Annotated in this window: 46 protein-coding genes (1 of these 46 running past the window's edge); 16 read left to right on the plus strand and 30 right to left on the minus strand. The window is 62.5% G+C overall.

Annotation, left to right across the window (positions count from 1 at the left end):
- Window positions 1-565: 565 nt before the first annotated feature.
- The 3 genes from PH603_RS00005 (at window position 566) to PH603_RS00015 (ending at window position 5,886) form a co-directional block, all read left to right on the plus strand.
- Entirely contained in the window at window positions 566-1,984 is a 1,419-nt protein-coding gene (locus PH603_RS00005) for a M23 family metallopeptidase (protein WP_289503857.1), read from the plus strand.
- A 59-nt stretch (window positions 1,985-2,043) separates the two neighbouring features.
- Window positions 2,044-2,640 carry a hypothetical protein gene (locus tag PH603_RS00010; RefSeq protein ID WP_289503858.1) on the plus strand — a complete coding sequence of 199 codons (597 nt, stop codon included), beginning with the start codon at window positions 2,044-2,046 and terminating at the stop codon, window positions 2,638-2,640.
- 264 nt (window positions 2,641-2,904) lie between these two features.
- Window positions 2,905-5,886, plus strand: coding sequence for a TonB-dependent receptor domain-containing protein (locus tag PH603_RS00015; RefSeq protein ID WP_289503859.1), 2,982 nt, complete (start codon window positions 2,905-2,907; stop codon window positions 5,884-5,886).
- Window positions 5,887-6,035: 149 nt separating this feature from the next.
- Here the strand turns inward: PH603_RS00015 and PH603_RS00020 are convergent, their stop codons facing one another.
- Complete coding sequence (locus PH603_RS00020) at window positions 6,036-7,046, minus strand: hypothetical protein (RefSeq protein WP_289503860.1); 1,011 nt, start codon at window positions 7,044-7,046, stop codon at window positions 6,036-6,038.
- A gap of 161 nt (window positions 7,047-7,207) precedes the next feature.
- Here PH603_RS00020 and PH603_RS00025 point away from each other — a divergent pair, with 161 nt between their 5' ends.
- Window positions 7,208-8,494, plus strand: a complete 1,287-nt coding sequence (locus tag PH603_RS00025; protein ID WP_289503861.1) for an aspartyl/asparaginyl beta-hydroxylase domain-containing protein — start codon at window positions 7,208-7,210, stop codon at window positions 8,492-8,494.
- A gap of 10 nt (window positions 8,495-8,504) precedes the next feature.
- On the opposite strand, the gene PH603_RS00030 is transcribed toward PH603_RS00025, so the two are convergent.
- From PH603_RS00030 to PH603_RS00080, 11 genes are all read right to left on the minus strand, one after another.
- Window positions 8,505-9,536 carry a hypothetical protein gene (locus PH603_RS00030; protein WP_289503862.1) on the minus strand — a complete coding sequence of 344 codons (1,032 nt, stop codon included), beginning with the start codon at window positions 9,534-9,536 and terminating at the stop codon, window positions 8,505-8,507.
- A gap of 166 nt (window positions 9,537-9,702) precedes the next feature.
- Window positions 9,703-12,303 carry an ATP-dependent chaperone ClpB gene (clpB, locus tag PH603_RS00035; RefSeq protein ID WP_289503863.1) on the minus strand — a complete coding sequence of 867 codons (2,601 nt, stop codon included), beginning with the start codon at window positions 12,301-12,303 and terminating at the stop codon, window positions 9,703-9,705.
- Between the two features lie 232 nt (window positions 12,304-12,535).
- On the minus strand, window positions 12,536-13,252 hold the full coding sequence (locus PH603_RS00040) for a DUF4167 domain-containing protein (RefSeq protein ID WP_289503864.1): 717 nt from the start codon (window positions 13,250-13,252) through the stop codon (window positions 12,536-12,538).
- 183 nt (window positions 13,253-13,435) lie between these two features.
- Window positions 13,436-14,302 (minus strand): peptide chain release factor N(5)-glutamine methyltransferase, encoded by an 867-nt coding sequence (prmC, locus tag PH603_RS00045; protein WP_289503865.1) that lies wholly within the window; start codon window positions 14,300-14,302, stop codon window positions 13,436-13,438.
- Entirely contained in the window at window positions 14,299-15,381 is a 1,083-nt protein-coding gene (gene prfA / locus PH603_RS00050) for a peptide chain release factor 1 (RefSeq protein ID WP_289503866.1), read from the minus strand. Before prfA ends, prmC begins: the two co-directional genes overlap by 4 nt.
- Before the next feature lie 3 nt (window positions 15,382-15,384).
- Window positions 15,385-16,623 carry a histidine--tRNA ligase gene (gene hisS, locus PH603_RS00055; RefSeq protein ID WP_289503867.1) on the minus strand — a complete coding sequence of 413 codons (1,239 nt, stop codon included), beginning with the start codon at window positions 16,621-16,623 and terminating at the stop codon, window positions 15,385-15,387.
- Between the two features lie 23 nt (window positions 16,624-16,646).
- Window positions 16,647-17,759 carry a flavodoxin-dependent (E)-4-hydroxy-3-methylbut-2-enyl-diphosphate synthase gene (gene ispG, locus PH603_RS00060; RefSeq protein WP_289503868.1) on the minus strand — a complete coding sequence of 371 codons (1,113 nt, stop codon included), beginning with the start codon at window positions 17,757-17,759 and terminating at the stop codon, window positions 16,647-16,649.
- Between the two features lie 127 nt (window positions 17,760-17,886).
- A complete protein-coding gene (locus tag PH603_RS00065; RefSeq protein ID WP_289503869.1) occupies window positions 17,887-18,828 on the minus strand; it encodes a helix-turn-helix domain-containing protein in 942 nt (313 codons plus the stop codon).
- Between the two features lie 273 nt (window positions 18,829-19,101).
- Window positions 19,102-21,363 carry a phosphoenolpyruvate--protein phosphotransferase gene (gene ptsP, locus PH603_RS00070; RefSeq protein WP_289503870.1) on the minus strand — a complete coding sequence of 754 codons (2,262 nt, stop codon included), beginning with the start codon at window positions 21,361-21,363 and terminating at the stop codon, window positions 19,102-19,104.
- 62 nt (window positions 21,364-21,425) lie between these two features.
- Entirely contained in the window at window positions 21,426-22,463 is a 1,038-nt protein-coding gene (locus PH603_RS00075) for an NAD(P)H-dependent flavin oxidoreductase (RefSeq protein ID WP_289503871.1), read from the minus strand.
- Window positions 22,464-22,524: 61 nt separating this feature from the next.
- On the minus strand, window positions 22,525-23,757 hold the full coding sequence (locus PH603_RS00080) for an aspartate kinase (protein WP_289503872.1): 1,233 nt from the start codon (window positions 23,755-23,757) through the stop codon (window positions 22,525-22,527).
- Between the two features lie 219 nt (window positions 23,758-23,976).
- On the opposite strand from PH603_RS00080, the gene ubiG reads away from it, so the two are divergent.
- Complete coding sequence (gene ubiG, locus PH603_RS00085) at window positions 23,977-24,765, plus strand: bifunctional 2-polyprenyl-6-hydroxyphenol methylase/3-demethylubiquinol 3-O-methyltransferase UbiG (protein WP_289503873.1); 789 nt, start codon at window positions 23,977-23,979, stop codon at window positions 24,763-24,765.
- Between the two features lie 8 nt (window positions 24,766-24,773).
- Here ubiG and PH603_RS00090 read toward each other — a convergent pair whose 3' ends face one another.
- The 4 genes from PH603_RS00090 to PH603_RS00105 are packed head-to-tail and all read right to left on the minus strand — an operon-like array spanning window position 24,774 to window position 27,176.
- Window positions 24,774-25,229, minus strand: coding sequence for a DUF1178 family protein (locus tag PH603_RS00090; protein ID WP_289503874.1), 456 nt, complete (start codon window positions 25,227-25,229; stop codon window positions 24,774-24,776).
- On the minus strand, window positions 25,226-26,053 hold the full coding sequence (locus PH603_RS00095; protein ID WP_289503875.1) for a carbon-nitrogen hydrolase family protein: 828 nt from the start codon (window positions 26,051-26,053) through the stop codon (window positions 25,226-25,228). Before PH603_RS00095 ends, PH603_RS00090 begins: the two co-directional genes overlap by 4 nt.
- A gap of 6 nt (window positions 26,054-26,059) precedes the next feature.
- Window positions 26,060-26,323, minus strand: a complete 264-nt coding sequence (grxC, locus tag PH603_RS00100; RefSeq protein ID WP_289503876.1) for a glutaredoxin 3 — start codon at window positions 26,321-26,323, stop codon at window positions 26,060-26,062.
- Between the two features lie 52 nt (window positions 26,324-26,375).
- The gene (locus PH603_RS00105) at window positions 26,376-27,176 is read right to left on the minus strand and encodes a ComF family protein (RefSeq protein ID WP_289503877.1); all 801 of its coding nucleotides are present in this window, start codon (window positions 27,174-27,176) and stop codon (window positions 26,376-26,378) included.
- A 118-nt stretch (window positions 27,177-27,294) separates the two neighbouring features.
- Between PH603_RS00105 and PH603_RS00110 the strand changes: the two genes are divergently transcribed.
- Window positions 27,295-28,176, plus strand: coding sequence for a class I SAM-dependent methyltransferase (locus tag PH603_RS00110; RefSeq protein ID WP_289503878.1), 882 nt, complete (start codon window positions 27,295-27,297; stop codon window positions 28,174-28,176).
- Between the two features lie 3 nt (window positions 28,177-28,179).
- On the opposite strand, the gene PH603_RS00115 is transcribed toward PH603_RS00110, so the two are convergent.
- On the minus strand, window positions 28,180-28,620 hold the full coding sequence (locus tag PH603_RS00115) for a (deoxy)nucleoside triphosphate pyrophosphohydrolase (protein ID WP_289503879.1): 441 nt from the start codon (window positions 28,618-28,620) through the stop codon (window positions 28,180-28,182).
- 140 nt (window positions 28,621-28,760) lie between these two features.
- Here PH603_RS00115 and PH603_RS00120 point away from each other — a divergent pair, with 140 nt between their 5' ends.
- On the plus strand, window positions 28,761-28,970 hold the full coding sequence (locus PH603_RS00120) for a Flp family type IVb pilin (protein ID WP_289503880.1): 210 nt from the start codon (window positions 28,761-28,763) through the stop codon (window positions 28,968-28,970).
- Between the two features lie 16 nt (window positions 28,971-28,986).
- On the opposite strand, the gene PH603_RS00125 is transcribed toward PH603_RS00120, so the two are convergent.
- Together PH603_RS00125 and argJ are read right to left on the minus strand one after the other, a co-directional pair.
- Complete coding sequence (locus PH603_RS00125) at window positions 28,987-29,223, minus strand: hypothetical protein (protein ID WP_289503881.1); 237 nt, start codon at window positions 29,221-29,223, stop codon at window positions 28,987-28,989.
- Window positions 29,224-29,327: 104 nt separating this feature from the next.
- Window positions 29,328-30,575 carry a bifunctional glutamate N-acetyltransferase/amino-acid acetyltransferase ArgJ gene (gene argJ / locus PH603_RS00130; RefSeq protein ID WP_289503882.1) on the minus strand — a complete coding sequence of 416 codons (1,248 nt, stop codon included), beginning with the start codon at window positions 30,573-30,575 and terminating at the stop codon, window positions 29,328-29,330.
- A gap of 271 nt (window positions 30,576-30,846) precedes the next feature.
- On the opposite strand from argJ, the gene secA reads away from it, so the two are divergent.
- Both secA and PH603_RS00140 read left to right on the plus strand, forming a co-directional pair.
- Complete coding sequence (gene secA / locus PH603_RS00135) at window positions 30,847-33,525, plus strand: preprotein translocase subunit SecA (protein ID WP_289503883.1); 2,679 nt, start codon at window positions 30,847-30,849, stop codon at window positions 33,523-33,525.
- A gap of 148 nt (window positions 33,526-33,673) precedes the next feature.
- Window positions 33,674-34,213 (plus strand): DsrE family protein, encoded by a 540-nt coding sequence (locus PH603_RS00140; RefSeq protein WP_289503884.1) that lies wholly within the window; start codon window positions 33,674-33,676, stop codon window positions 34,211-34,213.
- Between the two features lie 7 nt (window positions 34,214-34,220).
- Here PH603_RS00140 and PH603_RS00145 read toward each other — a convergent pair whose 3' ends face one another.
- Window positions 34,221-35,966, minus strand: a complete 1,746-nt coding sequence (locus PH603_RS00145; RefSeq protein ID WP_289503885.1) for a monovalent cation:proton antiporter-2 (CPA2) family protein — start codon at window positions 35,964-35,966, stop codon at window positions 34,221-34,223.
- A gap of 202 nt (window positions 35,967-36,168) precedes the next feature.
- Window positions 36,169-38,076: a CocE/NonD family hydrolase gene (locus tag PH603_RS00150; RefSeq protein WP_289503886.1), complete on the minus strand. Its 1,908-nt coding sequence runs from the start codon at window positions 38,074-38,076 to the stop codon at window positions 36,169-36,171.
- A gap of 156 nt (window positions 38,077-38,232) precedes the next feature.
- Here PH603_RS00150 and PH603_RS00155 point away from each other — a divergent pair, with 156 nt between their 5' ends.
- Window positions 38,233-39,048, plus strand: coding sequence for a hypothetical protein (locus PH603_RS00155; RefSeq protein ID WP_289503887.1), 816 nt, complete (start codon window positions 38,233-38,235; stop codon window positions 39,046-39,048).
- A 271-nt stretch (window positions 39,049-39,319) separates the two neighbouring features.
- Here the strand turns inward: PH603_RS00155 and PH603_RS00160 are convergent, their stop codons facing one another.
- The 7 genes from PH603_RS00160 to PH603_RS00190 all read right to left on the minus strand — a co-directional run bounded on the left by PH603_RS00160 (window position 39,320) and on the right by PH603_RS00190 (window position 48,901).
- On the minus strand, window positions 39,320-40,279 hold the full coding sequence (locus PH603_RS00160) for a ribonucleotide-diphosphate reductase subunit beta (RefSeq protein ID WP_289503888.1): 960 nt from the start codon (window positions 40,277-40,279) through the stop codon (window positions 39,320-39,322).
- A gap of 86 nt (window positions 40,280-40,365) precedes the next feature.
- Entirely contained in the window at window positions 40,366-42,213 is a 1,848-nt protein-coding gene (locus PH603_RS00165; RefSeq protein WP_353507357.1) for a ribonucleoside-diphosphate reductase subunit alpha, read from the minus strand.
- 344 nt (window positions 42,214-42,557) lie between these two features.
- Entirely contained in the window at window positions 42,558-43,514 is a 957-nt protein-coding gene (locus PH603_RS00170; RefSeq protein ID WP_289503890.1) for an acetyl-CoA carboxylase carboxyltransferase subunit alpha, read from the minus strand.
- Between the two features lie 157 nt (window positions 43,515-43,671).
- Window positions 43,672-45,810: a penicillin acylase family protein gene (locus PH603_RS00175; RefSeq protein WP_289503891.1), complete on the minus strand. Its 2,139-nt coding sequence runs from the start codon at window positions 45,808-45,810 to the stop codon at window positions 43,672-43,674.
- A 14-nt stretch (window positions 45,811-45,824) separates the two neighbouring features.
- Complete coding sequence (locus tag PH603_RS00180) at window positions 45,825-46,730, minus strand: site-specific tyrosine recombinase XerD (RefSeq protein ID WP_289503892.1); 906 nt, start codon at window positions 46,728-46,730, stop codon at window positions 45,825-45,827.
- Window positions 46,731-46,746: 16 nt separating this feature from the next.
- On the minus strand, window positions 46,747-48,783 hold the full coding sequence (locus PH603_RS00185) for a hypothetical protein (protein WP_289503893.1): 2,037 nt from the start codon (window positions 48,781-48,783) through the stop codon (window positions 46,747-46,749).
- A complete protein-coding gene (locus tag PH603_RS00190) occupies window positions 48,761-48,901 on the minus strand; it encodes a hypothetical protein (RefSeq protein WP_289503894.1) in 141 nt (46 codons plus the stop codon). Before PH603_RS00190 ends, PH603_RS00185 begins: the two co-directional genes overlap by 23 nt.
- 164 nt (window positions 48,902-49,065) lie before the next feature.
- Here PH603_RS00190 and PH603_RS00195 point away from each other — a divergent pair, with 164 nt between their 5' ends.
- From PH603_RS00195 to PH603_RS00220, 6 genes are all read left to right on the plus strand, one after another.
- The gene (locus PH603_RS00195) at window positions 49,066-49,659 is read left to right on the plus strand and encodes a shikimate kinase (protein ID WP_434783331.1); all 594 of its coding nucleotides are present in this window, start codon (window positions 49,066-49,068) and stop codon (window positions 49,657-49,659) included.
- Entirely contained in the window at window positions 49,652-50,782 is a 1,131-nt protein-coding gene (gene aroB, locus PH603_RS00200; protein WP_289503896.1) for a 3-dehydroquinate synthase, read from the plus strand. Before PH603_RS00195 ends, aroB begins: the two co-directional genes overlap by 8 nt.
- A gap of 22 nt (window positions 50,783-50,804) precedes the next feature.
- Window positions 50,805-52,088 (plus strand): HlyC/CorC family transporter, encoded by a 1,284-nt coding sequence (locus PH603_RS00205; RefSeq protein WP_289503897.1) that lies wholly within the window; start codon window positions 50,805-50,807, stop codon window positions 52,086-52,088.
- Window positions 52,089-52,208: 120 nt separating this feature from the next.
- Window positions 52,209-52,904: a helix-turn-helix transcriptional regulator gene (locus tag PH603_RS00210; protein WP_289503898.1), complete on the plus strand. Its 696-nt coding sequence runs from the start codon at window positions 52,209-52,211 to the stop codon at window positions 52,902-52,904.
- 98 nt (window positions 52,905-53,002) lie between these two features.
- Window positions 53,003-53,653 (plus strand): acyl-homoserine-lactone synthase, encoded by a 651-nt coding sequence (locus PH603_RS00215; RefSeq protein ID WP_289503899.1) that lies wholly within the window; start codon window positions 53,003-53,005, stop codon window positions 53,651-53,653.
- A gap of 29 nt (window positions 53,654-53,682) precedes the next feature.
- Window positions 53,683-53,916 (plus strand): hypothetical protein, encoded by a 234-nt coding sequence (locus PH603_RS00220; protein WP_289503900.1) that lies wholly within the window; start codon window positions 53,683-53,685, stop codon window positions 53,914-53,916.
- Window positions 53,917-53,986: 70 nt separating this feature from the next.
- On the opposite strand, the gene trxA is transcribed toward PH603_RS00220, so the two are convergent.
- Together trxA and addA are read right to left on the minus strand one after the other, a co-directional pair.
- Window positions 53,987-54,304 (minus strand): thioredoxin, encoded by a 318-nt coding sequence (gene trxA / locus PH603_RS00225; protein ID WP_289503901.1) that lies wholly within the window; start codon window positions 54,302-54,304, stop codon window positions 53,987-53,989.
- Window positions 54,305-54,405: 101 nt separating this feature from the next.
- Window positions 54,406-57,671 carry the 3' portion of a double-strand break repair helicase AddA gene (gene addA, locus PH603_RS00230; RefSeq protein WP_289503902.1) on the minus strand. 205 nt of this gene lie beyond the right edge of the window, so only the last 3,266 of its 3,471 coding nucleotides appear in the window; its start codon lies off the right edge, out of view; the stop codon is at window positions 54,406-54,408.

The following is a 57,671-nucleotide window of genomic DNA, read 5'->3' on the forward strand; positions in this document are numbered from 1 at the left end:
TTCAGTCCCGACGTCCGACATCAAGTGTCGAACCGGACCACCGTCCGCATCTCCCTTCCAAATCACAATGTCAAAGAGCGAAGTAGGCCTGACCGAAAATTTCAGTCTGTCAAACAGATCCTCTGTTTTGGGCAGGCTTTGTACCGGACCGGACATTTCGTCAGCGTGCGGCAGGGCGACTTGTATATGGCGACTGGCGTCACCGTGTCAAGCGTGATTTGCATCACATTCGCCATCCGAGCAGTTTGGCATTCCTTCAGGCGTCTTGGCGTCTCCGCCGCGTCGCCGTCAGAGCAGCGCGCCCCGTCGGTGGAGCGGTTTCTAGGGGGATGACCGGTCAAAGGCAAGGGCTTTTTTCCGGAAAATCGGTTTTTTTGGTCGTCGATCTACATAACCTATATATTTCAACAAGTTAATTCATCGTCTACTTCCAAGAAGGCCCGGAGACACCGTTTTCCGCATGGCAGCCCTGTTGCCCTATATAGATAAAGACGATATGAAAGCTTCAACGGGGGCGCCGGGGGAATCAGCGGCGTCGATATTAGTTATAAGGATACGCGGACGCATGCTGGGGAAGTGGCACCGCCTTCAGGCGCGCCTGAGCACTATTACGGGTTTCTCGGGGGGAGATTCGGCAAAGCGCACGCAGCATATGATGCTGTTTGGAACCGCGCTCGCCGGTGGCCTTGCCCTCACACTGCTTATGGGCGGCACGAATGAAGCCCCAACGCCCGCGCCCGAAGAGGCTGCCGTATCGCTGCTTGCGGACAGCGCCGCAGCCGACTACCAGCCCGAATCGCTGCTTCCTGCCGAACCCGTCGAGGAAGCCTTCCATCTGAAATCCGGTGAAACACTGACCGAGCTGTTCGCCCGCGCCGGGATCGAGCGCGGCGAAGCGCATGCCGCTGTTGCAGCCCTGCGCCCCGTGATCGACCTGCGCCGCCTGAAAACCGGCCAGGATGTCCGCCTGATTCGCGCGAGCGGAGAGAAGGGCCGCATTGAAAGCCTGCGCATGCGCGCGGCCTTTGACCGCGAAGCCGTGCTGACCCGTACCGACGAAGGCCTGAAGGCTGAAGCTGCCGACCTGCCGACCGTCGCGCTCACCCATTATGCCGAAGGGCATATCGAAGACAGCCTCTATCTGTCTGCCAAGCGGGCCGGCCTGCCGGACAAGGTCATCGTCGATATGATTCGCCTGATGAGCTTCGATGTGGACTTCGAACGCGACATCCGCGAGGGCGATGCCTTTGAAATCTATTTCGAGCGCCGCTATTCGCCCGTCTTCGGCGATACCGACGAAGGCAATATCCTGCGCGCCAAGCTCGTCACCCGCCGCACCACGCTTGAGGCCAATCGCTTCGTGCATGCCGACGGTGAAGCCGACTATTATGATTCGGAAGGCAAGAGCACGCGCAAGAGCATCATGCTGACGCCGGTGGACGGCGCCCGCCTGACCTCCAAGTTCGGGCGTCGCAAGCATCCGGTGCTCGGCTATACGAAAATGCACAAGGGCCTCGACTTCGGCGCGCCGCGCGGTACACCCGTGATGGCGGCCGGCGACGGCATTGTCGAAAAGGCAGGCCCCTACAGCAGCTATGGCAATTATATCCGCATCCGTCACGGCGACAGCCACTACAAGACGGCCTATGCCCACCTCAACGGCTTCGCCAAGGGTGTGAAGGCCGGGGCGCGGGTACGCCAGGGCCAGATCATCGGTTATGTCGGCACCACCGGCCGCTCGACCGGGCCGCACCTTCACTATGAGATCCTCGCCGGCAACACGCAGGTCAATCCGCTTGGCATCAAGCTACCAACGGGTCGCAAGCTGAAGGGTCAGGAAATGCTGGCCTTCCAGGAGAACCGCGAGCTGATGCTGGCTGACATCGGGCAGATTCGCACCGTGAACACGGTGCTGCTGGCCGAAGCCACCGATGCCCCCGAGCAGGAAAATGCCGAAGCGCCGGTCATGGCCGGTCGCCGCTGATCCGACTGCCTGCATCCGCCTGTCCTTCCATCGTATCAGGATAACGAGGTCCCGTTCCCATGCGCAGCACCGCCTATATATATAAGTCTGTCCTTGCAGCTTGCGGCGCGGGTGTCCTGATGGCGAGCATGCCGGCAACCGCAGACGATGCCACGGCCGCCCTTGCTGCCTTCCGCGCCTGCACGAATATCAGCGATGACACGTCGCGACTCGCCTGTTTCGACAAGGCGGCCGGTGCCGGCGGCCTTGCCGCTGCCGAGCGCGCCCTTGCTGACGCCCGTGCAGCCCAAGTCGAGGCGGCTGCCGCGAAGGCGGAAGCCGAACGCAAGCGCCGCGAGGCAGAAGCAGAAGCAGCAACCCTTGCCGCCAAGGCAGCCGAGAAGAAGGCCGCTGATGCGATGTCCTTCGGTGCCGACCGGGACCGCGCCGATGCCGATGAGATAACGGCAACGGTAACCCGCATTGTGGCCACACCGGTCGGTCGGGTCCTCTTCTATCTCGATAACGGCACGATCTGGGAGCAGACCGACACGAAAGCGGTCCGCGAGAACCGGATTCTCAACACCAGTGTGATCGTCAAGCGTGCAGCCCTGGGTGGATTCGTCCTCACCATATCGGACCTCGGGATCGTGCACCGAGTGAAGCGTCGCCGCTGACGGGCAACGCTTCGCGCGCCCATCCCGCCCCACACAAAACCCAGCGTTTCTGCGGCTTCACTAGTTGCCGCAACCCCCGCCGCTCACCCATAGTTTATATCTGTTGCAGGAAAAACACACCATCGTGTTAATCCGAAGTTAACGCCCTCCCGAATGTGAAAGTTTTCTGTCAACTCGCGACAGAATCTGGCTAGAGCTAGGGGGCGGATAAAATTTTCCGCCATTCCGAGTGCTTGGAAAGCAATAATAGAGAGGAAACGCAGAGTGTCTAAGGAACTCTTGAACCTGCGCCGCGCCGCCCTTCTGGGTAGCGCTGCTACGCTTCTCGCTTCGTCCTTCACGGGCGTCGCAGTTGCACAAGACCAATCCGGTGACGACGAGTTCGTCATCGAAGAAGTGATCGTAACCGGCTCGCTGATTCGCAACCCGAACCTCGTTCGTTCGGCTCCGGTTGCCGTGGTCTCGACCGACGAGATGACCTTCCAGCAAACCAACGTTGCCGAAGAAATCCTTCGCGAGATCCCGGGCATGGTCCCGTCGATCGGCTCGAACGTGAACAACGGTAACGGCGGCTTCTCGTACGTCAACCTGCGCGGTATCGGCTCGAACCGTAACATCGTTCTGATCGACGGCCAGCGTCTGTCCCCGTCGGAACTGAACGGTCGTTTCGACCTTAACAACGTTCCGCTCGCTCTCGTTGAGCGCGTTGACGTGCTGACCGGCGGTGCTTCGACCACCTACGGTGCTGACGCCCTCGGCGGCGTGGTCAACTTCGTGACCAAGCGCGACTTCAATGGCGTTGAAATGAACGCTGCTTACGGCGTCACCGAAGAAGGCGACGGCGACACCAAGCGTTTCGAAGTCACCATGGGTACTGACCTCGGCGACGGCAAAGGTAATGCCGTTGTGAGCATCGGCTACCAGGACTCGAAGCCGGTTTACCAGGGCGACCGCGCCTATTCCGAGTGCTCGCTCGGTTCGGGCAATGGTCTCTGCGGCGGTTCGGGCCTCGGGCCGTTCAACACCCGCTTTGGTAACGTGAACCCGACCGGCACCGACGGCGGCAACCTGGCGCTTGGTGGCGTTCAGGACGACCGTACCTTCGGCGCGGCCTTCACGCCCTTCAACTTCAACCCGTTCAACGTCTATCAGACCCCGTTTGAGCGCTACAACATCTATGCTGCAGCGAACTACGAGATCGCTGAGGGCGTAGAAGTTTACACCCGTGGTATCTTCTCGCGTAACGTTGTCGAGACCATCATTGCTCCTTCGGGCGCATTCGGTGACTCGGTAACTGTTTCGCTCAGCCACCCCTACCTGTCGGACGCTCAGCGTAACGCATTCTGCGCCTTCGACACCCAGGCTGGCGCCGGCTACACCCCGCTCTTCACGCAAGCAGAGTGCGATGCAGCTGCAACCGCAACCAGCCAGAGCGACCCGAACTACCGTGAAGTCGACACCCAGCTGCGTCGTCGTAACGTAGAAGGCGGCCCGCGTATTTCCGAATACTCGGCTGACTACTTCGATTACCAACTCGGCTTCCGTGGCGACATCACCGAGAGCATCAGCTGGGATGTCTTCGGCTCGTACGGCGAAAGCCGTCAGTCGCAGCTCCAGCAGGGCTACTGGCTGAAGTCGCGCTTCCGTCAAGGCCTGCTTGCTGGTCCGGACGGCTGCTTCGACGCGTCGAATGGTTGCGTACCGGTAGACTTCTTCGGTCCGACCGGCTCGATCAACGAAGAAATGACTGCCTTCCTGCAAGGCGGCGAGTCGACCGTTGTCACCAAGTTTGACATGGCTCAGGTTAAGGGCGTTGTCAGCGGTGAAACCGGCTGGACCCTGCCGTGGGCTTCGGAAGCTGTTAACTTCGCAGTTGGTGGCGAATACCGTAAGTACACTGGTGCCCAGAAGTCTGACCTCCTCTCCAAAGGTGGTGACCTCGGTGGTGCTGGCGGTGCAGCTCCGGACATCTCCGGTGGCTACAGCGTTTACGAAGGTGTTGCGGAATTCGTAGTTCCGGTTGTGAGCGACGCTTCGTGGGCCAAATCGCTGAACTTCGAAGCTGGTATCCGTTATTCGGACTATTCGATCGACGCCGATACCAACCCGTCGTTCTCGACCACGACCTGGAAACTGGGCACGAGCTGGACGCCGGTTGATGACCTCACCTTCCGCGCTACCTTCGCTCGCGCAGTTCGCGCTCCGAACATTGCCGAACTGTTCGCTCCGGTAACCACCAACCTGACCAACCTCGGCGACGATCCGTGCGCCTCGGTTGACGATAACGGCCAAGTGGTCAACTCCGGCCCGACTGGCGTTGTCCGCGACGTCTGTATCGCTCAGGGCGCTCCGGCAGGTGCAATCGGCGCCATTCCGTTCCCGGCAGCTGGCCAAGCCAACTACACGGGCGGTGGCAACATCGACCTGACCCCGGAGAAATCGGACAGCTGGACGCTTGGTGCGATCATCCAGCCGGCTGCTGTTCCGGGCCTGACGGTCACCATCGACTACTACAACATCAAGGTTAAGGAAGCGATCGCTCAGCCGACTCCGAACGACGCTCTTGACGCTTGCTTCGACAATCCGTCGACTTCCAACCCGGCTTGCCTTGCCATCGTTCGTTCGCCGATCGACGGTAGCCTCTCGGGTGACGAAGCAGTTGTAAAAGGTCTGCCGCTGACCTACTCGAACTCGGGTAACCTCGCTACCGACGGTATCGACGTGACCGTTTCGTACGGCCACACCTTCGGTGCGGTTGACTGGAACTCGACCTTCGCTGGTAACTGGACCAACAGCTCGACCTTCGAGGCCGTGACTGGTGTTTCGGGTCAGCGCGAGTGCGTGGGCCTCTACAGCGCGAACTGCGCCTCGATCCAGCCGAAGTTCAGCTGGAACTGGCGTAACACCTTCTCGGTGGACAAGTTCGACGTTTCGGTCATGTGGCGCCATATCGATGGCAACGCCTACGAGTTCGAAGGCGACCTGTTTGAAGGCGAGCTGCCGAACAACCTCGGCTACGCTAACTTCAACAAGATCGGTTCGTACGACTACTTCGACCTCTCGGTCCGCTACAACGTTCTCGAGAACGTTTCGATCACCGGCACCGTGTCGAACCTGTTCGACAAAGAGCCGCCGATCGTTGGTAACGACACCGGTTCGACCTCGTACAACAGCGGTAACACCTACCCGTCGACCTACGACGCTCTGGGCCGCCGCTACGGCATCTCGGCTAAAGTTACCTTCTAATTCAGGTAACCAGTCTGGAATATGGAAGGCGGGCCTGCGGGCCCGCCTTTCTTTTTGGGTAAATTCGGCTTTGATGCGCCAATGCACAGCCAAGCATCAGCGCACACCACAAGGTGCGCGCCGCGCAATCAAGCTTCAGATGGTTTGGATCAGATAAGTGCCGACGGCAGTGTCAGCGGCACGCCAGCATTCTTTGCCACCGCTGCTGCCCAGACGGTGACTTTCTCGATCTCGTCCGCATGCAGCGCCTCACCACTTTCGCGTTCGCTTGCGCGTTCATCGGCGCCGAACGCTGTATCCGACTTGGAATGCCGGTTGAAAACAGGCCCTTCCACAATCTCTTTCACAGCTTCTGCCCCGAGCGGCACCTGGAAAAGAGCCGCAAGCGCCGTCATCGCCTTGTCGGGCGATGCCACAAGCGTTTCGCTATCAAGCGTGCGGACACGCGCGCCAAATTGCCGGCTCATGCCCACAAACAAGGCCTGCTGGGCAAGCCAGCCGACAGCCGCTGCCTGCAGATCGGTGAGGCCCAGATAGTCTTCACCCTGGAACCCCAGCTGGATAAGCCCGTCACGAAGCTGCTTGACCATCAGGTCCCGCACCCAGAGGCGGCCCCACATGCCTTTGCGGGCGATCGACGCCAGAAAGACCGGCAACGGTGCATGCAGGAGCAAGGCATGGGCCTCAGGCAGAAGTTTCAGCATCAGGGGCGCATAGCCGTTGATCAGGTTCGACGGCTTCACAACCAATGTCTCGCCGGGCTCGAACGGGCGGGCCAGAAGCCGCAGGGCATCCGTCATCACGGCCACGATCTGTTCAGGCCGTGCGCCCCGGTTTTTCCAGCCGGCGATATCGTTGAAGATAACGGGTTCTTTCAGCCCCATCGACAGACCCGGCAGGTCGAACGCGCGTGCCAGCAGTGTCGAGCAACAGAACGCCGAATGGAAAATGAAATGCATGGGAGCCGCGGCCCCCTGTGCTGCCACAGCTTCGCGGCGCGCGACAGGCTTCGGGCTCTTCGCACCTTTCAGATACTCGTCTGTCAGGAACACGGCGGCGCGGTGATCATCGCGCGAGGCCGGGATATAATGCACGGCATCGCGGTTCGGATCATAGCGGTGCGGCCACCAGTCCGGATTGCTGGCTATCGTGCTCGTCACATCGTGTCCCTTTGCTGCGGCTTTTCCCGACCCTTCTGTCTCTAACGTTCCTGCCGGCCAAGGGGAAGTCAAGTTCTGGCCAATGCGACACTTTTACGTCTTGAGTTTTGCCCATCGTTCGGCGAAGCCTAGTGGAAGCTGCCGCTAAACGAGGATTTGCCATGAGCCAACTTTCAGCCACCGCCGCCACCCATCTGCGGTCCGCGGCCGACGCACGGGCGAGCGGCAATCCGATCCTCGAGCTGCAGCATATCGAAGCGGCGCTGAAGGATGCCCCCGGCCACCCGGCTGTGCTCAACAGCCGTGGTATCCGTGCCCTTGCAGACCGGGAATTCAGGCTGGCCGCCGATTGCTTCCGGCAGGCTGCCGAGACGGATAGCGGCGCCCCCGCCCTGTGGCTCAACCTTGCCACCGCTGCCCGTGGCCTCAAAGACACCAAGCTGGAACTGGAAGCGCTCGACCACATTCTGAAGATCGATCAGGCGGACCTGATGGCGAACATCCGCCGCGCCGAGGTGCACGAGATTCTGGGCGAGACAAGCCAGACGTTGCGCTTCTGGTCACAGGCCATTGCCATTGGAGGGGCAATCCCCTCGCCCTCCCCTATGGTGCAGGAACTGTTGCAGCATGGCCGGCGATTTGTTGCCGCCCAGCAGTCCCGGCTTACCGACCGGCTGGACAACCGCTTCCGCGAGATGGCGACCGGACAGGGCATTGCCGCGTCACGTCGCATGCAGGCAGCGGTGGATGTCGCGCTCGGGCGCCGGCGGGTCTATCACAATGAATGTCACGGCCTGCACTTCCCCTTCCTGCCCGAGGACGAGTTTTTCGAGCGGCATCATTTCCCCTGGATGGCAGAAATCGAACGGCACACGCCAGCGATCCGCGCGGAACTGGAAAAGCTGCTGACCGAAGGCATGCCCGGCGCCCGCCCCTACGTGCGGATGGACCCCGGTACGCCCCGCAACAAATGGAGCGATCTCGACAATTCAGAGCGCTGGAACGCCTATTTCCTGTGGCATCATGGCACAAGGGTGGAAGAGGCCTGCGCGCGCTGCCCCGCGACGGCAGCCGCCCTTGATGCCGTTCCCCGATCTACCATCCCGGGCCGCGCACCAACGGCCTTCTTCTCGCTTCTCGCGCCGAAATCCAAAATCCCGCCGCATACCGGTGTCACCAACACGCGGGCGATCGTCCACCTGCCCCTGATCGTTCCGTCCGGCTGCGCTTTCCGCGTCGGCGGTGAAACACGGCCATGGATCGAGGGGGAAGCTTTCGCCTTTGACGACACAATCGAGCATGAGGCCTGGAACGACAGCGACGAGCTGCGCGCGGTGCTCATTTTCGATGTGTGGAACCCGCACCTGACGACAGACGAGCAGGCCCTGCTGAGCGCTTTCTTTGAGGAAGGCGCAGCCCTTGGTATTAGCACTGTTGTAGAGGGTTAAAACGCGAGCTTCAGCCCGCCAGCGCCTCGCGCTGCAGGATGCCGTTCATGCGGGTGGCCGCTTCATCGATGGCTTGTCGCAGCGCAAATTCGCCCAGCGGCCGGACAAGGCAATGCACTGTCGCGTCACCGATCTGCACGCAGGTGTCACCGGCCCCATCGCGCGGCTCCACGATCAGTACGAAACCGACCCGCTGGTTCAGCGCGCGGGCACGTTCGATCAGCTCCAGCCCGGTCATGTCGCCGAGCTGCTCGGCAACCACAAGGACATCGACCTTGTCGGCGCCGAGGATGGCCATCGCTTCGCTGCCTGCTTCCACCATCTTGAGCTGATAGCGATTGGCAATGCGCTGGATCGGCCGACCGAAATCGGCCACTTCCATCGCCGCCAGCACGTTGGGCTGGCCGGCCCGTAGTGCCAGCATCGCGGCCTCACCCAAAATGGCGGGGGCGGTATGATCCACTTCCACGCCGTCAATGGCTACCTTCGTGCCCATCGTATCAAGGAAGGCCCAGCATTTGCCGCTGAGCCGATCGAGCCGTACCTTGCGACCGAGCGACAGATAATTCTGGGCAATGATCCGCTCCAGGAGATCCGATCCGACGGAAAGATGATCGCGCGGGTCGGCTTCCACAAAGGTTGCGCCCTGCCCCAGCAACAGCGTCTCGCCCGTCGCGTCATCGCGGACCGGCAGGAGGCACCATTCGGCATCCTTGTGGCGGTGGCCGTATAGATAGCGGCTCTGGCGCACCACGCCGATCTTCTGCTCGAAACAGGGCAGCAGAATCTGTATCTGCAGTTTCTTGATTGCTTCGGGGAAGATCAGGGCTATCGATTTGCCTGTCAGATCAACGCCTGCGACCTCGCTGATACTTTTGCCGCACCGGTCATAAATGATGTCATCGCCAACCCGTCTGAAAACGGCTTCAGCACCTTTGAATTTTGGAAATAAATCCTGAAAAGCGGATAAAGGCGGCAGGTCTTCGTCTGCCTTTGCAGACTGCCAATAGGATAGCAATTCATTGGATGCCGGATGCTTCATCTATGGTTCGCCTGATCGTTTACTTAGGGTGCCTGTTCAACCTGTCCGTGTCAAGTTTTGTGCCTCGCTATGTCAATACCCACAATTTATTGTGATTCGTGACAGGATGATGACAAAGGGCCGGGTGAAATTACACCCGGCCCTTTTATGAGTTATAGCTGCGCGCTCAGGCGGCAGCGCTGGCTGCGGCCTCCTCGGGTGTCAGCGCAAGGGCACCATCGCCCGCATCCACCTTCACCCGGTCGCCCGGCTTGACCTCGCCCTTCAGGAGCGCTTCGGCGAGCGGGTCCTGCAGATATTTCTGCACAGTGCGTTTCAATGGGCGGGCGCCGTACACAGGGTCATAGCCTGTCGCTGCCAGCCAGTCACGCGCATCGACCGAAAGGTCGAGCGTGATCTTGCGCTCGTCCAGAAGCTTCTGCAGGCGCGCCACCTGGATATCGACGATGCCGCCCATATTGTCGCGGCCAAGTCGGTGGAACAGCACGATCTCATCGAGACGGTTCAGGAATTCGGGGCGGAAGGCACCGCGCACCACTTCCATCACACCGTCCCGTACGCTTTCCACTTCCTCGCCTTCGCCGAGCCCCGCAATCAGGTGCGAGCCGAGGTTGGAGGTGAGGATGATCAGTGTGTTGGTGAAATCGACCGTCCGACCCTGACCATCGGTCAGGCGGCCGTCATCCAGCACCTGCAACAGCACGTTGAAGACATCGGGGTGAGCCTTTTCGACCTCGTCAAACAGCACGACCTGATAAGGCCGGCGCCGCACGGCTTCGGTCAGCACGCCGCCTTCTTCGTAGCCGACATAGCCCGGAGGAGCACCGATGAGGCGCGATACGGCATGCTTCTCCATGAATTCGGACATATCGATACGGACCATCGCTGTGTCGTCATCAAAGAGGAAACCCGCCAGTGCCTTCGTCAGTTCGGTTTTGCCAACGCCCGTCGGCCCCAGGAACAGGAAGCTGCCAAGCGGCCGGTTCGGGTCCTGCAGGCCGGCCCGCGCGCGGCGGACCGAGCGGGAAACAGCGGCCACAGCCTCGGCCTGGCCGATCACCCGGCGGCCGATCTCGTCTTCCATGCGCAGGAGCTTGTCGCGCTCGCCTTCCAGCATCTTGTCAACCGGTACACCGGTCCAGCGGGAAACGACACCGGCGATATCCTGCGCCGTCACCTCTTCGCGCAGCATGGCGCTTTCGTTGACGGTTGCGGCTTCCTGCAGGCGTGCTTCAAGGCCGGGGATCACCCCGTGCTGCAACTCGCCCGCACGGCCGAAATCACCCCGGCGCTGGGCTTGCTCGAGCTCCAGCCGGGCAGCTTCCAGCTTTTCCTTGATCTGGGTTTCGCCGTGGATCTTGTCACGCTCGGCCTGCCAGCGCACCGTCAGTTCGGCCGATTTCTGTTCAAGGTCCGCCAGTTCCTTTTCCAGCTGCTCCAGCCGGGTTTTGGACCCTTCGTCCTTTTCCTTTTTCAGCGCTTCGCGTTCGATCTTCAGCTGGATGATGCGGCGGTCGAGCTCGTCGATTTCCTCGGGCTTCGATTCCGTTTCCATGCGCAGTCGGCTCGCAGCCTCGTCCATCAGGTCAATGGCTTTATCCGGCAGGAAGCGGTCGGTGATATAGCGGTTGGAAAGCTGGGCCGCCGAGACAAGCGCGCCATCGGTGATGCGCACGCCGTGGTGCAGCTCGTACTTTTCCTTCAGGCCGCGCAGGATCGAGATCGTGTCCTCAACGGTCGGCTCGCCCACAAACACAGGCTGGAAACGCCGCTCGAGCGCTGCGTCCTTTTCCACATATTTGCGGTATTCATTGAGTGTCGTGGCACCGATGCAATGCAGCTCACCGCGTGCTAGTGCAGGCTTCAGAAGGTTCGAGGCGTCCATGGCCCCGTCCGTCTTGCCGGCCCCCACCAGCGTGTGCATCTCGTCGATGAACAGCACAACATCGCCTTCGCCGGCAGCCACTTCCTGCAGCACGCCCTTGAGGCGTTCCTCGAACTCGCCGCGATATTTGGCACCGGCAATGAGCGCACCCATGTCGAGCGCCATGATCTTCTTGTTCCGAAGGCTATCCGGGACGTCCCCATTGGCGATGCGGAGGGCGAGGCCTTCGGCAATCGCGGTTTTACCCACGCCCGGTTCGCCAATCAGCACCGGGTTATTCTTGGTGCGGCGGGACAGGACCTGGATGGTGCGGCGGATTTCTTCGTCGCGGCCGATCACGGGGTCCAGTTTGCCCGAGCGTGCCCGCTCCGTCAGGTCCTGCGCGAAGCGCTTCAGCGCGTCGTAGCGGTCCTCGGCGGAGGCGGTGTCGGCCGTGCGGCCCTTGCGGATATTGTTGATAGCCGTATTCAGCGCCTGCGGGGTAACCCCGGCAGCGGCCAGAATACGGGCACTTTCGGCCTTCGATGTCATCAGGAGGGCAAGGAGCATGCGTTCGGCAGTGACGAACTTGTCGCCCGCCTTCTCGGCCACTTCCTCGGCCTTGGCAAAGACCTGTGCGGTCGCAGGATCAAGATGCAGTTGCCCTGCCCCGGTGCCTTCCACGCGCGGCAGTTTCGCCAGCGTCTCTTCCGTATCCTTCAGCGCCTGTTCCGGCTTGCCGCCAGCGGCCCGGATGAGGCCGGCAGCCAGGCCTTCCTTGTCATCAAGCAGCACCTTCAGGATATGCTCGGGCGTGAAACGCTGATGGTTTTCACGCAGCGCCAGCGATTGGGCGCTCTGGATAAAGCCGCGGGTGCGGTCGGTATATTGTTCGATATTCATGTGTCATCAACCCCATGTCCGTGCGCGTCCTTCATCAGAAGCAACGTCACTTGTTGAAATTGCTGGCCGCCCTCTTCGAGGCACAGCCGGGCTTGTCCATGATGTGGGGTAGAATAGCACAGACGACAAGACCCGGGAGCGAGTGAAATTGTCGCAGCCTACATCAGCCTGAATGCAAAAGGCCGCCCCGCGGTTACGGAACGGCCTTTTGCTGATGCTTCTGGTGCTGGCCTCAGGCGGCCTCGCCACCTTCGCTCGGCGTATCGCCTGATGTGCGCGGACGGCGCGGCGCACGCGGACGGCGCGGCTTAACTTCGCGCAGCGCCCCGCCTTCGAACTCGAGCTCGGGGTGCACTTCCACGGGCTGATCGCTGTCCGAAGGGTCGGCGGCGCGGCGGCGGCCACGCGGTGCGGCAGGTGCCAGCGGCAGTTCGCCTTCGTTACCAGCGCCTTCATCGTTGCCGCGATTGCCAGCAGTGTCATCGTCGCTGCCGTTGTCGCCGTTTGCGTCATCCTGCTGGCGCCCGCCACGACCGCGACCACGGCCACGACCACGGCGTCCGCGGTCCCGGCGATCGTCGTTGTCGGACTGCTGCTGACCCTGGCCTTCGCCCTCGCCTTCGCTGTCGCCGTCGTCATCGTCGTCGGACGAGACGTCGTCGCCATCCTGGTCGGCATCATCGTCATAGAAACGATCCGGCCCGCGCAGTTCGTTCAGGACGCGCTGATAGTGATCGGCAAACTGGAAATAATATTCAGCCTGCACGCGGTCGCCGGCCTGCATGGCCTCACGTGCGAGGTTCTTGTATTTCTCAAGATGCTGCTTGGGATTACCCCGCACCCGCACGTCGACGCGATTGCCGGGGCTATTGCCGCCATTCTTCGCCCCACCCTTGTTACGAGACGAGGAGCGCGCGCGGGATTTCCGCGAATTTTGTGGTTGTTTCATGCGAAATCACTGTTAACGATTTTCAGAAATAACGTCTTCGCGGCGCCTTTAAGCGCCCTTGGTTCCGATATCGTCAAATCCAATTGTCGGAAGTGTCCTGAGACTTGCGGCCCTCTTTCATCCCGCATGTCTGGCGAAGACAGGGCCACCCTAGCGCCTCAGGCCCGGCATTCCAAGGCCAATTTACCGATTTCTCGCTTTTTTTGCCGCCACCACGCGGTCAATCCCGGCGAGATCCTGCCGGATGCGGATATCAGTCAGCCCGGCGGCAGCAAAAAGCCCTGCCACATCACGCGCCTGCCCCTCGCCGACCTCAACGGCCAGCAGCCCGTCATCTGCGAGCCGCGCCGGCGCCCCGCTTGCGATGATGCGATAGGCCGCAAGGCCATCCGGGCCACTTGTCAGCGCGGTATAGGGCTCAAAGTCCCGCACGTCCTTCATCAGGCCCACGACGTCGGCCTCGCCGATATAGGGCGGGTTCGAAAGGATGGCGTCAAAGCCACCTTCGGGTACAGCCACAGAAGCGAACCAGTCAGACTTCACGAGCGTCGCGCGCCCGGCGAGCCTGAGGTGCGCGGCATTGTGCCCGGCCACTGCAAGTGCGGCGTCGCTAATATCAGCGCCGGTGCCAAGGGTGCGGGGCCGTTCATGCAGCAGGCTCAGGAGAATGCAGCCGCTGCCGGTGCCAAGGTCAAGAACGGTACGCGCCGCATCCGGCGGCAGGTGTGCCAGCGCCGTTTCCACCAGCGTTTCGGTATCGGGCCGCGGGATCAGCGTGGCGGGCGTGACCGTGAAATCGAGACCCCAGAATTCCTGGGTGCCTACGATATAGGCCACAGGCTCCCCCGTTTGCCGCCGTGCGATGAAAGCCTCGAACCGGGCTGCACTTGCGGCATCCGGCGCTTCGCGAGCGTCCATCACAAGGCGCGATTTGGTCCAGCCCGTAGCGGCAAGGAACAGACGTTCGGCATCGATCCCGGCGCAGTCGCCTGCCACACCGGCAAGGGCGGCAGCAGCATCGCGCACCAGTTCGAACGCCGGCTTACTCAAAGGGCTGCCTCCATGGCGGACAGGCGCGCAGCCTGATCTTCGCCGATCAGGGCATCGATCACTTCGCCAAGCGCATCGCCTGATAGCACGAGCTCGAGCTTGTGGAGCGTGAGACCGATCCGGTGATCGGTCACCCGGCCTTGCGGGAAATTGTAGGTGCGGATGCGTTCGGACCGATCACCCGATCCGACCTGGGCGGCACGGGCATCCGAGCGCTCCTTGGCGGCCTTTTCGCGTTCCAGATCATAAAGCCGGGCGCGCAGGATCTTCATCGCCTTGTCGCGGTTCTTGTGCTGCGACTTTTCCGACTGCGTCACCACAATGCCGGTCGGCAAGTGGGTGATGCGCACGGCGGAATCGGTCGTGTTGACGTGCTGGCCACCGGCACCCGACGAACGCATAGTATCGATCCGGATATCCTGCTCGCGGATTTCGATATCCACATCCTCGGCTTCCGGCAGCACAGCCACGGTCGCGGCGGAGGTATGGATACGCCCGCCCGATTCCGTCACCGGTACACGCTGCACGCGGTGCACACCGGATTCAAACTTGAACTTGGCGAACACGCCCTTGCCCGAAACACTGGCAATCACTTCCTTGAAGCCGCCAACCTCGGCTTGCGATGCTGAGATCATCTCGACCTTCCAGCCCTGCAGGGACGCGTAGCGTTCGTACATGCGGTAAAGGTCGCCCGCGAACAGGGCAGCTTCATCGCCGCCAGTGCCTGCACGGATTTCAAGGATGGCGGAACGCTCGTCGGCAGAATCCTTGGGCAGAAGCTCGATCGACAGATCATGCTCCATATCCGGCAAGCGGTCCTTCAGGGCAACAAGCTCTTCTTCCGCGAGCTCGCGCATCTCGGCGTCACCGGATTTCAGCATGTCCTTCAGGTCGACAAGCTCCAGCCGCGCGGCCTTCACCGCCCTGGCTGCGTCCACGACGGGGCCAAGGTCGGCATACTCTTTCGAAAGCTTCACGAACTCGGCGGATGAATGCGCCGACGGGTCACCCAACTGGTGGGCGAGATAATCATAGCGGACCAGAAGCTGCTCGATCCGCTCGTCGCTGATCGTCGCCATACCTCAGGCCTCCAGTGATGCCGCAAGCTCGGCGAGTGCGATCTCGCGCTGGTCGCCGCTGTCGAGGTCTTTCACAACCGCCACGCCCTTCTCAAGCTCGCTATCGCCAAGGATCACCGCATAACGGGCATTGGCCTTGGCAGCACGGGTGAGGCGCTTGCCGAGGTTGCCGGAACGGTCCTGCGTGACCAGATGGCCGGCATCGCGCAGGGCTTCGGCCACAACAAAAGCCTTCACCGTGGCGGCGTCCCCCATCGGCAGCACGATAGTGCTGCGCGGGGTGCCGGGGTCTTGCGCCAGCAGCATCGACAGGCGCTCGATCCCGCCGGCCCAGCCGATCCCTGCCGTTGCAGGGCCGCCAAGCTGGGCGATAAGGCCGTCATAGCGACCACCCGCCAGCACCGTGCCCTGCGCACCGAGCTGCGAGGTCACGAACTCGAACGCCGTGTGGGTATAATAATCAAGGCCACGCACAAGGCGCTCGTCATGCACATAGGGCACGCCAACGGCTTCGAGGCCGGCTTTCACTCGGTTGAAGAAATCGAGCGAGGCTTCGTTCAGGAACTGCGACATATTGGGGGCATCCGCTACCAGCACGCGGTCGCCCTCGTCCTTGCTGTCCAGAATGCGCAAGGGGTTCGTCGTCAGGCGGCGCTGGCTGTCTTCGGAAAGCTTGTCCTTGTGCGCGCTGAAATAGGTGACGAGAGCGTCGCGGTATGCCGCGCGGCTTTCAACGTCACCGAGCGTATTCAGGTGCAGCACCACGTCTTTCGAAATGCCAAGCGTTTTGAGGATGCGCCAGGCGAGGGCCAGCATGTCAACGTCAGCTTCGGGATCAGCAGGCCCCAGAAGCTCGGCATTGATCTGGTGGAACTGGCGGTAGCGGCCCTTCTGCGGGCGCTCGTACCGGAACACGGGGCCATGGCTCATCAGGCGGCACGGCAGGTTCTGCTGCATGCCGTTCGAGATGAAAGCGCGGCAGACGCCCGCCGTGAATTCGGGGCGCAGGGTCACTTCCTCGCCGCCACGGTCGGTGAAGGTGTACATCTCCTTGGAGACGATATCGGAGGCATCCCCCAAGGGGCGTTTGAACACTTCGGTGAATTCGAAAATCGGAGTGGCGAGGTCTTCAAAGCCATAGGCAAGGCCGACCTTGCGGAAGGTGTCGATCACCTTCTGCATGCGCCGCATGTCTTCGCCAAAAAGGTCGCGCGTGCCCCGCGCCGGTTGCAGTTTGGACACTGGTCTGATCCTTGAAAGAATAGCTATTCGGCAGCTTTGGCTGCCGCGTCGATTTCGGCCGCCTTGGCCTCGACAAGCTCGACAATATGGTCAACGAGCCGGTCATCGGTGATCTTGTGGTCGGTGACGCCCGACAGATAAACCATATGGTTGCCCTGCCCGCCGCCGGTGAGGCCGATATCGGTCTCCCGCGCTTCGCCGGGGCCGTTCACCACACAGCCGATGATCGACAGACTGAGGGGCGTATGGATATGCGCAAGGCGTTCTTCCAGCAGTTCCACCGTCTTGATTACCGGGAAAGCCTGCCGCGCACAGGACGGGCAGGAAACGATGCGCACACCGCGGTGGCGCAGGCCCAGCGACTTCAGGATTTCGAAGCCGGCTTTGACTTCCTCGACCGGTTCCGCCGACAGCGAAACGCGGATCGTGTCACCGATCCCGGCCCAGAGGAGCGAACCGATGCCGATGGCGGACTTGACCGTACCACCGCGCAGGCCGCCGGCTTCGGTGATGCCGAGGTGCAGCGGATAATCGCAAGCGTCGGCGAGGCCGTAATAGGAGGCAACCGCGAGGAATACGTCCGAGGCCTTCACGCTGATCTTGAATTCGCGGAAGTCGTTGTCCTCAAGGATACGGGCATGCTCGAGCGCACTTTCGACCAGCGCTTCGGGGCACGGCTCGCCGTATTTCTCAAGGAGGTGACGTTCGAGCGAGCCGCCGTTCACGCCGATCCGCATCGAGCAGCCGTTTGCCTTGGCGGCGCGAACGACCTCCTTCACGCGCTCGGCAGAGCCGATGTTGCCGGGGTTGATGCGCAAGCACGCGGCACCGGCGTCAGCCGCTTCTAGGGCGCGCTTATAATGGAAATGGATATCGGCGATGATCGGCACACCCGCCTCGCGGCAGATTTCCGGCATCGCGGCGGTGCTGGCCTCATCGGGGCAGGAAACGCGCACGAGATCGGCGCCGGCTTCCACCGCCTTGTGGATCTGTTCGATCGTCGCCTTGGCGTCGGAGGTCAGCGTGTTCGTCATCGTCTGCACGGCAATCGGCGCGTCGCCACCGACCGGCACGTTGCCGACCATGATCTGGCGCGATTTGCGGCGGCTGATGTCTCTCCACGGACGGATGCTCATGTCCGGCTTCCTCGTACTGCGCTGAAAGGACGGGACGGCCACAGCAAAGGGCTCGTCACCTCGCGCCTATACATGATGAAGCACGGGCCGCAACGCAAGAAGAATCACGGAAATCTTGGCGGAAAACTCAGCCCTGCGTCGCCGGAACACGGCTGGCATCAAGGCGGAGACCGGCGATAATCTCGCCGCGCTCGCCAAGGGGGCCAAGGGCCTGGTTCTGGAAGCTGATGCTGACCCCGCCGGCATTGCTGGTGGTCAGGAAAATGGCGCCACCCGATACCGCCGGACGGAAGGTCTCGCCTTCCTTCAGCACACCGGACCAGACTTCCGAGCCATCGACACCTTCAAGGCGGACCCAGCTGTCTTCCGTGGCACTGATCATCAGCGCATTGGGCGACAGGGTCGAGGCCGGGCCTTCCGATGCCACAGCGGCCGGGAAGATCGATGTGGGCGGCGTGCGGCGCGCAAAGAAGGGCCGTGCATCGGCATATTGCTCAAGCGGTGCCGGGGTTTCCATCACCGGTGCCGACTGGCCTTCGGTGGCAGGCGCCGTCTCGGCGCCGGTTGCCGGGGCGCTATCCGCGGCGGCAGTTTCAGGCGAGGTTTCGGCGAGGCGCGATTTCACCTCGTCAAGCTCGGCGCGCTCGATCGCTTCGCGGTCATGCGGCAGCACTTCAGCCGTCTGGTAGGTTGCAAGCCCGCTCGAAACCGTGAACCAGGCGCCAAGCGCGAGGGCAAGGCCGGCGGTGGAGCTGAACCAGCGCGGCAGGGCGCGCTTCGGCGCTGCCATCTGCGGCGGGATCACGATGGGTTGCGCAACGCTCAGGCCATGCTCGGTGCGGAAGTCGGCGGCCATAGCGGCGCCATCCAGACCGAGGGCCTTCGCATAACTGCGTACAAAGCCAGCGGCAAACGTCGGCTCCGGCAAGGCGGAGATGTCATCGCGTTCGATGGCTTCCAGAAAATTGCGGCGCAGGCACAGCTCACAGGCCATCTCGTCAAGCGAGCGGCTCCGGGCTTCGCGTGCCATTTTCAATTTTGTGCCGACGGTCATCTTTTCGTCGTTCATTTCAACAGCCTCCTGCCGCCTGCTTCGCGGCAGATTGCCCCAGTCGCCAGTTTGCACCCTTAGCGGCTGAGGTAAAAGGGCCCTGAGGACCCGCCCCCATTTTTCTTTTTCCGCGCTGTCGGTCGCCCGGCGTTTGTCGCCAGGTCGGAATTTGTCTGTCAGATGAACATGGGCAAGTGAAAAAGCATTTAAGAACTGCTGTCAAATAGAATCAAATTCGTGAAGCCAATTTCTCCGGAAACTGGCCTATTCGACGGAAAATGCAGGATAAAATCAGATTTTGATGCCGTGGTCGCGGGCGAAATGGACAAGAGAGTCGCGAATCGAGTGGTCGGTTGAATCGAGCCGTGCATCAAGGAAAACCCTCAGTTCATCGAGATTGAGGGTGCGAATCATCCGTTTTACCGGCCCGATGGAGGTCGGCGAGGTTGAAATACGCCGCAGCCCGAGGCCCACAAGCGCCATCGCCTCAAGCGGGCGACCACCCATCTCGCCGCAGAGCGTCACGGGCACGTTCGCGGCGTTGCACGAAGCGACAACCCCGCGCAGGAAGGTCAGCACCGAAGGCGCGAGCAGATCATAGCGCCCCGCCAGCCGCGGGCTCGACCGGTCGCACGCGAAGAAGAACTGCATCAGGTCGTTGGTGCCAATGGACAGGAAGTCGACTTCTTTCAGAAGCGCGTCCAGCTGCCAGGCAAGCGAGGGCACCTCTAGCATGCAGCCGACATAGACCCGCCCCGGCGGCTCCTTGCCCAGGCCTTCAAGGCGCTCGATCTCCTTCTGCAGGATTTTCCGGCAGGCGCGGAACTCGGCAACCTCGGCGATCATCGGGAACATCACATGGAGCGTACGTCCGGCTGCCGCGTAAAGAAGGGCACGCAGCTGGTAACGCAGAAGCGCCGGCCGGTCGAGCGCCACGCGGATGGCGCGCCAGCCCATGGCCGGGTTTTCTTCCTCGTCACGCGGCAGGAAGGGAACCTGCTTGTCACCGCCGATATCGAGCGTGCGGAACACAACGGGGCGTTCGCGCGCGGCATCAAGGGCTGCGGAATAGATGCGGGTCTGCTCTTCCACCTTCGGCAAGGTGGAGGCGACCATGAACTGGAACTCGGTGCGGAACAGGCCGATGCCTTCGGCTCCCGTCGCATCAAGGCTCGCGAGATCAGCCGTCAGGCCGGCGTTCATCAGCAGCGTGACATCGGTGCCGTCCAGCGTTTTGGCCGAAAGGGCACGTTCGGCCTCGTATTCGGCAAGGAGCCGGGCCCGGTCGCGGATGGCCTGCCGGTAAGTCTCGACCACATCCTCGCCCGGCCGCACGAACACATGCTGGCTTTCGGTATCGACAACGACCAACTCGCCGGGCTCGACATGCTCCAGAAGCCCCGACACACGCCCCAGCACCGGCACGCCCATGGCACGCGCCACGATGGTCATGTGACTGGTGGCCGAGCCTTCTTCAAGCACGATGCCCTTGAGAAGGCGGCGGTCGTAATCCATCAGCTCGGCCGGGCCGACCGCGCGGGCGATCAGGATACTGTCTTCCTTCAGCTTGCGGTCGTCTTCCTCGCTCGCCCCCTGGATGATGCGGATCAGCCGCCCGGCAAGGTCGTCAAAGTCCGACGCCCGCTCGCGCAGGTAAGGGTCGCGGATTTTCATCATCCGCGCGCGGGTATCCAGCTGCACACGGTTCACCGCCGCATCCGCCGTGAGGCCGGAATTGACCGCATCGCGCATCTTGTCCTGCCAGCCCTGGTCGTAGGCGAACATGCGATAGGTCTCGAGAACCTCGCGGTGCTCGCCGCCGTGGGCAAGGTCGGGATGCTCGATCATTTCCTCAAGCTGCAGCCGCATCTGGGCGATGGCGTCTTCAAGGCGCACCCGTTCGGCATCGATATCGTCGGCCACCGTGCGGGTGATTTTCACCTGCGGCACATGGAAGACAGCCTTGCCAAGCGCCACGCCCTCGACAAGCTTCATACCGTCGAGCGTGACCGGGGCGCCGGTCGCCAGCGCGTCCTCGCTCAGTTCCTCGGGGTCGACAAGTTCGGTGCTGCCCACCAGTTCGGCGATCACCATGGCGATCGTCTGCAGTGCCTCTACTTCCTCGCTCTGGTAACGGCGAGGCGTGACGTTCTGCACAACCAGTACGCCCGCCACCCGGCCGGTGCGCATGATCGGCACGCCGAGGAAGCTGTGATACAGGTCCTCGCCCGTTTCAGGACGGTAGGAGAAGCGCGGGTGCTGCGGGGCTTCGGAGATATTGAGGGGCAGTGCACGTTCGGCCACGAGGCCCACAAGGCCCTCGCCGAACTGCATCCGGGTGCGGTGCACGGCTTCCGCCTTCAGACCTTCGGTGGCGAACAGCTCCAGCACCCCGCCCGCCCGGACAAGATAGATCGAGCACACCTCCGCAACCATATTCTGGGCGATAAGGCGCACCACCTGGCCGAGACGATCCTCCGCCGCCCCGCCACCGGCCATAAGCCCGTGGAGGCGCCGCAAGAGCAGGCGCGGCTGGCTGACTACGTCCGGCAAGTCTCAGTCCCCCGGTTTGACTTCGGTCTGCCGCCGGCAGGGCGCCGACAGCGGCTGGTAACTTATGCGGCGGGCTGCGGCGCTGCGTCACGCGCGCCAAGGCAGTTTGCCGCCTGATCGACGATCTCGGCAATGATTTCGGCGGTCGGCGCTTCGCGGGTCACCATGCCCACGCTTTGGCCAGCCATTACCGAACCCATCTCGATATCGCCGTCGATCACGGCACGCCGGAGTGCCCCACCCCAGAAATGCTCGATCCGGAGCTGGGCGTCTTCCATGCTGACTTCCCCCGCCTGATAGGCGTTAACCACCTCGCGCTGCGTCTGCAGGAAAGCCTCGGTGGAGGCATTCTTCAGGGCGCGCACCGGGATGACCGGGAAGCGGTTGTCGATCTGGACGCTTGCCACCGCGTCGCGGGCGGCGGCACGGATGAAAGCTTTCTTGAAATTCGGGTGCGCGATGCATTCGTTCGCCACCACAAAACGGGTGCCGAGCTGCGCGCCCGATGCCCCCATCTCGAGATAGGCGGCAATCGCCTCGCCGCGGCCAAGGCCGCCTGCCACAAACACCGGCACGTCCCGGATGATGGGCAGGATTTCCTGCGCCAGCACATTGAGCGACACGGGGCCGATATGACCGCCTGCTTCACTGCCCTCGATCACAATGGCGTCAGCGCCCGAGCGAACGAGCTTTTTGGCAAGCACCGCGGCGGGCGCGAAGCACATCAGCTTGGCGCCGTAATCCTTCACGGCAGCAATCGCGGCACCGGTCGGGATACCACCCGCCAGCACCACATGGCTGACGCCCGCCTCGCGGACGACGGCGATATGATCCATATGCTGCGGATGCAGGGTTATGAGGTTGACACCGAACGGCTTGTCGGTCAGCGCGCGGGTCGCGGCAATCTCGGCTGCCAGCTGGTCGGGGGTCATCCCGCCGCAGGCGATAACGCCGAAGCCGCCCGCGTTCGAGATCGCAGCCACCAGATGACGTTCCGACACCCAGGACATGGCCCCGCCGAGAATGGCATAGCGGGTTCCCAGAAAATCTGTCCCGCGTTTCCACAAGGCATCCAGCCGTTGCATCCCGGTTTCGGTCATATGCCCTTCCTCACACTCGATTGCCTGACTGCCGGTTATTTCCGGCAGCACCGGTCAGACATCAAGCCGACGCAGCCGGTGCATCAAGTCCATATGCCGTATGAAGCGCCCTGACTGCAAGCTCGGTATATTCGGAATCGATGATTACGCTCACCTTGATCTCGGAAGTCGAGATCACCTGGATGTTGATTCCCTTCTCGGCAAGCGTATCGAACATCTTGCGCGCAACGCCTGCGTGGCTGCGCATGCCAACGCCCACAACGGACACTTTCGTGACTTCGCCGTTATACTGGATGTCCTGATACTGGAGCTGGTCCTTGTGCTCTTTCAGGATTTTCACGGCGCGCAGCAGATCGTCCTCGGGGATGGTGAAGGTCACGTCCGTGGCCTCGCCGTTGTCCGATGCCGACTGCACGATCATGTCGACGTTGATATTCGCGTCGGCCAGCGGGCCGAAAAGATGGCTCACCTGACCCGGACGGTCCTTGAGGCCGACCACGGTGACTTTCGCTTCGCCGCGCGAATAGGCGATGCCGCTGATTACTTCCTGTTCCACAATCTCATCCTCGCCAACAATCAAGGTGCCGGGCTTGTCCTCGAAGGACGACAGCACCTGGGTCCGAACCCCGTGTTTCATTGCCAGTGCCACGGACCGCGTTTGCAATACCTTGGCACCGACAGATGCCATTTCAAGCATCTCTTCATAGGAGATTTTATCAAGTTTGCGGGCGCGCGGCACGATACGCGGGTCGGTCGTATAAACGCCGTCCACATCCGTATAGATATCGCAGCGCTCGGCCTTGATCGCCGCCGCTACCGCCACAGCCGATGTATCGCTGCCGCCACGGCCAAGCGTGGTGATGCGGCCATCGTCGCCAATACCCTGGAAGCCGGCGATCACCGCCACGCGGCCTTCCTTCAGGCAGGCTTCAAGGCGTTCGGTCGGGATATCCTCGATCCGCGCCGAACCATGCACCGAATTCGTTTTGATCGGCACCTGCCAGCCAAGGAACGACCGGGCAGGCACGCCCAGTTCCTGCAGGCAGATTGCCAGAAGGCCGCTGGTGATCTGCTCGCCAGCCGCTACGACCGCGTCATACTCGCGCGCGTCATGCAGCGGTGCGGCGTCACGGCAGTAGGCGACAAGCTGGTTGGTGACGCCCGACATGGCCGACACGACGACGACCACTTCGTGGCCTTCCTTCACCGCGCGCGCCACCCGGTTCGCCACGTTGCGAATCCGGTCCACATCGCCAACCGATGTGCCGCCAAACTTCTTCACTATCCTTGCCATATCGACCGTTCCAGACGTTTACCATGAGCACCCTTCAAGGCTTCGCCGGGGCGGGAGACGTGAACATCGCCAAGTCCCTTGACCCGACCCCTCAAACGGTGCGTAAAAGAGGAGCTTGCTCGGGCATCTGTTTAATGGCTGGCCGGGGGGTGCGCAAGGGATCATCAGGACCCCCTGCCGCTAATTTTTCTGCGCGGATGGGCCGAAATGAGTAAGAAAATGTCGACTGAGAACAATTCAGGGTCGAAACAAGCCACTACAGGCCGCATGGCCGAGGGCGTGACCGTGAACGAGGACGAGGTTGCCTTCTTCGCCCGCATTGCCGACCAGTGGTGGGATGAGAACGGCCCGTTCCGGCCGCTGCATCTCCTCAACCCCACGCGGCTTGCCTATATCCGCGCCGCCATCAATGCCCACACGGGCACCAGCGAGACGAGCCTGAAGCCGTTCGAGGGCATCAGGGTCCTCGATATCGGCTGCGGCGGCGGGCTCCTTTCGGAGCCGCTTTCCCGCCTTGGCGCCAGCGTCACCGGGGTTGATGCCTCCGAGCGCAATATCGAGGTCGCGAAAATTCATGCGGCCCGCATGGGCCTCACCGTCGATTACCGCAACACCACAGCCGAAGCACTCGCCGAAGCCGGCGAGCAGTTCGATGTGGTGGTGAATATGGAAGTAGTGGAGCATGTGGCGGACGTGCCCGCCTATCTCGCCGCTTGCCGCGCGCTTGTGAAGCCCGGCGGCCTGATGCTGATGAGCACGCTCAACCGCACCGCCCGCAGCTTCATTTTCGCCATCGTAGGCGCTGAATATGTGCTGCGCTGGCTACCCATCGGCGCGCATGACTGGAACAAGTTCCTCACCCCGCGCGAACTGGCCGATGCCCTGAAGACAGCTGGCTTTACGCCTGAAGCCCCGACCGGCTTCGTCTTCAATCCGCTGACCGGCAACTGGAAGCTTTCGGACCGCGACGTGGCGGTGAATTACGCGGTGGCGGCAGTGGCCGCCTGAAGGCTGCCTCAGGCGTCGGTGCGGCGACCGGTCGGCAGGGGTAGGACCTCGATACCTTCCTCGATCAGGGCCTGGGCCTCATCTGCGCTGGTGGCGCCGTAAATGCCGCGATCCTCGGCTTCGCCGTAATGGATCTTGCGGGCTTCCTCGGCGAAGTTCTCGCCGACATCTTCACAGTTCGCTTCCACATGCTGTTTGAAAGCCGCCATCATTTCGGCGAAGGCGGCGGGCGCGTGCGCCACGGGCTGCTGCTTTTCCGAAGGTGCGGCGGGGGCCGGAGCTTCCGCCTTGCGGTTGCCCTTCACGCCCACGTTCGGCGCCATGATCGCTTTTTCAATCTGCGTGCTATCGCACACCGGGCAGGATACGAAACCTGCCGCGAGCTGGGTTTCATAATCACCGGACGAGCGGAACCATGCCTCGAAACGGTGGGCCTGTTCGCATCTGAGATCGAAAACGATCATGGGGTCTCTGTCCTGGTGACGCTGAAGGTGCGCGTATGGTCAAGCGATGGCACCTTCTGCCGTGCCGCATCGACCTTGGCAAGATCGATATCGAAAAGTGTGACACCGGGCGCAGTGCCGGCATCCACCACCACCTCGCCCCACGGGGCAATCACAAGGCTGTGGCCATAGGTCGCCCGGCCGGTTTCATGATCCCCTGTCTGGGCGGCGGCAATCACGAAGGCGCCGTTCTCGATCGCCCGGGCACGCAGGAGCGCATGCCAGTGCGCTTCCCCGGTCGGTCGGGTGAAGGCAGCCGGCACCAGCAGGATACGCGCACCAGCACCCGCGAGCGCGCGGTATAGATAAGGGAAACGCAGGTCATAACAGACGCTCATGCCGACGAGGCCGAAGGGGGTGTCCGCCACCACGGCTTCCCGGCCCGCTTCATAAAGTGCGGATTCGCGGTAAACCTGCCCCTCGCCGAGATCGACATCGAAAAGATGGATCTTGTCGTAGCGCGCCTTGATCGCGCCGTCCGGGCCAATGAGGAAGGACCGGTTGGCCAGGCGGTCGTCCGCCACCTTCACCATGATCGAACCGAGACTGAGCCAGACGCCTGCCTCCAGTGCCAGCGCCTGCAAGGCGGCGAGCGCCTCGTCTTCGGCTTCGTACCGGGCTTTTTCGAGCACATCGGCGCGGCGGGTTTCCATCATCAGGCTGGTTTCGGGCGTGAAGACAAACTCTGCCCCCTCGGCGACGGCGGCGCGGATATGCGCTTCCAGCACCTCGAGGTTCGAGGCAACCGTACGGCCGGATGTCAGCTGGACAAGGGCGCCACGCATGAGGGGTCAGCCTGCAGCGGCAAGCATGGGGTCGAGCGCGCCGCGATCGTCCAGTGCATGCAGGTCATCACTGCCGCCGACGTGCTGGCCGTTGATGAAAATCTGCGGCACCGTGTTGCGGCCATTCGCCTTTTCGCGCATTTCGCGGCGCGCGGCGGGGTTCATGTCCACACTGATTTCGCGGAACGCTGCGCCCTTGCGCTTCAACAGGGATTTGGCCCGGAAGCAATAGGGGCAGAGGTCGGAACTATAGATTACGATATCGGCCATTGCCGTCACTCCTTTACGAATAGCCCCATATTTAGGGGAAAAGGGCCAGAAATCAAAGGTCCGTGCTCGACAACGTGATGTTGTCCGTCATGCGACCCACCCGCGTCGGGTCGACCCGGGCGAAGGTGAGAACGCCAACCGACGCCGCCCCCGCCCGCTTCAAGGCGCCCGCACAGGCCGAAACGGTCGCCCCCGTTGTCAGTACGTCGTCAACCAGAAGGACATGGCGGCCTTTCAGGGCGGCAGCGCCACCCTCCACCACCCGGAACGCCCCCTTCACATTGCGGAACCGCGCCTTGCGGCCAAGCCCGCCCTGGCTTTCTGTCGCCCGCACGCGGTGCAAGAGCTGCGGCATCACAGGCAGGCCGGTCAGTTGCCCCAGCGCCTTGGCCAGCACATGGGACTGATTGTAACGCCTACGGAATAATCGTTTGCCATGCAGCGGCACAGGGATGATCACTTCAATCGCATGCCCGCAATCCTGTGTGTCGAGCGCGGTCTTCATCAGCCGCGCCATCGCCATGGCCCCATCAAGCCCGTCACCGTGCTTCAGCGCCAGCACCATATGGCGGGCGAGGCCGTCGTAGGCGCAGGCTGCCCGTACCCAATCGAACCGGGGCCTTGCCGCCAGGCAGGCAGCGCAAAGGCTGCCGGGCAAGTGCACACCGGGCAGCGCGGTATCGAACGGATGGCCGCAGCAGGCACAGACCGGCCCGTCTATTCGCCCGACCCGACCCCAGCAAGTGGCGCACAGGCCGCCGTGCGCGCCGATCACGTCGCCGCACGCGGGGCAACGCGGCGGCATCAGGAGGTCGGCAAGGCGCCGAAGCGCTGCCCTTGATTGTGCGATCATGCGACTCATGGATGCAGGATAACGCCGCGCCGCAACTTGTGAAGCCGCGAAGGACTTGAGCCCGCCGCCGCCGCGCGCTAGGAAGGCCGCAACTGAACAGCAACGCCGGAGCCCCGCCTTGGCCGCCACCGCAGACAGACCCGACTGGCAGGTATTTGACCGCGCCGCCCTCGTGCGCCAGCGCCAGCGTGCCGCCGCGCGGTTTGGCGCGCATGATTTCCTGCACCGGGAAGTGGGCGAACGGCTCCTTGACCGGCTGGCCGATATCAACCGCAGCTTCGAGGCGGGTATTGACCTTGGCGGCAACCTCGCCCGGCTCGGCCTCCTGCCCGCCGCCGGCGAGTGGCAAGTTTGCACCGAAGGTGTTCCGCTCGGTGGCGCCCGGATGATCGAAGCCGAAACCCTGCCCGCCGAGCCCGGCTCGGCTGACCTTGTGGTATCGAACCTTTATCTTCATTCGGTGAATGACCTGCCCGGTATGCTGGCGCAGGCACGCGCCGCGCTACGGCCCGACGGCCTGTTCCTTGCGGCCCTTTTCGGCGGCCATACGCTGACCGAGCTTCGCCATGCCTTTCTGGAAGCCGAGGCCGAGGTCACGGGCGGCGCCAGCCCGCGTGTATCGCCCTTCGCCGATGTGCGCGATGCCGGCGGCCTGTTGCAGCGCGCCGGTTTTGCCCTGCCGGTCGCGGACGCCGACGTGATCACTGTTGAATATGAAAGCCCGCTCCGGCTGATGGCGGACCTGCGCGGCATGGGCGAAGCCAATGCGCTTGCCGATCGCAGCCGCAAGACGCTGCGCCGCGATGTGCTGGCCCGGATGCTCGATATCTATATGGGTCGCCACGCCACGGCCTCGGGCCGCGTGCAGGCCACGTTCGAGATCGTCTGGCTGACCGGATGGCACCCGCATGAAAGCCAGCAAAAGCCGCTTCGACGAGGCAGCGGCAGCATGCCGCTTGGCGAGGCGTTGAAGGCAGCGATGGACAAGCCCAAGGGCTGACGTTCAGATAAAGTCCCGCAGCATCGCGACAAGCGGCAGGTCCGCCGGCGGCATCGGATAATCGCCCATATCAAGCGGACGCACCCATTTCACGCGCTGGCCTTCCTGCGGCACGATAAGCCCGTCCCATTTGCGGCAGAGATAAAGCGGCATCAGGAGGTGGAATTTCTCGTAGGAATGCGAGGCGAAGGCGAAGGGCGCCAGGCACGAGGCCGAAACATCGATCCCCAGTTCTTCCTTGGCTTCGCGGATCAGGGCCGCTTCGGGGATTTCGCCCTCTTCGACCTTGCCACCGGGGAATTCCCACATGCCCGCCATCGATTTACCGGCAGGCCGCTCGGCAATCAGCACCCGGCCTTCGATATCAACAAGCGCAATGGCTGCGACAAGGACGGTCGGCAGGGCCGCATCAAGGCGGACAAAGCTGTCAGGGCATTCTTCCATGGGCCGAGGCTTAGAGGCAGTTTGAGGCAAATTCAAGCATTAAGCACTTGTTAAGCCCTGACGCCCAGTGTCGGTCTATTGTGAAGGCAGGCGCCTTGACCCATAATGGCAGACGGGTCAGGGCTCAAGAGAGGTGAAACATGATGAACGCTTTGGCAGGAAAGCGGTTCTTCCGGCAGCTGCGTGACGATTACACGGGCGCCACCGCAATCGAATACGGGCTTATCGCGGCGCTGATCGCCGTGGCCGTGCTGTTGTCCACCGGTTCGCTTGGCGAAACCATGGTTCTGATGTTCGATAACCTTCTGGGCGCCGCCGAAACCGGGAAAGAAGCAGCCTCCAGCGAATAAGTCCGGGCGTGGCCGCTCAGGCCATCGCCCCGTGACCAAAATCCTTGGATGCCGGCTTCGTGGCTGTGCGGTCGTCATCCTCAAGGATGCGGGCGGCAACAATGCGCCGGGCATGGTCCACTTCGGCCTGCATGAATTTCAGTTCGGCAAGTTTTTCCGGTCCATCGGCAGAAAAACGCTGCATCGCATCGGCAAGTGCAGCCTCAAGATCGTTCAGAAACTTAAGCTGCAATTCAAGATTCACGGTTGGCATCACTCAATCTCCACATCGACATCACCTGTCGTGGGCACCCCTGCCCGTGGAGATATATTCAAATGCCATGCCAACCGTGATGCGACGCCGGGGCGCCGTCGGCGTCAGCTCCTGTAGTCGCCGTTGATGCGGATATATTCATAGGTCAGGTCGCAGGTCCAGACGGTCGCCTTGCCCGTGCCGATGCCGCCCACATCCACCCGAAGGTCGATATATTGCCCCTTCATATGGGCGCTTGTTTCTTCTTCCGAGTAACGCGGATGCACCGCGCCCTTGTGGGCCACAAGCTGGCCACCGATCCAGATCATCAGCTTGTCACGGTCAGCCTTCTCGCCCGCCTTGCCGACAGCGGCGACAATCCGGCCCCAGTTGGCGTCCTCGCCCGCAATCGCGGTTTTCACGAGCGGGCTGTTAGCCACCGAAAGGCCGATTGTGCGGGCGGCAGCGTCGTCTTCCGCCCCTTCGATGGTGATCGTCACGAACTTGGTGGCGCCCTCGCCGTCTTTCACGATCTGCTGGGCAAGATCGACGGCGATTTCCTCGAACTTCGCACGGAAATCATCAAGGCGCGGGTCTGCAGGGTCGCTGATCGTATCGCCGTTCGCATGCACGCCGGTCGCGAAGGCCATCACGCAGTCGTTCGTCGAGGTATCGCCGTCCACCGTGATGCTGTTGAAGCTGCGGTCGGTGACCTCGGACAGGATCGATTGCAGGCAGGCGGGCGAAACGTTGGCATTTGTGAAAATGAAGCCGAGCATCGTTGCCATATCGGGCGCGATCATGCCCGAGCCCTTGGTGAAGCCGGAAATGACTACAGGCTTGCCCTCGATCTCCGCCACCCGGCTGGCGCCCTTGGCGAACGTGTCGGTCGTCATGATTGCCGATGCTGCCTCTTTCCAGAGCCCGGCTGAAAGGCCGTCCTTCATGCGCTCGATCGCCTTGCGGAAGGGCGCGGTGTTGAGCGGCACGCCGATCACACCGGTTGAGGCCACCATCACTTCATTCAGATCGCAGCCGATCACATCGCTGGCGTCCGTCGCGATATCGAGGGTAGCCTTGGCGCCCTTTTCGCCCGTGAAGGCATTCGCGTTGCCGGCATTGCACACCACCACGCGGGCCTTGCCGCCGGTCGCGCCAAGCGCTGCCTTGCACCAGTCAACGGGGGCCGCCGGCGCTTTCGACCGGGTGAAGACCCCGGCGGCGCTCGTCCCCTCGGCCAGTACCGCCATCATGATATCCGGGCGGTTCTTGTATCGGAGGCCAGCAGCAAAAGCCCCAAGCTCAACGCCCGGAACAGGCGTGATGTGCGGGAACTGTGCGGGTGCGAGCGGCGAAAGCTTGAGCGTGGCCATAAGACAATCCTGTATCTAAAGGGAACCCGGCAGCATGACAGGCCGGGCGCAGACAAGACCTGTATCATGGCGCGAACGTCGCTTTCCGGCAAGGGGCGAGCCGTTTGCCGCCGCCATTTCTTTTGGCCTTGGCCGGGGGCGCAGGTTGACACATGCGTGTGCGGCGCTTATCTCATGCAAAACCATATCAACTGCCGCTTTCCGCCGGTGTCAGCTTCTGTTCAGAGAGCCCACGGCGCACGCCGCAAGTCAGGGGCCGGGGACAATCACCATGCTGGGCAAACTAGCCAAACGCCTTTTCGGGTCGTCGAACGACCGATATCTGAAAAAACTTGAACCCAAGATCGCCGCAATCAATGCGATGGAAGCCGATTTCATCGCCCTTTCGGACGATGCCCTGAAGGGCAAGACCGCCGAGTTCCGCGCGCGCCTTGAAAAAGGTGAAAGCCTCGACAGCCTGCTGCCCGAAGCCTTTGCAACGGTGCGTGAAGCCGCGAAACGCACGCTTGGCCAGCGCCACTATGATGTGCAGCTGATCGGCGGCATGGTGCTGCATGATCGTTCCATCGCCGAAATGCGCACGGGTGAGGGCAAGACGCTTGTAGCGACCCTCGCCGCTTACCTCAATGCGCTGCCGGGCAAGGGCGTGCATGTGGTCACCGTGAACGATTATCTGGCCAGCCGCGATGCCGGCTGGATGAGCCGCGTTTACGGCTTCCTCGGCCTCACAACCGGGGTGATCGTGCCGGGCCTGACCGACGCCGAGCGCCGCGCCGCCTATGCCTGCGACATCACCTACGCCACCAACAACGAGCTCGGCTTCGATTACCTGCGCGACAATATGAAATTCCGCCGCGAGGAAATGGTACAGCGCGAGTTCGGCTATGCCATCGTCGACGAGGTGGACAGTATCCTTGTCGATGAAGCGCGCACGCCGCTCATTATTTCGGGCCCGACCGAAGACAAATCCGAGCTTTATGTGACGATCGACAAGGTGATCGCCGAGCTCGGCGAGGGTGATTTCGAAAGGGACGAAAAGTCCCGCAGCGTCAGCCTCACCGATGAAGGCACCGAACGGGTCGAGGCGCTGCTGCGCGAGCAGGGCATCCTGAAGTCCGAAGACCTGTACGACTATGAAAACACGGCGATCGTCCACCATGTGGACCAGGCCCTGAAGGCGCGCACGATGTTCGAGCGCGACAAGGACTATATCGTCAAGGGCGGCAAGGTCATCATCATCGATGAATTCACCGGCCGCATGATGGATGGCCGCCGCTACTCGGGCGGGCTTCACCAGGCGCTGGAAGCCAAGGAAAATGTGGCGATCCAGCCGGAAAACCAGACGCTCGCTTCCATCACCTTCCAGAATTATTTCCGCATGTACCCGAAGCTTTCGGGCATGACCGGCACGGCCGCGACCGAAGCGGAAGAATTTGGCCAGATCTACGGCCTTGGTGTGATCGAGATCCCGACGAACGTCCCCGTCGCCCGCAAGGACGAGCATGACGAGTTCTACCGGACCGCGGACGAGAAATATGCCGCCATTGTCGAGGATATCAAGGAAGCACAGGCCAAGGGCCAGCCGGTTCTTGTCGGCACCGTATCGATCGAGAAATCGGAGCATCTCTCCGAAATCTTCAAGAAGCACAAGATCACGCACAATGTGCTGAACGCCCGCTTCCACGAGCAGGAAGCCTATATCGTGGCGCAGGCCGGGCGCTTTGGGGCGATCACCATCGCCACCAACATGGCGGGTCGCGGTACTGACATCCAGCTTGGCGGTAACGCCGAGATGCGGATTGCCGAAGAAACCCAAGGCATCGAGGACGAGGCCGAAATCGCCAAGATCACCGAGCGTGTGAAGGCCGAGATCGCCGCAGAGAAGCAAAAGGTTCTGGAAGCTGGCGGCCTTTATGTAATGGGTACCGAACGCCACGAAAGCCGCCGCATCGATAACCAGCTGCGCGGCCGTTCGGGCCGTCAGGGCGACCCCGGCCGTTCGAAATTCTATCTTTCGCTCGCCGACGACCTGATGCGCATCTTCGGCCCCGAACGGATGGACAAGATGCTTGTCACCCTCGGCATCGAGGAAGGCGAGGCGATCATCCACCCGTGGATCAACAAGGCCATCGAAAAGGCGCAGACCAAGGTTGAAGCCCGGAACTATGACATCCGGAAAAACCTTGTCCGCTTCGACGATGTGATGAACGACCAGCGCCGCGTGATCTATGAACAGCGCCGCGACATCATGGACGCCGACGATGTGGCCGAACTCGTGAAGGGTATGCGCGCCGATGTGGTCCACCATCTGGTGGAAACCCATATCCCGCCGAAATCCTATCCCGAGCAGTGGAACCTCACCGGGCTGCAGGAAGACGTGTTCAAATATCTGGGTGTCGAGCTGCCGGTTGTCGCCTGGGGTGGCGAGAACGGTGTGGATGAAGTTGCGATCATCGAGCGCATCACCAACGAAGCCGACCGCTTCATGGCTGCCAAGGCCGCGAACTATGGGTCCGACCTGTGGCGCCATGTCGAGAAAAGCCTGCTGCTGCAGGTTGTCGATCAGGAATGGAAGGATCACCTTGCCAACCTCGATCACCTGCGGCAGGGCGTGGGCCTGCGCGCCTACGGCCAGCGCGATCCGCTGAACGAATACAAGACCGAAGCCTTCGGCCTGTTTGAAAGCATGCTTTTCCACACCCGCGAGAGCATCACGCAGCTTCTGGCCCGTGTCGAACTGGCCCCGCAGCCGTCGGTGGAGCCTACAGCCCCGGTCGCCCCGCCGCGCCCGGCTGCCATCGTGGAACAGCATCTGGACCCGGTGACAGGCGAGAATGAGATGGCCCGTGTCGATCCGAACGATTCGAGCACATGGGGCGATCTCAACCGCAATTCGCCCTGCCCCTGCGGCTCCGGCAAGAAATACAAGCATTGCCACGGCGCGCTCTGACCGGCGCCCGATACAAAAACACAGAAAGGCCTGCCATCCGGCGGGCCTTTTCTTTTAAGGAGGTGCATGCCGGCAACCGCATGCTAGGCTCGCCCCGATTGCTCATCCCGATTACTCGTCTCGATTGCCCCGCCCAAAAGGAACCGCCATGAAACATGCCCTCTATGCCCTGACCGCGCTGCTCGCCATCGCTGGCCCTGCCAGTGCCATCGAAGGCTTCAAGGCCGGCCCGGTGATCCCGGACTTCGGCCCGATTGCCGACAACCTGAAGCCCGACGTGGCAACCCCCAAGGATCAGGACTATCGCGTTTCCTTCGATATCGCGGACGGGGCAACGCCCGGCGAGAAAAGCCGGCAGATTGAAACGCTTGCCCGCTTCATCAATATGATGGTCGATGCCGGTGTCCCGAAGGAACGGCTGCATGTGGCCGCAGTGTTCCACGGTGGCGCCACGGTCGATGTAGCGAAGGATGATTACTACACAGCGAACAAGCAGGCAGCGAACGGCAATGCCGCGCTCATCGCGGCCCTCGTTGAAGCGGGTGCCGAGATTTATGTCTGCGGGCAAAGTGCCACGCGCTACGGCGTCACCAACACCGACCTGCTGCCGGGCGTGAAAATGGCCCTCTCGGCCATCACCGCGCATGCGATGCTGGCCAATCAGGGCTTCCGCACCAATCCCTTCTGATCCCGGATCAGGCCTTTGCCTCGCCTTCGGGCGGGGCCGTGCCTGAAAGATCGGTCTGGCAGTGGGCGTTAAGATCGGCATAGCCGAGTGTGCGAAGATCCGCTGCACTCGCCTGTGCCTCGGCCTCCGCGATGCCGACGGAAAGCGCCACACCGACCCCCAATTGCAGGCTGCCCTCGAACGCCTCGGGCACCGCCCGTGCCGCGCCGAGGTCCAGAAGATGCGACGCCGCCGTCAGGCTGTGGGCGCGCATATGGACCGGGAGGCCGGGGTTGCACATGCGGGCGTTCATCAGCGTCGCTTCCGCCGTTTCGGGATTATCGAGCGTGATGACAAGGGCCGCTGCCTTGCCTGCCCCCACCGACACCAGCACCTCCCGCCGGCGCGCGTCACCCAGAAAGACATTGGCGCCGTCCGCGCGCGCCGCCGAGACATTGGCCTGATTGCCATCGATGGCGATCCACGGCACGCTGTGCCGGTCCAGAAGCCGGGCAACCGTGCGCCCCACCCGGCCGAAGCCGGCGATCAGCACCGGCGGGGTGGCCGGGCATTCTTCTTCCGTCATCACCGGGGTCGGCAGTTCGCGGTCGAAGCGTTTCATCAGCCGGTCAGTGAGCGGCACCACGAAGGGCGTGATAACAAGCGTGATGACGATCACCGAGTTCAGCGTCGCCTGCATGTCGCCCGCCAGCACCGCCTGCGAAACCGCCACGGCAAAGAGCACGAAGCCGAACTCGCCAGCGCCGGAAAGGAGCGTGGCAGCGCGTGCCGCATCGGGCCAGTCGAGCCCGCCGGTGAAGCGCCCGACGATGGTCATGATGATCGCCTTGATCAGCATCAGGCCAACCGCAGCACCAAACACCAGCAGGGCATTATCGAGAAGATGCTGCAGGTCGAGCCCCATGCCGACCGTCATGAAGAAGAGGCCGAGAAGCAGGCCGCGGTAGGGCTGGATATCGCCTTCCACCTGGTGGCGGAACTCGCTTTCGGCCAGCATAATCCCGGCGAGGAAAGCGCCCATCGCCATCGAAAGCCCGGCGATTTCCATGAGCCACGCATAGCCGACAACGATCAGGATCGCGGTTGCCGAGAACATCTCGGCCGAGCGCCGGTTGGCAACCATTCGGAGGATGGGGCCGAGGAGATAACGCCCGGACAATAGCGTGACGCCAAGGATGGCGATCGTTTCGGCAAAGGCCAGAAGGAAGGATGTGAAGGTTCCGCTCGTCTTGCCCTCCAGCATCGGCAACAAGGCCAGAAGCGGCACAACGGCCAGATCCTGCAGCAGAAGGACGGCAAAGGCGGTGCGGCCGCGTTGGCTGTTCAGCTCGCCCCTCTCTGTCATGATCTGCAGGCCGAAGGCGGTGGACGACAGCGCGAGGCCCGAGCCCGCCACCACCGAGATCGGCACAGACAGGCCGAAGAAGGCATGAAGCCCCCACGCTAGCACAACGCTGGTGATCAGGAACTGCGCCCCGCCGACCCCGAAGACCATCCGCCGCATCACATACAGGCGTCGCGGCTTCATCTCGATCCCGATGATGAAGAGAAGGAAGATCACGCCGAACTCGGCAACCCCCGCCACCCGCGCGGGGTCCGGGATCACCTTCAGGACCGACGGCCCGATCAGGAACCCGGCAAGCAGGTAACCGATCACGGTGCCAAGCCCGAGACGCATCATCAGCGCCCCGCACGCCACCGCCGCCCCGAGGATCGCCACCAGTTCAAAAACGCCGGTCGAATGATGCTCCATACCTGTCCCTTACTCTGTCGAAATCTGGCCGAAACCGTTCATTTCCAATGTCGGCACATTGCTTTCACCACGATTAGCACCATCATAGGATTTTCGGTCAATCAATAGGTGTGAAAAATGAATAACGCCGGGCAAGCCTCTTGCGCCGGCGCTATCGGGATAGACGACTGGCCAGAGAGAATCTCCGGCCAGTATGCTTTCCTTAGTCTTTAACGATGGGCAGCCACACGGCGCTGGCTTCGGCCCCGCCTGTCGCCACGCTTTGCGTTGCCGCCTTATAGTCCCCGGCCTTCGCGTTGAAGATGTTCGGCACGAAGGTTTGCGGGTTGCGGTCGTAAAGCGGGAAGAGTGTCGATTGCACCTGCACCATGATGCGGTGGCCGGGCTGGAACACATGGTTCACGTTCGGCAGTTCGAACTTGTAGTTTTCCACCTTGCCCGGCGTCAGGGCAGCGGGCGCATCGAAGCCATGGACATAACGGCCCCTGAAAATCTCGATCCCCACGCCCATCTGGTAGCCCGCCATTTTCGGAACCGCCGAAAACTCCTCGGGCGATACGTCGATCAGTTTCACGACCCAGTCGCTGTCGGTGCCGGTGGTTGCCGCAAACAGGTCCACCAGCGGTGCCCCGGCGATATGGACCGGGGCATCAAGGGGCCCGGTCACATAGGTCAGCACATCGGGGCGACCATCCACAAAGCGCTGGTCGGCCACAAGCCATGGCTTCCACTGGTCCGCGTCGCCCATATCCACCGGGCGCGGGATGAAAGGCACGGGCTTGGCGGGATCGGAGACATAGTCATCCTTCGCCTCTGCCTTCGGCTTTTCAAAGCCGAGCCCACCGCCCGCCTGCAGGTAGATGGGCGTGGGTTTGCCGCGCGGCCACCCGTCGCTCACTTCCCAGCGGTCGGCGCCGGTGGCGTAGGTCAGCACCGGCGGGGTTTTCACCTTCGGCGCGCCGTCCTTCAGGTAACGGTCAAGGAAGGGCTTCATATAGTCCCGGCGGAACTCGAGCCCCGTATCGCCCTTGAAATCAAGTGCAGCAAGCGACCGGGCTTCATAATTCACACCGCTGTGGCGCCACGGCCCGATGACCAGCGAGACCATGTCGTTCTTCTTGTCCTGCGGCTCCAGCGCCTTATAGACGGCGGGGGCGCCGTAGCTGTCTTCCTGATCCCACTGGCCGACGACCAGCATCGTCGGCACCGTAAGCTTGCGCTCGCCCAGGATCTTGTCCACGGCCTGAAGCTTCCAGAAATCGTCATAGGCCGGATGGTTCATCATCTTCTGCGTCTGGCCGAAGGCATCAAGGCCGAAGCGCCGGGCGAAATCACCCGCCGAACCGGACGAGAGGAAAAGCTCATATTCATCCCCCGTGCCCTGCGGCACCGGGCCATTGCCCTTGCGCGCCATCTGGCCTGTGAAATAACCGAAGGAATTGAGGCGGAAGGCCCCGTTATGGAACCAGTCGTCCCCGATCCAGCCATCCACCATCGGGCTTTGCGGCACGGCGGCCTTCAGGGCCGGGTGCGGGTTCACCAGCGCCATCAGCGTGGTGAAGCCAAGGTAGGACGAGCCCGTGATGCCGACTTTGCCGTTTGTCTCGGCCACATTCTTCACGAGCCAGTCGATGGTGTCGTAAGCGTCGGTCGAATGGTCGATGCCTGAATTGTTCAGCGGGCCGGTGAGCGGCCGGTTCATCACATAGTCGCCTTCGGACTTATAAAGCCCGCGCACATCCTGATAGACACGGATATAGCCGTCGTTCACGAACTCGGCGTCCATCACTGTCAGGATTTCCTCGATCTTCTGGCTGGGGTTCCGCCAGGTTGCTTTCGAGGCATTGTAGGGCGTGCGGCTGAGGAGGATCGGCGCATCCTTGGTGCCCTTGCGCATCACGACAACGGTGAAAAGCTTCACGCCGTCACGCATCGGGATCATGATTTCACGGCGGATGTAATCGGCTTCGGCGCGAACGGGATCGTAAACTTCGACCGTATCCGGCCGCATCGCTTCCTGCATCAGCGCTGTCGCATCATCTGTGTGCGCGCTGCCGGTCGCGGCCAAAATCGCCATCAGGGCCAAAGGCCCAACCATTTTCTTATGCATGAAATGCCCCCTGCTGTCTGGCTGCCGCCAGACTGTCACGGCTCCCCGCCGGGGGTCAACCGGCGAGGATGAATGTCATATGAACATGCCCCTCAGCTTACGCTCAAGCTTGACGCGTTAGGGTTGGCCTATCGATTAGCGAGAGGAGCGATCCAGATGAGAAACGCCCGTGAGAAAGTGTCCATCGTCCGCCGTTTCGGCATTTCAGCGGCGCTCGTAGCTGGCCTCGTAACGGCCGCTACCTACAGCGCCCGTGCCCATGATGCCGCCCACGATGCCCGCAGCCACGACAAGGGACAGCGCCACAGCGCCTATCCCTTCTATGTGGCGGTGAAGCTGGATACGCGCCACGGTCGGCACGATGCCCCGGCGCTGGATCAGACCCGCGTGATGGACGCCATCGCCCGCTCGCTGCCCTCGGGTGTGCGGCTGGTGGACCCCCGTGACCGCCGCGTGCGGCCCGATATGGTCCTGGCCGTCAACGAGCGTACGTTCGACCTGGATTTCAACGTGCTGAACAGCAAGCGTGCGAGCGCACCCTACCGGACCGGCACCTTCCTTGCCGGCTGCGGCCCGCTTTACGGCGCCAGCTTCGTCCGGGTGACCGAACAGGCAACCGCCCGCTACAGCTATGATGTCCGGGTCAACAACCGCTTTGCGCCCGATCATGTTGCCACAGTGCACGGCCTGCAAAGCGACAGCTTCAACTATGGCACCGGCCTCACCGGTCATGGCGCCTGCGGGACCGTTGCCCACGCCCCGATGCCTGCAAGCTGGGTGGGTGACCTGTTCGACCGCGATGACCTGAGCACCCGCCACGGCATGGCAGACGGCATCCGCCGCACCGCTGCCGAGGATATGGGCCGCAAGATCGCAGGCCTTATCCGCAACGAACAGGACCGGGTGCAAAAGGCAGAAAACGACTGGCGCGGCCATGACCGCCAGTATGCGGATGCCCGCGGCAGGCGCTGACCGGCGAAAGAATGAGTTATCGGACGGCCGTCACTATGGCCCCTGTTTTGAGTAGAGGGTCGTCCGACTGCCGCCAGGGCACTTTCCAAAGTGTCCGCGGCGAAAGCCCCTCCCCGGCGCCACACGCCCGCCCTCGCTGGGGCCGGCGCCGGGGAGCGCGGCTAAACCTTCCGGCCCGATTGGCTCTCGGGCCGGCTTTTTGTTGCAATGGCCCAAAAAGGAAACGCCGGGAAATACCCGGCGTTTTTGTTTATCTTCGATGGCCTGCCTCTCAGCTGAAGGCTTCGTCCCAGCTTCCGCGGGTTGCCGCCTTCGAATATTCGGTGGCACGGTTTTCGAAGAAGTTGGTGTGTTCCACCGCGTTCAGCATGTTATCGAGCCACGGCAGCGGGTTATCCTCGATCTGGTACATGGCGTCGAAGCCAAGCTGGCCAAGGCGGCGGTCAGCGATATAGCGGATATATTGCTTCACTTCCTCGGGCTTCAGGCCCTCGATCTCGCCCATGCCGAACGACAGGTCGATGAAGGCATCTTCGTGCTCCACAATCGTGCGGCAGGCATCAACGATCTGGGCTTTCAGGTCGTCGGTCCAGATTTCCTTGTGTTCGGAGATCAGCGTCTTGAAAAGCTTGATGATGCTGTCGCAGTGCAGGCTTTCGTCGCGCACCGACCAGGAAACAATCTGGCCCATGCCCTTCATCTTGTTGAAGCGCGGGAAGTTAAGGAGCATTGCGAAGGACGCAAAAAGCTGCAGCCCCTCGGTGAAGGCCCCGAACACGGCAAGCGTCAGCGCGGTCGACGATAGGTCGTCCGAGTTGAACTGCTGCATGTAATCGTATTTATCCTTCATTTCCTTATACTTAAGGAAAGCGGAATATTCGGTTTCCGGCATGCCGATCGTATCGAGAAGGTGGCTGTAGGCCGCGATATGGATGGTTTCCATATTCGAGAAGGCCGAAAGCATCATCTGCACCTCGGTCGGTTTGAAGACCTTGGTATAATGCTTCATGTAGCAGTTATTCACCTCGATATCCGACTGGGTGAAGAAGCGGAAAATCTGGGTCAGCAGGTTCTTCTCGGACGGGGTCAGCTTGTTCGCCCAGTCGCGCACATCCTCGGCCAGCGGCACTTCTTCCGGCAGCCAGTGGATCTGCTGCTGCTTCAGCCAGGCTTCATAAGCCCAGGGATAGCGGAAGGGTTTGTAGACGTGGCGTTCTTCAAGAAGCGACATGGGCAAAGCCTCGAAACGAAAGGGTCGGGGTCAGGCGGGACGGCTGCATTTGCCGCCCCGTTCGCGAAAAGGAGCTACCTGCCGCCTTATTGGCAGGCCAGGCATTCCTCGTAATTGGTGGTCGTCTGCACCGGCATCTCGGCAAGGGCGAGCTGCACGGCTTCGGGCGATTTCTTCTTCAGCGTATCGTTCGAGACAACCTCGGCACGCTGGATCGATTTCGACCGGCAGTAATAAAGGCTCTTCAGGCCCTTCTTCCATGCCTGGAAGTGGATCTGGTGCAGGTCGCGCTTGTGCACGTCGGCCGGCAGGAAGATATTCACCGACTGGGCCTGGCTGATGTAGGGCGCGCGGTCGGCGGCAAGTTCCACCACCCAGCGCTGGTCCAGCTCGAACGCGGTCTTGAACACAGCCTTTTCCTCGTCCGAGAGGAAATCGAAATGCTGCACCGAGCCCTCGTTCACGGTGATCGAGGTCCAGACGGCTTCAGTGTTCATGCCTTTTTCTTCCAGAAGGCGGGTCAGTGCGCGGTTGCGCACGTTGAAGCTGCCCGAAAGCGTCTTCTGGTTATAGCTGTTGGCCGCGATCGGCTCGATGCCGGGGCTCGACCCGCCACAGATTGTGGAGATCGAAGCCGTCGGCGCGATGGCCGTCTTGTTCGAGAAACGCTCCATGATGCCATAGTCGGCGGCATCCGGGCACGGCCCGCGCTCCAGCGCCAGCTCGTGCGAGGCACGGTCCACCTCGGTCTGGATATGCTTGAAGATGCGGTTGTTCCAGGCTTTGGCGAGCGCGCTTTCGAACGGGACCATATTGTCCTGCAGGAAGCTGTGGAAACCCATCACGCCAAGGCCGACCGAACGCTCGCGCATCGCGGCATAGCGGGCCTTCACCATGCTGTCGGGCGCACGGTTGATAAAGTCCTGCAGCACGTTATCAAGGAAGCGCATCACATCGGGGATGAACTGCTTGTCGTCTTTCCATTCCTTGTAGGTTTCAAGGTTCAGGCTCGACAGGCAGCATACCGCCGTGCGCTCGTTGCCAAGGTGATCAACACCCGTCGGCAGCGTGATCTCGGCACACAGGTTCGAGGTCTTTACCGTGAGGCCGGCGAGCTTGTGATGTTCGGGAATCTGGCGGTTCACGGTGTCGGAATAGATGATATAGGGCTCGCCGGTTTCCACACGCGCGGTGAGGAGGCGAATCCACAGGGCGCGGGCCGAAACGGTCCGCACGGCATGGCCGTCCTTGGGGCTCGTCAGCGCGAACTGCTCGTCGGCTTCCACCGCGCGCATGAATTCGTCGGTCACGAGCACGCCGTGGTGCAGGTTCGGCGTCTTGCGGTTCGGGTCACCACCGGTGGGGCGACGCAGCTCGATGAATTCCTCGATCTCCGGATGGTGGATCGGCAGGTAAACGGCGGCCGAACCACGGCGCAGGCTGCCCTGGCTGATGGCGAGGGTCAGGCTGTCCATCACCCGCACGAAGGGAATGATGCCGCTGGTCTTGCCCACACCGCCGACGGTTTCGCCGATCGAGCGCAGATTGCCCCAGTAGGAACCGATGCCGCCGCCACGGGCCGCGAGCCATACGTTCTCGGTCCACAGGCCGACGATGGAATCAAGCTTGTCCTGTGCTTCATTGAGGAAGCAGGAAATCGGCAGGCCACGGCTGGTGCCGCCGTTCGACAGAACGGGCGTTGCCGGCATGAACCACAGCTTCGAGATATAATCATAGAGCCGCTGCGAGTGTTCCTTGCTGTCGCCGTAATAGCTGGCCACACGGGCAAACAGATCCTGGAAACTTTCACCGGGCATCAGATACCGGTCCGACAAGGTCGCCTTGCCAAACTCGGTGAGGAGATCGTCGCGGCTGCGGTCAATCTGGACCGCGCCACCGTGCTCGTAATGCGTGACCTCAAACATGGTGCCCATAACTCCCTTTACCACCTGATTCGGAATCGTTCTCTTCATTCCGCCTCAGGCGCCAGAAACCCAGCATGCCTGAAAATGGAACAAATGTCGAACATCCCGACATTTCTCTATATTTTGCTTGAAGTTGGGGGACAGCCGCCCTCAGTGCCCCGCTAGCAACGCACCCCCGAACTCGAAAATCGAGAATAAGGACAAACCGGGTGGCTCGTCAACATAAAGGGCAAAATGTTGGAACCGCTACAATATATAGTGGCCGATAGCGGCAAAAAAGGCGCCGGATTTTGGCCCGACGCCTTCATTCTTGCCGATTCGCGGTCCCTTCGCAGGGTCGCGTCCGAAGAGGCTTAATTGATGCCCTTGGCACCCATCGCGAGGAATTTTTCACGGCGCACCCGGCGCAGCCGTTCGCCGTCCATCCCAGCCATGGATTTGAGGCTTTCCTCGATGGCATCGCCAAGCATGTTCATGGCGCGCTCGCGGTCGCGGTGAGCGCCGCCCAATGGCTCCGCGACGATCTTGTCGATCACGCCAAGGGTCAGGAGATCCTGCGCGGTGATCTTGAGCGCGGTTGCCGCGTCCTTCGCCTTTTCGTTGGTACGCCACAGGATCGAGGCGCAGCCTTCGGGCGAGATCACCGAATAGATGGCATGTTCGAACATCAGGACGGTATTGGCCGCTGCAATGGCAACAGCACCACCCGAGCCGCCCTCGCCCACAATCGTGGTCACAAGCGGCACACCGAGCGACAGGCATTTGTCGGTCGAGCGCGCGATGGCCTCGGCCTGGCCGCGTTCCTCAGCGCCCACACCGGGGTACGCCCCCGAGGTATCGACAAGCGTGATGACCGGCAGGCCGAAGCGGTCGGCCATATCCATCAGGCGGATAGCCTTCCGGTAGCCTTCAGGCCGCGCCATGCCGAAATTGTGTCGGATGCGGCTTTCGGTGTCCGAGCCCTTTTCGTGGCCGATGATCACACAGGCTTCACCGCGGAAACGGGCAAGGCCGCCGATCACGGCTTCGTCTTCCCCGAAGGTGCGGTCACCGGCCAGCGGCGTGAAATCTTCGGTAAGGTGCGCCACGATATCCTTGAAGTGGGGGCGCTCCGGATGACGCGCCACCTGCATCTTCTGCCAGGGCGTCAGGTTTGCGTAGGTATCTTTCAGGAGGCGACCAAGCTTGCCTTCAAGCTGGCCGACCTCGGAGCCAATATCGAAATCGCGGCCGTGGCTGAAGCTCCGAAGTTCGCGGATCTTGCCCTCGAGTTCGGCAATCGGCTTTTCGAATTCGAGAAAAGTCATCATCTGGCGTTCGCCCTTTTCAGTTGGGACTGTTTTATTATCACGCGTCACGGGGCACGCCTCTCCACGTCTGTTGCTCCGGACTTCGGGCGCAAAATCCCCGAAGCCTCCCGGCCTGTCAACACAAGAACCAGCCGGTCCAGTAATCAGTATGGCACGCTCAGAGGCGCGTTGAAGATGTTTTTTCCGCCATCAGGGCATCCCGGTCAAGGGGCACCTCGCGTTCCACTTCGCGCGCGAACATATCCATCTGGTCGGTATGATGGGGTGAATCCGGCCGGCCAGCCGCCGCGCCAAAGCTGTGCGACGAGTGCGCCGTGAAGCCACCCTTGCCGTCCCAGTCGGCGAAAAGGATATAGCTGTCACCCGCCACATCGCGCATGCGACCGTCAGCGTCCCGTTCGCCGTAAACCGCACGCAGGATATCGGGCCCGCCGGCAATCGGCAGATCGATCCCGCCACGGCGCAGGCGGCTTACCTCGCCCCACTCGGGGTCCATCCGCCCGAACCGGGTGACAAGATAGTTCAGCGCCACCGGCAGCCGTCCCCACACTTCCGGCATCGGCTCGTCTGCTTCCCATGCCTTGATCATGGGATAGAGAAGCGCGACGCCAAGGGCGGCAGAGCGGTCATCAAGGGCGGTGCCTCCCCGCCAGCGGCGCAAGAGGTCCACCCCTTCGCGTTCCTCGACCCCAAGCCATACGGGTGGCTCCAGGAGCGCTGTCCGCAGCGCCACGAGCGGCGGGTAGGAGGGATCGAAAATCTTGTCATATTTGATCTCGCGGAAGGCTTCGGGGCTGACGGGGGCGGCAAGCGTCAGCAACCGGTTCAGCCGCAGCGCCCGGTTCGTCAGGTTGCCCTGCACGCCAAGGCGGGCCGGGAAATCGTCCGGCACCGGGGCACCCGCACCCGTTGTGGCGAGATACGGGCTGTTGTTGGCGTTGAAGACGATACCGCTTTCCGGGTTCACCGTTTTGGGCGTGGCGCTGAAAGGCTCGTAGCCTTCGACGAAGATCGAGCTCCGGTCCCCCGGCAGCAGCTTCTGCCAGTCCAGGCCCGGCACATTCGGGCGCTTCGGGAACTGGGCATTATAATAATGGGCGACATCGCCTGTGGCCGTCGCCATAACATAATTGAGGCTCGGCAGGCTGCCACGCGCCAGTGCGGTTTCGAAGTCCGCCTTGTCCTTCGCCTTGTTCAGCCCGTACATGGCATCCAGCATGCCAAGCTCGCGGTAGCCCGCAAACCGCACCGCATAATAGGCGCCGTTCACCTCGACCGCCGGGCCGAACAGGGTTTCATAGACCGTGCGCTCGACCGTCCAGTAGAAAGGCCCCCAAAGCTTCACGCGAATGGGCACGGTGCGCGCCGTCATCGGCGCCCATTTGTTATCAAGCGTATAGGCAAGCGCCCCGCCCGGATGCCGCCGGATCTTGAACACGTCAACAAGGTCGGGCTTGTTCACCGTATTGGCCCAGCCGAGCGCCGGCCCGGCACCGTGCAGGATGAGGGGCGCGCCGGGGAAAGTGCCGCCGACCATGTCCCAGCCTTCTTCCGATTTCACCCGCGCCTCATACCAGGCAACGGGGCCGGTGAGCGGCTGGTGGCTATTGACCAGAAGCCGGGTGTGGCCATCTGTCGTCGCCTTCGGGGCGAGCGCCACGCCCTGACTGCCAACGGGCAGGCTTTCCTCTTCTTCCTTGGGCCGCACGGTTCCCGGCATGCCGGGATAGGTGCCCGCAAACAGCGCCGAGATTTCCTTGTCGAAGCCATAGAAAAGCGGGGTTTTGAAGGTGAAGCCCGCCACCACATCCTCGCCCTTCACCGGCAGCAGCAGGTTTGATGCCTCGCCCGGATGCGTAGCGACATAATGGTTGATGCCATCGGCATAGGCTTCTGCAAGCGCCCGCGCCTCGGCGCTCACCTTCGTCGCATAGCCCTCCTCGACCGTGCGCTTCACATCCATGAAGCCGACAAGGAAATCGGCAGGCGCCGCCGAGGCACCTTTTTCAGCCGCCAGCATGCCACGGGTGGCGAGCACCACATCCTGAATGGTCGGGAAGTCATCCTCGGCATGCGCGAAGGCAAGGCCGAAGGCCACGTCCACATCCCGCGCGCCATAGATATGCGGCACGCCGTAATCGTCGCGGATGATTTCCACGTCGTAATTATCGGCAAGGCCCAGATAACGGTCCGCCGGCACCGGCTTCGGCCCGGTGGCAACGATCCAGAAAAGGCCCCACACGACAAGTGCAGGGACAAGCAAAGCCACGGGATAGCGGGTTTTCGTGGTCATCATCGGGGCTCCGTCGCTCATGCTTTGTCACTGAGGGGATGGCGGTCGAACACAAGCGCCTTCAGGCGGGCGTCCAGCACATGGGTATAGATCTGGGTCGTTGAGATATCGGCGTGCCCCAGCATCTGCTGGACAGCGCGGAGATCCGCCCCGTGCGCCAGCAGGTGGGTCGCAAAGGCATGACGCAGCTTGTGCGGGCTGACGAGATCCAAAGGAACACCTGTATCGATCGCCAGCCGTTCCAGCAACTGACCGACCCGCCGCCGGGTGACATGGCCTTCCTTCGCAGTGCGTGAAGGGAACAGCCACGGGCTGTCGCCCTGCCCCGCCACCTTCACCGCTGCCTGATAGGCCAGAAGGGCATTGCGGGCCTTTTCGCCCATCGGCACCATGCGTTCCCGCCCGCCCTTGCCGCGCACCGTCAGAAGCCGCGTTTCCGGCCCCACGGCGCGCCGCGGCAGGCCGACAAGCTCGCTGACCCGGAGGCCGGTGGCATAGAGCGCCTCGACAAGCGCATGCAGGCGCAAGGCGGCAAGCTCCCCGCCTGCGGCTTCCGCCTCGGCGTGATCAAGCAGCCGGTCGACATGATCTTCAGACAGAACCTTGGGAAGCGGACGGGCCGCCCGCGGGCTTTCAAGCCCCGCCGCAGGATTGTCGGCGCGCAGGCCGTCACGGTAGAGGAACAGATAGAATTGCCTGAGGGCCGACAAGCGCCGGGCAGCCGTGGCAGCCTTGAAGCCGCGCGCCGCAAGGTCCGCAAGATAGCCCCGGATATCGTCGGTGGTGGCAGTGCCAAGGGGACCGGCGAGCCAGTCCCCGAAATCTTCAAGGTCGCGGGCATAGGCCATGAGGCTGTTTTTTGCCCGGCCTTTCTCAGCCGCCAGCATTTCCAGAAACTGTTCTATCAGCCGGCTGTCGCCCATCGGACCGCGCCCGGGGTCAAAGACCCTGGGCGATCAGGATTTCGAGCGCGAGCTGGCGGGCTTCGCCCTCGAACCCGGCACGCCGCAGCGTCTGGACCACGGACCCCGAAGGCGCCGGCGACACATCGGCAAGGCCCGATTCCGCGACGATCCGATAGCCGTTCGACAGCACCAGCGGCCGGTCACCCGCACTCGATGCCAGCAGCAGACGCCGCCACACAGCGGGGGCCGTCGCCGATTGCTCAAGCGCCACAGGGCCTTCCTCAAGCGAGGACCATGCAGCATCAGGCACGCTTTCACCGAGCGCCTCGAGAAGGCTGAACAGGAGACCTGCACGGGCATAGCGGCGATCATCGGTGCCCTGTGTGCTCCACCACGACGGCAGCGGACCAGCTTCGGGGCCGGGAACGTCCGGCATCCCGGCCACCAGCATCAGCGGCCATACTTCAGTGAGCAGTGCTTCGTCGGTCGGACCGGTCATATTGTCGCGCAGGGTGCGGAAATAGGCAGCGACCGTTTCGGTCTGCCCTGCCAGCAGCAGGCTGCGGATCACCGGGCCTGCGACCGCGCTGTTGGCGTTCGCAGGATCGACATCCAGCCCCATATGGGCAAGCGCACCACCCATGACTGCGACATGACCAAGCCGCACGGCACGCGCCCACAGCTTGGCAAGCGCCGCCTGACGGGCACCCGCATCACCGTTCGTCACGGCGATATGGGCAAGGGCCGCATCGATGACAAAACTGTCGTTTTCCTCGGTGCCGTCATCCATGGCAGCAGCAAGTTCGGCTTCGGTGAAAGCCTGCCCGCCGAGGAAGGCGGCGAGCGTGCGATCATTCACCCAGCCCTGGGTAACGGCGAGCGACACAAGATCGAACTTGGCATCGCGCGACAGCGTCTGGATCGCGAGGGCGGGGCCAACCGCGAGCGGATCGATTTCCTCGGTCGTCAGTTCACCGATATCAACGGCGGCAAGGCCTGCCATGGTCACATCCAGAACATCGACCTTCAGCTTGCCTTCAAGGGCAACCGGGGCGGGCGGCACCGGCGCACTGGCGCCACCAGCTGCACGGGCCTGTTCGGACGCCACCAGAATGCGTTCGATCATCTGGTGCACTTCGGCACCGACGTCTGTCAGTTCCTCAAGAATACCCATCTGGAAGCGCACGGCATCGCGGTTACCGTCCACCGCGCTGCAGAAGGCCAGCAGGCGGATCCAGTAGGGATCGCCGGTGTTGGCACGCTGCGTGTCGGCCACGTTGCAGGCCTCGGCCACGCGGCCCGCCAGCAGGTGAGCGTCCGCCGCCTCATGCGCCAACATCGGCCACGCCTGCCCCTTCGGCAGGTTTTCGAAAAGGCGGGCAAACCCTTCGCCGTCCCCAGCACGGGCCAGCAGATCAAGCCGTGATTTCACGACCGCCTGCATCGACTGGTCATTTTCAGGGGCTGGCAGCACCGGGCCGGAAAGCGCAAGGCGCGATGCGATGGAGCCCAGAAGCCGCGAACCGCTCGGTGACGGCAGGCTATCAAGGATCGAAACATAGGCAGCCCGGCTGAGGCCGGTGAAGAAGCCGGATGGCAGGCCTTCGGATGTCGCGGCCACGGTCGAGGGGTCGAGGTCATTCAACGCCCCTTCCTCGATCGGCACGCCGTCCATCGGGACGACCGTTTCGGCAGGCGCCTGCAGGCCGGTGCCCTCGGCCACCGGCGGTGTCACGACTTGCGCCTCACCCGCCATTGGGGCGGCCGCCGTCACGCTACCGACCGGCACATAGGGTGCGGGCGAGATGGTGCGCGGGGCGCCAAGCGCAGGCGCGGACGACATGCGGCCGGCATTCGTGGCCGTCGGCTTGCCGCCCAGATACCAGGTACGGCGCGCTGCATGTTCGGATTGAACCGCCTCGGTCGGCCGCGCCTGATCGGCGGCCGTTTCCTCGGCGACGGTTCCGGTTGTTTCTTCGGTGGCTTCCTGGGCGCTGGCTGCAGCACCGCCAAGGAAGACGAAGGCGGCTCCGGCGAGGAGCAGGGCCTTACGACGGGAAGCGGTCATCATTCAGCGTCTTCGTCACGGGCTGGGCCGGTGCGGGGATATCCCAGGTGAGCAGGAAGATGGTCCCGCCCGCAAGTGCTGCGAGGATAACGATGAAGGACACTTTCTTGAGCTTCGACATCAACCGAACCCTTTTGATAGAATGACTTGAACTAATGTTTGCAGCGGTTGCATGTCTTTATAGGCCGCCCCGGAGCCCAAGTCCAGCCATGCCCTGATAACCCCTGTGTGGCAGCGCAAAAAACCGTGGCTTTGCCTAAGGCGCCCGTGTAAACAACGGACATGATGACCAAGAGACCCGCCCGCAAGGCAGCCCGTGGCAAAGCCGGGGCAATGCCGCCCATAGACCGGTCGATCGTCCTTGTCGGCCTCATGGGGGCCGGGAAGACGACCGTGGGCCGCCGCTTGGCGCGGAAACTGGGGCTTTCCTTCGTCGATTCCGATCACGAGATCGAAGAAGCGGCAGGCATGTCGATCGCCGAGATTTTCGAAACCTACGGCGAGGCCGAATTCCGCGCCGTGGAGCGCCGGGTGATCGCCCGCCTGATGGACGGCAAGCCGAAGATCCTCGCCACCGGCGGCGGCGCCTTCATCAACGGCGAAACCCGTGCCCTTATCCAGGAAACCGCCATATCCGTGTGGCTGGATGCGGATGTGAATGTACTGGTCGAGCGAACCGGCCGCCGCAACACGCGACCGCTTCTGAAAGGCGGGGATCCGCGTGAAATTCTGGCCCGGCTTGCCGCCGAACGCTCCCCCATCTATGCCGAAGCCCAGCTCCGCGTGGTATCGGGCGATGGCCCGCACGACGATGTGGTGACCCGCGTGATCGAGGCGCTGACAAACCGCGCCGCGCCGAAGGAGACCGCCCGTGCCTGAAAGCCCCGAAGCATCCACAGCGTGTGAAACCGTCCGCGTGCCGCTTGGCGACCGCGCCTACGATATCGTCATCGCTGAAGGCCTTATTGACCGGCTGGGCGCCGAGCTCGCCCCCGTCCTGAAGCGCCAGAAGGTTTTCATCGTGACCGACACAAAGGTCGCCGAAGCCCATCTTGGCCGCGCGCTTGCAGCCCTTGACCATGCGGGTATCACGGCCGAGGTCGTGGTGCTGCCCTCGGGCGAGGCCACCAAATCCTATGGCACTTTCACCGAACTCCTCGACCGGCTTCTGGGCCTTGGCGCCGAGCGCAAGGATATCCTTGTGGCGCTGGGCGGTGGCGTGATTGGCGATATCACCGGTTTTGCCGCCTCGGTCCTCAGGCGCGGCATGGATTTCGTGCAGGTGCCGACCACGCTTCTGGCGCAGGTGGACAGTTCGGTTGGCGGAAAAACCGGGATCAACAGCCCCTTCGGCAAGAACCTGATCGGCGCCTTCCACCAGCCGCGCAAGGTGATCGCCGACCTCACGGCGCTTGATACATTGTCCGCGCGCGAGCTGAGGGCCGGATACGCCGAGGTGGTGAAATACGGCCTGATCGATGACCTGCCCTTCTTCGAATGGCTTGAAGACGCCGGCCCCGCGATCCTTGCAGGCAACCGCACCGCACAGGCCCGTGCGGTTGCCCATTCCTGCGCCGCCAAGGCGCGCATCGTGGGCGAGGACGAACGCGAGACCGGCGACCGGCGGGCGCTTCTCAATCTCGGCCATACATTCGGCCACGCGCTCGAAGCCGAATGCGGCTATGACGGTACGCTGTTGCACGGTGAAGCCGTCGCCATCGGCATGGGCATGGCGCTGGATGCGTCGGTGCGGCTGGGCCTTGCGCCGGAGGCCGACAAGGTCCGCTATCTTGCCCATCTCGCGAAGGTCGGCATGAAGGCCCGCGCCGCGGACATCGGCCGCAGCTTTGATGTGGACAAGCTGATCGGCCATATGGCGCAGGACAAGAAGGTTGACGCCGGCAAGCTGACCTTCATCCTTGGCCCCATCGGCGGCGCGCGCATCGTGCAAAACCCCGATCTCGCCGCCATCAGGGCGAGCCTTGAGGATTCCCTTGCCTGACCCCAGAGGATGGTGACGATCAATGACTGAAGACATATCAGGCCTCAGCGGCGACATCTGGATCACCGCCGGGATCATCATCGTCCTTCTGATGCTGTCGGCGCTCTTTTCAGGCTCCGAGACCGGCCTCACGGCTTCGAGCCGCGCCCGCATCCACCATCTGGCCAAGGAAGGCGACCCGCGTGCCCGCCGCGTCGAAAAGCTTCTGGAAAATCAGGAACGCCTGATCGGCGGCATCCTCCTTGGCAACAACCTTGTCAATATCAGCGCCTCGGCCCTGACCACCGGCCTGTTCCTGCAGCTGTTTGGCGACGAAGGCGTGGTTTACGCCACGCTCGTGATGACCGCCCTTGTGCTGATCTTTTCGGAAGTGCTGCCGAAATCCTATGCAATCTCGAACCCAGACACAGTCGCCCTGGCGGTTGCCCGCGTCATCGGCATAATCGTGGCGCTTTTCGCGCCGGTCGTGGCTCTTGTGCAGCGGATTGTCCGCTTCACGCTCGGCATCTTCGGGATCGATATTTCCTCCAGCCAGAGCATCCTTTCGGCTCACGATGAAATCCGCGGCACCATCGACCTGCACCATCAGGAAGGCGGCCTCGTGAAATCGGATCGCGTGATGCTCGGCTCCATCCTCGATCTCGACAATGTGGCGGTCGAGGATGTGATGGTGCACCGCCGGGCGATGCAGGTGCTGGATGTGGCCACAAGCCCCGACGAGCTCATCAACCAGGTGATGCGCAGCACCTATACCCGGCTGCCGATCTTCGAGGGCAACCCTGAAAACATCATCGGCATCCTGCACGCCAAGGACGTTCTCAGGGCCCTGAAGCGCGCAGGCAACCAGACAAACCGCTTCAATGTGCGCCGCGTGATGACAAGCCCCTGGTTCATTCCGGAAACCACGACCCTGCGCGAGCAGCTTTCGGCCTTCCTTGAAAAGAAGAACCACTTCGCGCTTGTTGTTGATGAATACGGCGATCTGCAGGGTCTTGTGACCCTTGAAGACATCCTTGAAGAAATTGTCGGCGATATCGCGGACGAGCATGATTCGGCCGTTCCAGGCGTTCGCGTGCTGGAAAGCGGCTGGATTGAAGCCGAAGGCACGGTATCGATCCGCGAGCTGAACCGTACTTTCGACTGGGCGTTGCCGGACGACGACGCCACCACAATCGCCGGTCTTGTAGTCTATGAATCCGCAACGATTCCCATCGTTGGCCAGAAATTCCGCTTCTATGGCTGCGAGTTCGAAGTCACCGCGCGGCGCCGGAACCAGATCACCGGCCTGCGCGTACGCAAGGTCTGACTGCATTCTTCTTTCTTGCGCCCGGCGCCCGGTGGCCTCAAAATGACCCTATCCAGATGTATCGGACGGTTAAGAGGTTAAAGCGCGGCAATGGCTGGGATCGATAGAGAAACCGGTGACATGCTTGAACGGATCGGACAGGTGTCCGATCTGGACGGCCTGAGACATGCCGCGCAAAACGCCGTCGAGGCCCTTGGCATGCGGGGCTATTATTTCGCCGTTTCCGACCCGGCAAAGGTGCGCCATATGGTCGACGACCGGCCGAAGGAATGGCTGGACCGCTACCGCCACAAGGGCTATTTCGCCTTCGATCCCGTCTATACGGCCATGCTCGGTCGCACGCGCACCTTCACTTGGGATGAGGTCTATGCCGAAAGCGATCTCAGCCGACCGGCTTTCCAGAAGCTGCAGGAAGGTCGCGAGTTCGGCCTGACGAACGGCCTTGTGATCAAGCACAATCGCGGACCGCACGACCGGTCCGCCTTCTGTTATTATTCGGATGCTGACCGCGATTTCTTTCACCTTGTGAAAGCAAAACGTCCGAGTCTTGTGGGGGTCAGCCACGCAATCATCGAGAAGTATAAAAGTATGATGGGTCCAACAGCCACACTTCCCGTCCTGTCCGGTCGCGAAATCGAATGCCTGAACTGGGCAAGCGCCGGCAAGACGAACGACGAGATCGCCGGGATCCTGTCGATCTCGTCGAGCACTGTGAATTCGCACCTGCAGAAGGCCGGGCTAAAGCTCGGCACACACACCAAGATCAGCGCAATCGTCAAGGCGGTACAACTTGGGATCGTGAGCCCGCACTATTAAACCCGCATAGGGTTATCAAAATCATCGGTTGCGCGACCTGACAAACCCCGCCGCCTTATCCACAATCGGGTTCCACATCCCACGGAAGGAGCCCGACCATGGAAGTCATTCTCATCGCCCCGTCGCAGCAGCACCTGTTTGCTGCTGAACTCGATCAGGCCTTCGCCCTCCGTCACAAGGTTTTCAACCATCAGATGGGCTGGGGCCTCCCCCACCGCAACGGTCGCGAGAGCGACGTCTATGACGGCCATGCCTGGCACCTGATGGCCTTCGACATGCCGGGCCGCCTTGCCGGCTACTGGCGCCTGACGCCAAGCACCCACCGCAACCTGACGGCCGAGGTTTTCGGAGACCTTTTCGAAAGCGGTGCCGCCCCTTCCGATCCTTATGTGTGGGAACTTTCGCGCTATGCCATCGACGGCGACCAGTTCGCCGGGCGCACCCAGACCATGAAGAAGCTGATGCTCGCCATGGGCTGCGGCCTGATGGAGTTCGCCATCCTGCACGGCATCACCGAGCTTCTGAGCGTGCAGGACGACCATATCGCCCGCCACACCAGCACGCTTCTTGGTGACCCAGAGTGGGTATCTGAAACCCGCGACTACGGCGCCACCAACGCCACCTGCTACGCCTATGCTCCGTCACTCGAGCGGCTCTATGCGCTGCGGGTCCGCTACAATCTCGGCACGCCTGTGCTGTCCCAATATCACCTCACCATGCCGACCCTGCAGCGCGCTGCCGCTGCCTGAGGCCTGGACCATTTGAAGGAACCACAGTCATGGACGATATCAAATTCATTCTGGAAGGCGACATGATGGCCCTCGGCCCGCGTCTCGCGCCTGATCACAAAGCCCCGCTCGACACCAAAGCCCGCTGGGAAGACAATGTCGCCCGCTTCTGCTTCGCGGCAGCCCGCATGCCGGCCCCGGTGCTGGAAGGCTTCCTGCAGCTTCTCGAAACCTACGAAGAATCACAGGATATTCGCGTAAACGGCCCCTGCGGCCACGCGTGAAACGGATCAGGCCAACAAAAGAAAAGGGCGCCATCAGGCGCCCTTCTTGTTTCAGCAGTGATCCCGCGCGTCAGATCGCGCTGTTGATCCACTGGCTGAGCGCCGCTTTCGGCTTGGCGCCAAGCGTGGTTGCCACCGGCTCGCCGCCCTTGAAGATCAGCAGCGTCGGGATCGAACGCACACCGAAACGGGTCGGGGTTTCGGGGTTCTCGTCAATATTCATCTTGGCGATGACGATATCGTCGCGTTCGCCAGCGATTTCTTCAAGAACCGGGCCGATCATCTTGCACGGGCCGCACCAGGGCGCCCAGAAATCGAGAAGAACAGGTTTGCCGGCATTGAGGACTTCGGCTTCAAAGGATTCGTCGGTAACTGCGATGGTAGCCATAACTAAAACTCACTTTCTGTCTCTGTCGGCCGGCAAGGCACAGCCATGATTTGTTGCGTTGCGCCTAAGGTAAGGAGGCCCCGCTTGGTGGTCAAGGCACGTCACGCACTGGTGATGCCATCATTTCTGCCGCTCGCCATCAATTCATCTAACGCTTCTTCAAGGCGTTCTTCGGGTAGCTCCATCAACCGGGCACCATCGGTCCACAACAGGGCGGCCCGGATGCGCTTGCCCGGATGCAGGGCTTTCAGCGCAGCCCGATACAGTGCCATCTGCTTCATGTAAAGGGGGGCAACACCCTCCACCACCTCAGGCGGCGGGCGGTTGGTTTTATAGTCGACAATCAGGATCTGGTTGCCGATGGCGACAAGCCGGTCCACTTGCCCTGCCAGCGCCCGGCCCCCGATCACGCCGGCAACCGGCACTTCGGCACGGCTGCCGGGCCCAAAGAGGGGCGCGAACACCGGATCATTGAGAATGGCATCGACCTCGCGGGCAAGGGCGGCCTGCTCCGCCACTGTCAGCCCGTGTGCGGGCTCGGCCAGATAGCGCGCTGCCGCCGCCGGCCTGTCGGCTGCGTCCATTTCCGGCAGCCATTCGAGAAGCGCGTGCACGAGCTTGCCGCGCGCGAACCGGCGCGCCGCACGGGCGGCGAGCGGGCTTGCTGCTGCCGGCTCGTCGTCATCCGGCCGCGAAGGGGCCAGCGGGCGCGGCGGCACAGGCTCGGACGGTGCAGCCACCCGCAGCCACGCCGGTGGTAGCACAGCGGCACGGGCTGCCTCGCCCTTCTCCGCCGCTCTCACCTCCGCCGTCTGCTGCACTTCGTGGCGCAGGATCGTCAGCCCGTCCGGGCCGTTCATCTCTGCAGCGCCAAGCCGCTTGAAGCCTTCCTCGATGGCGGCGAACCAGCTGTCGTCACCGGCTGCCTTCTTGCCCTGCCAGCCAGCCACATACAGCCGGTCCTCGGCGCGGGTCAGCGCCACATAAAGGAGCCGCCGGTATTCGGCGATGGCCTTTGCCTTCAGATCGCCCTTGAGGCGGGTGACGAGCGGCAGGGTCGCCCCTTCCTTCGACCACATCAGAAGCGGCGCCCCGCCGTCTTCCGGCGCGAAATCGAGTATGCGCCCATCCTTCGAAATATCCGGCAGCGAGGTCAGGTCGGTCAGGAACACAATAGGCGCCTGCAGCCCCTTGGCCCCGTGGCAGGTCATCACGCGGACCGCGCCGCCTGCGGCTTCCATATCGCGTTTGACCTCGGCGCCTGCGCGTTCGACATGCGTCAGGAAGCCGAGCAGCGACGGGGCCGCCGTGCGCTCATAGGCCAGCGCCTCGGCCATGAAGGCATCGACCGGATCATGGATATCGGCACCGAGCCGCGCCGCCAGCTTCTCGCGCCCGCCAAGGGGCCCGAGGATGCGGTTCATGAAATCAAACGGGGTCAGATGATCCGCCGCATTCAGCGCCTGCAACATCCAGCCATAAGCCGCCTTCCAGTCATCGCGTTCGTGCGCGCGGGCGGCGAGGCTGGCCCAGAGGCTTATCTCGCCGCGGCCATAGGCGAGATCATAAAGCGACTGCTCGCCCACTCCGATGAAGGGGGATTTCAGCACGGTCGCGAGCGTCAGGTCGTCCCCCGGCTGCAGCACCGCGCGGGCGAGTGCCATCAGGTCCATCACCGGCAATTCTTCGGTCAGCACCATGCGGTCCCGGCCCGCGACCGGCACCTGCAGGCGTTTCAGCGCCCGCACCAGATGGTCGGCAATCGCCCCCCGCTTGCGCACAAGGATCAGGATATCGCCGGCGGTGATGGGCCGCGCCTTGGAGACAAGAATCTCACCCTTCCGGATCATGTCGCGGATGCGCCGCGCGATACGCCATGCGGTGCGCTGGGCGGCGTCATCTACTTCTTCCTGCACCAAAGGCGGGGTCCACGCTTCTACAGCAGCATCCTCGCTGCCGCGCGGCACCTCAAGCGGCCAAAGCTCCACAAGGCCGCCCGCACCCTTGCGCGAGAAATCATGCCGCACGCTGGCGTCTGTGGCCGTCAGTCCGAGCCGCGCCGGGGCCTCGTCATGGAACACAGCATCGACAAGTGCCAGCACCGCCTCGCCCGACCGGAAGGACCGGTCCAGCGGCACGGTATCGGTCGCGGCCTCGGCCCCTTCGGCGCGGGTGAAAAGCCGGTTGCGCGCCTCGATGAATTCGCGCGGGTCGGCGCGCTGGAAGGAGAAGATCGATTGCTTGTCGTCACCGACCGCAAAAACCGTGCGCTGCACGTCCCGCGCCCCGGCGCCGGAGAAGAACTCGTTCGCCACGGCCTCAACCACACTCCACTGATCGCGGTTCGTATCCTGCGCCTCATCCACCAGAATATGGTCAATCTCGCCATCGAGCTTGAAAAGTATCCAGGCGGCGATCCCCTCGTTCTCCAGCAGTTGTACCGAGCGTTGGATCATATCGTCAAAGTCGATGAGGCCGCGTTCAGCCTTCACGGTACGGTAGGCATCGAGCATCGCGGCACCAAGCGCGAGAAGCGCCGCTGTCGTTTCAGCGACCGTCGCCGCCGTCAGCCGTTCCCGCACGAACAGAAGCCGCGCGGTTTCCTTGGCGATCACCTCGGCAAGCGCAGGGTTCGCCGCCAGTGTCGGCTTGTTGGCGACAGTTTTGCGCGGCTCATATTTCTGGGTGAGGAAAACGAGGCTCAGGGCATCGAAAAGCGCTTCACGCTCGGCCTCCTCCGCCGCCATGAAATCGGCGAGCGGCCGGGCGCGGTCCGCTTCAGAAGCCGAGCCTTCCATCATCGCTGCAGCAAGGGCGCGAAGCCCGGTTTCGTCCATCGCGGTGGGGGCGCAGGCAGCGGCCCGGATCCTGTCTGCCGTATCGTCCGGCGAAATACCAAGCGAACGGCGAAGTGCGGCCACCATCCCGTCTGCCGAGCCATATGCTGCCATCGAGCGCGCCATCAGCGGGCCATAGAAGGCGAGGTCCCCGATCACCTCATCAAACGTGTTTTCGGTGACGCGGGCAGCAACGGTATCGAGGGCGGCACGCAGGGCCACTTCATGCTTCAGCCGTGTGCGGGCGAGCATCTCGTCCCGCGCGCCAGCCATCACCTCGCCCGCCAGCGCTTCTTCCATGCCTTCAAAGCCCGGTGCGATCCCGGCTTCCAAGGGGAACCGGCCCAGAAGCGACTGGCAGAAGCTGTGGAAGGTCATGATTTTCAGCCCGCCCGGCAGATCGAGCACGAGGGCAAAAAGCCGCCGCACGCGAGCCAGCATGTCGGCGTTCGCCCGCTCCCCCGTGCGCACCAGAATGCGGCCCGCGAGCTCGGCGTCTGTCAGCCGTGTCCATTCGCCAAGTTCGGCGA

Origin of the sequence: Gimibacter soli, assembly GCF_028463845.1 — a bacterium.
GTDB lineage: Bacteria > Pseudomonadota > Alphaproteobacteria > Sphingomonadales > Kordiimonadaceae > Gimibacter > Gimibacter soli.

Excerpts from the sequence above, each read along its gene's own strand:
- PH603_RS00140 (WP_289503884.1), top strand. The coding sequence starts at position 33,674 with ATGAAACATGCCCTCTATGCCCTGACCGCGCTGCTCGCCATCGCTGGC.
- PH603_RS00120 (WP_289503880.1), top strand. The coding sequence starts at position 28,761 with ATGATGAACGCTTTGGCAGGAAAGCGGTTCTTCCGGCAGCTGCGTGAC.
- PH603_RS00205 (WP_289503897.1), top strand. The coding sequence starts at position 50,805 with ATGACTGAAGACATATCAGGCCTCAGCGGCGACATCTGGATCACCGCC.
- PH603_RS00040 (WP_289503864.1), bottom strand. The coding sequence starts at position 13,252 with ATGAAACAACCACAAAATTCGCGGAAATCCCGCGCGCGCTCCTCGTCT.
- clpB (WP_289503863.1), bottom strand. The coding sequence starts at position 12,303 with ATGAATATCGAACAATATACCGACCGCACCCGCGGCTTTATCCAGAGC.
- PH603_RS00165 (WP_353507357.1), bottom strand. The coding sequence starts at position 42,213 with ATGGGCACCATGTTTGAGGTCACGCATTACGAGCACGGTGGCGCGGTC.
- PH603_RS00080 (WP_289503872.1), bottom strand. The coding sequence starts at position 23,757 with ATGGCAAGGATAGTGAAGAAGTTTGGCGGCACATCGGTTGGCGATGTG.
- PH603_RS00115 (WP_289503879.1), bottom strand. The coding sequence starts at position 28,620 with ATGGAAGAATGCCCTGACAGCTTTGTCCGCCTTGATGCGGCCCTGCCG.
- PH603_RS00125 (WP_289503881.1), bottom strand. The coding sequence starts at position 29,223 with ATGCCAACCGTGAATCTTGAATTGCAGCTTAAGTTTCTGAACGATCTT.
- PH603_RS00025 (WP_289503861.1), top strand. The coding sequence starts at position 7,208 with ATGAGCCAACTTTCAGCCACCGCCGCCACCCATCTGCGGTCCGCGGCC.
- PH603_RS00010 (WP_289503858.1), top strand. The coding sequence starts at position 2,044 with ATGCGCAGCACCGCCTATATATATAAGTCTGTCCTTGCAGCTTGCGGC.
- PH603_RS00030 (WP_289503862.1), bottom strand. The coding sequence starts at position 9,536 with ATGAAGCATCCGGCATCCAATGAATTGCTATCCTATTGGCAGTCTGCA.
- PH603_RS00090 (WP_289503874.1), bottom strand. The coding sequence starts at position 25,229 with ATGATCGTTTTCGATCTCAGATGCGAACAGGCCCACCGTTTCGAGGCA.
- PH603_RS00175 (WP_289503891.1), bottom strand. The coding sequence starts at position 45,810 with ATGATGACCACGAAAACCCGCTATCCCGTGGCTTTGCTTGTCCCTGCA.
- PH603_RS00220 (WP_289503900.1), top strand. The coding sequence starts at position 53,683 with ATGGACGATATCAAATTCATTCTGGAAGGCGACATGATGGCCCTCGGC.
- grxC (WP_289503876.1), bottom strand. The coding sequence starts at position 26,323 with ATGGCCGATATCGTAATCTATAGTTCCGACCTCTGCCCCTATTGCTTC.
- PH603_RS00150 (WP_289503886.1), bottom strand. The coding sequence starts at position 38,076 with ATGCATAAGAAAATGGTTGGGCCTTTGGCCCTGATGGCGATTTTGGCC.
- ubiG (WP_289503873.1), top strand. The coding sequence starts at position 23,977 with ATGTCGACTGAGAACAATTCAGGGTCGAAACAAGCCACTACAGGCCGC.
- PH603_RS00105 (WP_289503877.1), bottom strand. The coding sequence starts at position 27,176 with ATGATCGCACAATCAAGGGCAGCGCTTCGGCGCCTTGCCGACCTCCTG.
- PH603_RS00185 (WP_289503893.1), bottom strand. The coding sequence starts at position 48,783 with ATGATGACCGCTTCCCGTCGTAAGGCCCTGCTCCTCGCCGGAGCCGCC.
- argJ (WP_289503882.1), bottom strand. The coding sequence starts at position 30,575 with ATGGCCACGCTCAAGCTTTCGCCGCTCGCACCCGCACAGTTCCCGCAC.
- PH603_RS00065 (WP_289503869.1), bottom strand. The coding sequence starts at position 18,828 with ATGAACGACGAAAAGATGACCGTCGGCACAAAATTGAAAATGGCACGC.
- PH603_RS00195 (WP_434783331.1), top strand. The coding sequence starts at position 49,066 with ATGACCAAGAGACCCGCCCGCAAGGCAGCCCGTGGCAAAGCCGGGGCA.
- PH603_RS00095 (WP_289503875.1), bottom strand. The coding sequence starts at position 26,053 with ATGCGTGGCGCCCTTGTCCAGCTGACATCCGGCCGTACGGTTGCCTCG.
- PH603_RS00215 (WP_289503899.1), top strand. The coding sequence starts at position 53,003 with ATGGAAGTCATTCTCATCGCCCCGTCGCAGCAGCACCTGTTTGCTGCT.
- PH603_RS00210 (WP_289503898.1), top strand. The coding sequence starts at position 52,209 with ATGCTTGAACGGATCGGACAGGTGTCCGATCTGGACGGCCTGAGACAT.
- PH603_RS00005 (WP_289503857.1), top strand. The coding sequence starts at position 566 with ATGCTGGGGAAGTGGCACCGCCTTCAGGCGCGCCTGAGCACTATTACG.
- PH603_RS00190 (WP_289503894.1), bottom strand. The coding sequence starts at position 48,901 with ATGTCGAAGCTCAAGAAAGTGTCCTTCATCGTTATCCTCGCAGCACTT.
- ispG (WP_289503868.1), bottom strand. The coding sequence starts at position 17,759 with ATGAGCATCCGTCCGTGGAGAGACATCAGCCGCCGCAAATCGCGCCAG.
- PH603_RS00170 (WP_289503890.1), bottom strand. The coding sequence starts at position 43,514 with ATGATGACTTTTCTCGAATTCGAAAAGCCGATTGCCGAACTCGAGGGC.
- secA (WP_289503883.1), top strand. The coding sequence starts at position 30,847 with ATGCTGGGCAAACTAGCCAAACGCCTTTTCGGGTCGTCGAACGACCGA.
- PH603_RS00180 (WP_289503892.1), bottom strand. The coding sequence starts at position 46,730 with ATGGGCGACAGCCGGCTGATAGAACAGTTTCTGGAAATGCTGGCGGCT.
- PH603_RS00155 (WP_289503887.1), top strand. The coding sequence starts at position 38,233 with ATGAGAAACGCCCGTGAGAAAGTGTCCATCGTCCGCCGTTTCGGCATT.
- prfA (WP_289503866.1), bottom strand. The coding sequence starts at position 15,381 with ATGGCGACGATCAGCGACGAGCGGATCGAGCAGCTTCTGGTCCGCTAT.
- PH603_RS00160 (WP_289503888.1), bottom strand. The coding sequence starts at position 40,279 with ATGTCGCTTCTTGAAGAACGCCACGTCTACAAACCCTTCCGCTATCCC.
- PH603_RS00075 (WP_289503871.1), bottom strand. The coding sequence starts at position 22,463 with ATGACCGAAACCGGGATGCAACGGCTGGATGCCTTGTGGAAACGCGGG.
- trxA (WP_289503901.1), bottom strand. The coding sequence starts at position 54,304 with ATGGCTACCATCGCAGTTACCGACGAATCCTTTGAAGCCGAAGTCCTC.
- PH603_RS00145 (WP_289503885.1), bottom strand. The coding sequence starts at position 35,966 with ATGGAGCATCATTCGACCGGCGTTTTTGAACTGGTGGCGATCCTCGGG.